54 protein-coding genes and 1 riboswitch (2 of these 55 cut by a window edge) are annotated in these 55,047 nt (G+C 67.5%); of the genes, 21 read left to right on the plus strand and 33 right to left on the minus strand.

Translation table 11 applies throughout. From position 1 onward, the window contains the following. The 3 genes from CDA09_RS05080 to CDA09_RS05090 all read left to right on the plus strand — a co-directional run. A protein-coding gene (locus CDA09_RS05080; RefSeq protein WP_121427623.1) for a WecB/TagA/CpsF family glycosyltransferase crosses the window boundary here: on the plus strand, positions 1-488 show its 3' portion. Its footprint begins 259 nt before the window's first position; only the last 488 of its 747 coding nucleotides appear in the window; the start codon falls outside the window, past its left edge; it ends in the stop codon at positions 486-488. Between the two features lie 88 nt (positions 489-576). Then, positions 577-1,680, plus strand: a complete 1,104-nt coding sequence (locus CDA09_RS05085; protein ID WP_121427624.1) for a nucleotidyltransferase family protein — start codon at positions 577-579, stop codon at positions 1,678-1,680. Positions 1,681-1,843: 163 nt separating this feature from the next. Continuing rightward, positions 1,844-2,026: a hypothetical protein gene (locus CDA09_RS05090; protein ID WP_286164384.1), complete on the plus strand. Its 183-nt coding sequence runs from the start codon at positions 1,844-1,846 to the stop codon at positions 2,024-2,026. A gap of 60 nt (positions 2,027-2,086) precedes the next feature. Here the strand turns inward: CDA09_RS05090 and CDA09_RS05095 are convergent, their stop codons facing one another. From CDA09_RS05095 to CDA09_RS05125, 7 genes are all read right to left on the minus strand, one after another. After that, positions 2,087-4,144 (minus strand): M3 family metallopeptidase, encoded by a 2,058-nt coding sequence (locus tag CDA09_RS05095; RefSeq protein ID WP_121427625.1) that lies wholly within the window; start codon positions 4,142-4,144, stop codon positions 2,087-2,089. A 165-nt stretch (positions 4,145-4,309) separates the two neighbouring features. Beyond that, positions 4,310-5,083, minus strand: coding sequence for a DUF2189 domain-containing protein (locus tag CDA09_RS05100; protein ID WP_121427626.1), 774 nt, complete (start codon positions 5,081-5,083; stop codon positions 4,310-4,312). A gap of 227 nt (positions 5,084-5,310) precedes the next feature. Further along, positions 5,311-6,246 (minus strand): phosphoribosylaminoimidazolesuccinocarboxamide synthase, encoded by a 936-nt coding sequence (locus CDA09_RS05105; RefSeq protein WP_121427627.1) that lies wholly within the window; start codon positions 6,244-6,246, stop codon positions 5,311-5,313. A gap of 59 nt (positions 6,247-6,305) precedes the next feature. After that, positions 6,306-7,595 carry a DUF3422 family protein gene (locus CDA09_RS05110; RefSeq protein ID WP_121427628.1) on the minus strand — a complete coding sequence of 430 codons (1,290 nt, stop codon included), beginning with the start codon at positions 7,593-7,595 and terminating at the stop codon, positions 6,306-6,308. A 113-nt stretch (positions 7,596-7,708) separates the two neighbouring features. Continuing rightward, positions 7,709-8,401: a YiaD family glycine zipper/OmpA-like lipoprotein gene (locus CDA09_RS05115; RefSeq protein ID WP_121427629.1), complete on the minus strand. Its 693-nt coding sequence runs from the start codon at positions 8,399-8,401 to the stop codon at positions 7,709-7,711. A 97-nt stretch (positions 8,402-8,498) separates the two neighbouring features. Beyond that, positions 8,499-11,069 carry a putative bifunctional diguanylate cyclase/phosphodiesterase gene (locus CDA09_RS05120; protein WP_121427630.1) on the minus strand — a complete coding sequence of 857 codons (2,571 nt, stop codon included), beginning with the start codon at positions 11,067-11,069 and terminating at the stop codon, positions 8,499-8,501. 111 nt (positions 11,070-11,180) lie between these two features. After that, entirely contained in the window at positions 11,181-11,879 is a 699-nt protein-coding gene (locus CDA09_RS05125; protein WP_121427631.1) for a methyltransferase family protein, read from the minus strand. A 174-nt stretch (positions 11,880-12,053) separates the two neighbouring features. Here CDA09_RS05125 and CDA09_RS05130 point away from each other — a divergent pair, with 174 nt between their 5' ends. Next, the gene (locus tag CDA09_RS05130) at positions 12,054-13,919 is read left to right on the plus strand and encodes a diguanylate cyclase (protein ID WP_121427632.1); all 1,866 of its coding nucleotides are present in this window, start codon (positions 12,054-12,056) and stop codon (positions 13,917-13,919) included. Between the two features lie 152 nt (positions 13,920-14,071). Here CDA09_RS05130 and fba read toward each other — a convergent pair whose 3' ends face one another. From fba to pyk, 3 genes are all read right to left on the minus strand, one after another. Continuing rightward, positions 14,072-15,136, minus strand: coding sequence for a class II fructose-bisphosphate aldolase (gene fba / locus CDA09_RS05135; protein WP_121427633.1), 1,065 nt, complete (start codon positions 15,134-15,136; stop codon positions 14,072-14,074). 135 nt (positions 15,137-15,271) lie between these two features. After that, positions 15,272-16,027 (minus strand): 5,6-dimethylbenzimidazole synthase, encoded by a 756-nt coding sequence (gene bluB, locus CDA09_RS05140; RefSeq protein ID WP_121427634.1) that lies wholly within the window; start codon positions 16,025-16,027, stop codon positions 15,272-15,274. A gap of 45 nt (positions 16,028-16,072) precedes the next feature. Then, positions 16,073-16,274: riboswitch (cobalamin riboswitch) on the minus strand. A 36-nt stretch (positions 16,275-16,310) separates the two neighbouring features. Next, the gene (gene pyk / locus CDA09_RS05145) at positions 16,311-17,759 is read right to left on the minus strand and encodes a pyruvate kinase (RefSeq protein WP_121427635.1); all 1,449 of its coding nucleotides are present in this window, start codon (positions 17,757-17,759) and stop codon (positions 16,311-16,313) included. A gap of 150 nt (positions 17,760-17,909) precedes the next feature. Between pyk and CDA09_RS05150 the strand changes: the two genes are divergently transcribed. Next, positions 17,910-18,785: a cache domain-containing protein gene (locus CDA09_RS05150; RefSeq protein ID WP_121427636.1), complete on the plus strand. Its 876-nt coding sequence runs from the start codon at positions 17,910-17,912 to the stop codon at positions 18,783-18,785. A gap of 113 nt (positions 18,786-18,898) precedes the next feature. Beyond that, a complete protein-coding gene (locus CDA09_RS05155) occupies positions 18,899-19,147 on the plus strand; it encodes a hypothetical protein (protein WP_121427637.1) in 249 nt (82 codons plus the stop codon). A gap of 97 nt (positions 19,148-19,244) precedes the next feature. Here CDA09_RS05155 and CDA09_RS05160 read toward each other — a convergent pair whose 3' ends face one another. The 5 genes from CDA09_RS05160 to CDA09_RS05180 all read right to left on the minus strand — a co-directional run bounded on the left by CDA09_RS05160 (position 19,245) and on the right by CDA09_RS05180 (position 25,524). Further along, the gene (locus tag CDA09_RS05160; RefSeq protein ID WP_121427638.1) at positions 19,245-20,429 is read right to left on the minus strand and encodes a phosphoglycerate kinase; all 1,185 of its coding nucleotides are present in this window, start codon (positions 20,427-20,429) and stop codon (positions 19,245-19,247) included. A 65-nt stretch (positions 20,430-20,494) separates the two neighbouring features. After that, the gene (gene gap, locus CDA09_RS05165; protein ID WP_121427639.1) at positions 20,495-21,511 is read right to left on the minus strand and encodes a type I glyceraldehyde-3-phosphate dehydrogenase; all 1,017 of its coding nucleotides are present in this window, start codon (positions 21,509-21,511) and stop codon (positions 20,495-20,497) included. A gap of 103 nt (positions 21,512-21,614) precedes the next feature. Further along, positions 21,615-23,648, minus strand: coding sequence for a transketolase (tkt, locus tag CDA09_RS05170; RefSeq protein WP_121427640.1), 2,034 nt, complete (start codon positions 23,646-23,648; stop codon positions 21,615-21,617). A 145-nt stretch (positions 23,649-23,793) separates the two neighbouring features. Continuing rightward, positions 23,794-24,669, minus strand: coding sequence for a phosphoribulokinase (locus CDA09_RS05175; RefSeq protein ID WP_121427641.1), 876 nt, complete (start codon positions 24,667-24,669; stop codon positions 23,794-23,796). 45 nt (positions 24,670-24,714) lie between these two features. Beyond that, positions 24,715-25,524: an inositol monophosphatase family protein gene (locus CDA09_RS05180; protein WP_121427642.1), complete on the minus strand. Its 810-nt coding sequence runs from the start codon at positions 25,522-25,524 to the stop codon at positions 24,715-24,717. A gap of 140 nt (positions 25,525-25,664) precedes the next feature. Here CDA09_RS05180 and CDA09_RS05185 point away from each other — a divergent pair, with 140 nt between their 5' ends. The 5 genes from CDA09_RS05185 (at position 25,665) to CDA09_RS05205 (ending at position 31,448) form a co-directional block, all read left to right on the plus strand. Beyond that, positions 25,665-26,387, plus strand: coding sequence for a 16S rRNA (uracil(1498)-N(3))-methyltransferase (locus CDA09_RS05185; RefSeq protein ID WP_121427643.1), 723 nt, complete (start codon positions 25,665-25,667; stop codon positions 26,385-26,387). 12 nt (positions 26,388-26,399) lie between these two features. Beyond that, positions 26,400-27,887, plus strand: a complete 1,488-nt coding sequence (gene pap / locus CDA09_RS05190; protein WP_121427644.1) for a polyphosphate:AMP phosphotransferase — start codon at positions 26,400-26,402, stop codon at positions 27,885-27,887. A 143-nt stretch (positions 27,888-28,030) separates the two neighbouring features. Continuing rightward, positions 28,031-29,386, plus strand: coding sequence for an amino-acid N-acetyltransferase (gene argA / locus CDA09_RS05195; RefSeq protein ID WP_502697086.1), 1,356 nt, complete (start codon positions 28,031-28,033; stop codon positions 29,384-29,386). 148 nt (positions 29,387-29,534) lie between these two features. Further along, complete coding sequence (locus tag CDA09_RS05200) at positions 29,535-31,172, plus strand: sensor domain-containing diguanylate cyclase (protein ID WP_502697093.1); 1,638 nt, start codon at positions 29,535-29,537, stop codon at positions 31,170-31,172. Between the two features lie 3 nt (positions 31,173-31,175). Then, positions 31,176-31,448 carry an oxidative damage protection protein gene (locus tag CDA09_RS05205; protein ID WP_121427646.1) on the plus strand — a complete coding sequence of 91 codons (273 nt, stop codon included), beginning with the start codon at positions 31,176-31,178 and terminating at the stop codon, positions 31,446-31,448. Between the two features lie 96 nt (positions 31,449-31,544). Here CDA09_RS05205 and phoU read toward each other — a convergent pair whose 3' ends face one another. The 4 genes from phoU to CDA09_RS05225 form a co-directional block, all read right to left on the minus strand. Then, positions 31,545-32,246, minus strand: a complete 702-nt coding sequence (phoU, locus tag CDA09_RS05210) for a phosphate signaling complex protein PhoU (protein WP_121427647.1) — start codon at positions 32,244-32,246, stop codon at positions 31,545-31,547. Positions 32,247-32,321: 75 nt separating this feature from the next. Continuing rightward, positions 32,322-32,990 (minus strand): ribose-5-phosphate isomerase RpiA, encoded by a 669-nt coding sequence (rpiA, locus tag CDA09_RS05215; RefSeq protein WP_121427648.1) that lies wholly within the window; start codon positions 32,988-32,990, stop codon positions 32,322-32,324. A gap of 30 nt (positions 32,991-33,020) precedes the next feature. Beyond that, positions 33,021-34,274 carry a molybdopterin molybdotransferase MoeA gene (moeA, locus tag CDA09_RS05220; RefSeq protein ID WP_121427649.1) on the minus strand — a complete coding sequence of 418 codons (1,254 nt, stop codon included), beginning with the start codon at positions 34,272-34,274 and terminating at the stop codon, positions 33,021-33,023. A gap of 178 nt (positions 34,275-34,452) precedes the next feature. Further along, entirely contained in the window at positions 34,453-35,079 is a 627-nt protein-coding gene (locus tag CDA09_RS05225) for a c-type cytochrome (RefSeq protein ID WP_121427650.1), read from the minus strand. Positions 35,080-35,199: 120 nt separating this feature from the next. Between CDA09_RS05225 and yihA the strand changes: the two genes are divergently transcribed. Both yihA and hemB read left to right on the plus strand, forming a co-directional pair. Beyond that, positions 35,200-35,850, plus strand: a complete 651-nt coding sequence (yihA, locus tag CDA09_RS05230; RefSeq protein ID WP_121430743.1) for a ribosome biogenesis GTP-binding protein YihA/YsxC — start codon at positions 35,200-35,202, stop codon at positions 35,848-35,850. A gap of 194 nt (positions 35,851-36,044) precedes the next feature. Next, positions 36,045-37,061 (plus strand): porphobilinogen synthase, encoded by a 1,017-nt coding sequence (gene hemB / locus CDA09_RS05235; protein WP_121427651.1) that lies wholly within the window; start codon positions 36,045-36,047, stop codon positions 37,059-37,061. 30 nt (positions 37,062-37,091) lie between these two features. Here the strand turns inward: hemB and CDA09_RS05240 are convergent, their stop codons facing one another. Genes CDA09_RS05240 through bioB form a run of 3 tightly spaced genes read right to left on the minus strand, consistent with a single transcriptional unit; the run spans position 37,092 to position 39,659 of the window. Next, complete coding sequence (locus CDA09_RS05240) at positions 37,092-37,751, minus strand: pyrimidine 5'-nucleotidase (protein ID WP_121427652.1); 660 nt, start codon at positions 37,749-37,751, stop codon at positions 37,092-37,094. A 7-nt stretch (positions 37,752-37,758) separates the two neighbouring features. Continuing rightward, positions 37,759-38,652, minus strand: a complete 894-nt coding sequence (locus tag CDA09_RS05245) for a methyltransferase domain-containing protein (protein ID WP_121427653.1) — start codon at positions 38,650-38,652, stop codon at positions 37,759-37,761. 14 nt (positions 38,653-38,666) lie between these two features. Next, a complete protein-coding gene (gene bioB, locus CDA09_RS05250) occupies positions 38,667-39,659 on the minus strand; it encodes a biotin synthase BioB (protein ID WP_121427654.1) in 993 nt (330 codons plus the stop codon). Positions 39,660-39,737: 78 nt separating this feature from the next. Between bioB and CDA09_RS05255 the strand changes: the two genes are divergently transcribed. Then, positions 39,738-40,424, plus strand: a complete 687-nt coding sequence (locus CDA09_RS05255; protein ID WP_121427655.1) for a ComF family protein — start codon at positions 39,738-39,740, stop codon at positions 40,422-40,424. 1 nt (position 40,425) lies between these two features. After that, positions 40,426-40,893, plus strand: coding sequence for a tRNA (cytidine(34)-2'-O)-methyltransferase (locus tag CDA09_RS05260; RefSeq protein ID WP_121427656.1), 468 nt, complete (start codon positions 40,426-40,428; stop codon positions 40,891-40,893). A gap of 42 nt (positions 40,894-40,935) precedes the next feature. Here the strand turns inward: CDA09_RS05260 and CDA09_RS05265 are convergent, their stop codons facing one another. The 6 genes from CDA09_RS05265 to CDA09_RS05290 form a co-directional block, all read right to left on the minus strand. Beyond that, positions 40,936-41,931, minus strand: a complete 996-nt coding sequence (locus CDA09_RS05265; protein ID WP_121427657.1) for an NAD(P)H-dependent glycerol-3-phosphate dehydrogenase — start codon at positions 41,929-41,931, stop codon at positions 40,936-40,938. Then, a complete protein-coding gene (locus CDA09_RS05270; RefSeq protein WP_121427658.1) occupies positions 41,928-42,374 on the minus strand; it encodes an SH3 domain-containing protein in 447 nt (148 codons plus the stop codon). The genes CDA09_RS05265 and CDA09_RS05270 overlap by 4 nt, the downstream gene beginning before the upstream one ends. A 5-nt stretch (positions 42,375-42,379) precedes the next feature. Beyond that, entirely contained in the window at positions 42,380-42,856 is a 477-nt protein-coding gene (secB, locus tag CDA09_RS05275) for a protein-export chaperone SecB (RefSeq protein ID WP_121427659.1), read from the minus strand. 48 nt (positions 42,857-42,904) lie between these two features. After that, positions 42,905-43,168: a glutaredoxin 3 gene (gene grxC, locus CDA09_RS05280; protein WP_121427660.1), complete on the minus strand. Its 264-nt coding sequence runs from the start codon at positions 43,166-43,168 to the stop codon at positions 42,905-42,907. Between the two features lie 2 nt (positions 43,169-43,170). After that, positions 43,171-43,587 carry a rhodanese-like domain-containing protein gene (locus tag CDA09_RS05285; RefSeq protein WP_121427661.1) on the minus strand — a complete coding sequence of 139 codons (417 nt, stop codon included), beginning with the start codon at positions 43,585-43,587 and terminating at the stop codon, positions 43,171-43,173. A gap of 61 nt (positions 43,588-43,648) precedes the next feature. Continuing rightward, positions 43,649-43,978: an ArsR/SmtB family transcription factor gene (locus CDA09_RS05290; RefSeq protein WP_121427662.1), complete on the minus strand. Its 330-nt coding sequence runs from the start codon at positions 43,976-43,978 to the stop codon at positions 43,649-43,651. Positions 43,979-44,143: 165 nt separating this feature from the next. On the opposite strand from CDA09_RS05290, the gene gpmA reads away from it, so the two are divergent. The 4 genes from gpmA (at position 44,144) to CDA09_RS05310 (ending at position 48,870) form a co-directional block, all read left to right on the plus strand. Next, entirely contained in the window at positions 44,144-44,893 is a 750-nt protein-coding gene (gpmA, locus tag CDA09_RS05295) for a 2,3-diphosphoglycerate-dependent phosphoglycerate mutase (RefSeq protein WP_121427663.1), read from the plus strand. A gap of 14 nt (positions 44,894-44,907) precedes the next feature. After that, on the plus strand, positions 44,908-46,329 hold the full coding sequence (locus tag CDA09_RS05300) for a murein hydrolase activator EnvC family protein (RefSeq protein WP_121427664.1): 1,422 nt from the start codon (positions 44,908-44,910) through the stop codon (positions 46,327-46,329). 44 nt (positions 46,330-46,373) lie between these two features. Further along, a complete protein-coding gene (locus tag CDA09_RS05305; protein WP_121427665.1) occupies positions 46,374-47,780 on the plus strand; it encodes a S41 family peptidase in 1,407 nt (468 codons plus the stop codon). A gap of 331 nt (positions 47,781-48,111) precedes the next feature. Next, on the plus strand, positions 48,112-48,870 hold the full coding sequence (locus tag CDA09_RS05310; protein ID WP_121427666.1) for a HesA/MoeB/ThiF family protein: 759 nt from the start codon (positions 48,112-48,114) through the stop codon (positions 48,868-48,870). 13 nt (positions 48,871-48,883) lie between these two features. Here CDA09_RS05310 and ribD read toward each other — a convergent pair whose 3' ends face one another. From ribD to pmbA, 5 genes are all read right to left on the minus strand, one after another. Next, on the minus strand, positions 48,884-49,978 hold the full coding sequence (ribD, locus tag CDA09_RS05315) for a bifunctional diaminohydroxyphosphoribosylaminopyrimidine deaminase/5-amino-6-(5-phosphoribosylamino)uracil reductase RibD (protein ID WP_121427667.1): 1,095 nt from the start codon (positions 49,976-49,978) through the stop codon (positions 48,884-48,886). Next, entirely contained in the window at positions 49,959-50,474 is a 516-nt protein-coding gene (gene nrdR / locus CDA09_RS05320; protein ID WP_121427668.1) for a transcriptional regulator NrdR, read from the minus strand. Before nrdR ends, ribD begins: the two co-directional genes overlap by 20 nt. A 99-nt stretch (positions 50,475-50,573) precedes the next feature. Continuing rightward, positions 50,574-51,824 (minus strand): serine hydroxymethyltransferase, encoded by a 1,251-nt coding sequence (gene glyA / locus CDA09_RS05325; protein ID WP_121427669.1) that lies wholly within the window; start codon positions 51,822-51,824, stop codon positions 50,574-50,576. Positions 51,825-51,937: 113 nt separating this feature from the next. Beyond that, positions 51,938-52,579, minus strand: a complete 642-nt coding sequence (locus CDA09_RS05330) for a histidine phosphatase family protein (protein WP_121427670.1) — start codon at positions 52,577-52,579, stop codon at positions 51,938-51,940. Between the two features lie 66 nt (positions 52,580-52,645). Then, positions 52,646-53,986 (minus strand): metalloprotease PmbA, encoded by a 1,341-nt coding sequence (pmbA, locus tag CDA09_RS05335; protein ID WP_121427671.1) that lies wholly within the window; start codon positions 53,984-53,986, stop codon positions 52,646-52,648. A gap of 61 nt (positions 53,987-54,047) precedes the next feature. Between pmbA and yjgA the strand changes: the two genes are divergently transcribed. Beyond that, positions 54,048-54,626, plus strand: coding sequence for a ribosome biogenesis factor YjgA (gene yjgA, locus CDA09_RS05340; RefSeq protein ID WP_121427672.1), 579 nt, complete (start codon positions 54,048-54,050; stop codon positions 54,624-54,626). 11 nt (positions 54,627-54,637) lie between these two features. Then, positions 54,638-55,047, plus strand: the 5' portion of a protein-coding gene (mog, locus tag CDA09_RS05345) for a molybdopterin adenylyltransferase (RefSeq protein ID WP_121427673.1). The gene runs 181 nt beyond the window's last position; the window shows 410 of its 591 coding nt (coding positions 1-410); the start codon lies at positions 54,638-54,640; its stop codon lies off the right edge, out of view.

The following is a 55,047-nucleotide window of genomic DNA, read 5'->3' on the forward strand; positions in this document are numbered from 1 at the left end:
GCGAGCCGGGGCTCGACATGAACGGTGCCGATTTCATCCCGCGGCTGCTCGAAGCGTATCGCGGCCGGCGTGTGGCGTTGTGGGGCGCGAGGGAGAAATGGCTCGTCGCGGCCGCAGCCCGCTGCGCCGGGGAGTACGGGGTCGAGATCGTGTCGTGCGAGAGCGGCTTCCTGGCTCCCGCGCAGTACTGCGACGCGATGCGGCGCACGCGACCCGAGCTGATCGTGCTGGGCATGCCCAGGCAGGCGAGCGTCGCGCGTCTCCTGCGTGCGACGGCCGCGGGGGCGCCGCTGATCGTGTGTGGCGGTGCGACCATCGACCGCCTCGGCGGCAAGGTCGAGCGTGCCCCGCGCCGGGTGCGGCGCTCGGGCATGGAATGGGCCTGTCGGCTCGTGTGCGAGCCCTGCCGCCTGTTCCAGCGCTACGTGATCGGCAAGCCGATGTTCATGTTGCGGGCGTGGCGTTGCCGCGCCGCGTGGGGGCGGTGAAACCAGCACCGGGGCCCGCCCGCCGCTTTCCCGCCCGCGGCATGGGCGGGGCCGTTTTTCATCCAACTGCATCAGAGAGAGGTTCGCTATGGCAAAAGCAATGATTCTGGCCGCGGGGCAGGGCACGCGTGTGCGCCCTTTGACGAAGAACGTGCCCAAGCCGATGGTGCCCATCCTCGGCAAGCCGGTGCTGGAATACCTGATCGAGCACCTCGCGCGCTACGGTGTGCGCGAAATCATGATCAACGTCGCCTTCAACCACCACAAGATCGAGGACTACTTCGGCGACGGCCACTGCTGGGGCGTCGAGATCGGCTACTCCTTCGAGGGCGTGCGCGACCACGGCGAGATCGTGCCCAAGGCGCTCGGCTCGGCCGGCGGCATGCGCCGCATCCAGGACTTCGGCGGCTTCTTCGACGAGACCACGCTGGTGATCTGCGGCGACGCGCTGATCGACCTCGACATCCGCGCCGCGCTCGACGAGCACCGCCAGAAGAAGGCGCTCGCGAGCGTCGTCACACTCGAGGTGCCGCGCAACCAGGTGCAGAACTACGGCGTCGTCGTCACCGACGCCGCCGGCCGCGTGAAGTCCTTCCAGGAGAAGCCCCGGCCCGCCGAGGCGAAGTCCACGCTCGCCAGCACCGGTATCTACATCTTCGAACCGGAGGTCCTTGACCTCATCCCGCCGGGGCGCGAGTTCGACATCGGCAGCGAACTCTTCCCGCTGCTCGTCGCCGAGGAACGCCCCTTCTACGCCCAGAACCGTTTTTTCAACTGGATCGACATCGGTCGCCTGACCGACTACTGGGCGGTGCTGCAGCGCGTGATGCGCGGCGAGGTCGCGCAGATGGAGATGCCCGGCACCGAGATCCGTCCAGGCGTATGGGTCGGCCTCAACACCTCGATCGAATGGGACAGCGTGCAGGTCGTCGGCCCCGTGTATATCGGCTCGGGCGTGCGCATCGACCCCGGCGTCTCGGTCATCGGTCCGACCTGGATCGGCCACGGCAGTCACCTGCGCGCCGGCTCGCGGGTCGAACGCAGCATCCTGTTCGAATACACGCGGGTCGGGGAGGGGCAGCGCTTCGGCGAGAAGATCCTTTCGCCGCAGTACTGCGTGGATCGCTCGGGCGAGACGCTCTACGTCGGTGACGACCGCACCGAATTGCGCTGGGGGGACGCGCGCGCCTGAGAACGGCGACAACCGGGGCGCCGCCACGGAACGGTGCCGGGCGTTCTGGCGCAATGCGTTGTGTGAATTGTGTCTTCGCCCGATGGCGCGGATCGTGCTACATATTGACCAGGGAGCCGCAGGAGCGGACTCCACCGGTTCATGCACGCGGCAGGAGGTTTCGATGATGGACTACCGAGGTCCGGAGCAGCGCGTCGACTGGGTGATGCGCCAGTACGTCGAGACGATCATCCAGTATCTCGCCCTGGGTGGGGATTCCGCGAATGCGCGGATGAACATGACCGAGCACGGCGTGCCCGTTCATGTGCAGGGCCGCGTGCTGGAAGGCTACGCGGCCGTTCACTGAAACGCTGAGCCAGGCCGGGCGTGAACGCGGGGCACGGTCGCGCCGTGCCCCTGCGTTTCGTTACGCCGCGACCATGCCGTTGTGGCGCAGCAGCGCATCGACGCGTGGTTCGCGCCCACGGAAGGCCTTGAACGAATCCAGCGCCGGACGGCTGCCCCCCACCGCGAGGATCTCGCGCCAGAAGCGTTCACCCGTCGCGCGGTCGAGCAGCGTTCCCTTGCCCGCGCCGGCCTCCTCGAAGGCCTCGAACGCGTCGGCCGACAGCACCTCCGCCCACTTGTAGCTGTAGTAGCCCGCCGCGTAGCCGCCCGCGAAGATGTGCGAGAAGCTGTGCGGGAAGCGGTGCCACGCGGGCGGGATCATCACTGCGACCTCGCGCCGCACTGCGTCGAGCAGCGTCATCACCTGCTTGACCGCCACCGGGCCGGCGGAGGCGTCGAGTTCGCTGTGCAGGCGCAGGTCGAACATCGAGAACTCCAGCTGGCGCACCATCTGCATGCCGCTCTGGAAGTTCTTCGCTGCGATCATCTTGTCGAAGAGCTCGCGCGGCAGCGGTGCGCCGGTATCGACGTGCGCCGTCATGCCCGACAGCACATCCCACTCCCAGCAGAAATTCTCCATGAACTGGCTCGGCAGCTCGACTGCGTCCCACTCCACGCCGTGGATGCCCGACACCGCCAGGTCATCGACGCGCGTCAGCAGGTGGTGCAGGCCGTGGCCGCACTCGTGGAACAGCGTCAGCACGTCGTCGTGCGTGAAGGTTGCGGGCTTGCCGCCCACCGGGCCGGGGAAGTTGCACACCAGGTAGGCCACCGGCGTCTGCACGCCGCGCATGTTCGAATAGCGGCTGCGCGCCGAATCCATCCACGCCCCGCCGCGCTTGGTCTCGCGCGCATGCAGGTCGAGGTAGAAGTGGCCGACCGTCTCGCCCGCCTTCTCGATGCGGAAGAAATGTGCGGCGGGGTCCCACTTCGGCGCCTCCTCGGCGACGATATCGACGCCGTACAGGCTGCGGATCACGCCGAACAGGCCCTTCAACACCTTCGGCTCGGGGAAGTACTGCTTCACCTCCTGTTCCGAGAATGCGTAGCGCGCCTGGCGCAGCTTCTCCGATGCGTAGGCGACGTCCCAGGGCTCGAGCGGATCGAGGCCCAGCTCGGTACGCGCGAATTCCTTCAGCGCGGCGAGATCCTTTTCCGCGAAAGGCTTGGCCTTCGCTGCGAGTTCGCGCAGGAAGCCGAGCACCTGCGCCGGCGACTCGGCCATCTTCGCGACCAGCGACACCTCGGCGTAGTTCGCGTAGCCCAACATCTTCGCCTCCTCGGCGCGCAGCGCGAGGATGCGGCCGATCAGCGGGCCGTTGTCGAGCTCCGCCTTGCCCTGCTCGGACGCGCGCGTCGCATAGGCGCGATACATGCGCTCGCGCAGCGCCTGGCTGTCGGCGTACTGCAGCACGGGCAGGTAGGACGGCATCTGCAGCGTGAACTTCCAGCCCGGCTTGCCCTCGCGCTCGGCGGCGGCACGCGCGGCGTCGATCGCGTCGGCCGGCAGGCCGGAGAGTTCCGCCTCGTCGGTGATCCACTCCGCATGCGCGTTGGTCGCGTCGAGCAGGTTCTCGGAGAACTTCGCCGCGAGCGCTGACATCTCCTCCTGGATCGCCTTGAAGCGCGGCTTGTCGGCGTCGGGCAGCTCTGCGCCTGACAGGCGGAAGTCGCGCAGCTCGTGGTCGATGATGCGCTGGCGCACGGGCGGCAGCTGGTCGTATTCGGCGCTGTTGAAGAGCTGGCGGTATTTCTCGAACAGCTCCAGGTTCTGCCCGACCTCGGCGTAGAAGCTCGACACTTCCGGCAGCAGCGCATTGTAGGCCTCGCGCCACTCGGGCACGTCCATCACGCTGTGCAGGTGGCCGACGACGCCCCAGGCACGGCCGAGGCGTTCGCCTTCCTCGGTGAGCGGCGTCACGAAGTTGGCCCAGGTGGGCGGAGCCGTGTCGGCGACGAGTGCCGTGATCAGCGCACGGTCTTCTTCGATGAGCTGGCGGATCGCCGGCGCGACATGTTCCGGACGGATCTCGTCGAAGCGCGGCAGGCTGGTGAAATCGAGCAGGGGATTGGACATGCGTTTCTCGGCTGGCGCGTTGATTGTTCTGGAGGGGGCAGGAAAGGAACGCTGGGGAATACTCCGGCGCGGCCCCGGTCGTTCATTCTAACCGCAGGGGCCGCGCCGGGAAGCGTGCGCGGGCGGGACGCCGCCCGTCGCACGCCGGAGGCCGCCGGGGCCGGCTTATTCGACGAGATCCTTGTATGCGTGCCAGGTCGCGTGGCCGACCAGCGGCAACAGCACCACCATGCCGATCATCATCGTCGCGAAGCCGAGTCCGATCAGCACGACGATCAGCGCCGCCCACACGGCCGTCGCGCCGAGGTTGAAGCCCACCGCCCGCGCGCTGGTCATCATCGCGGTGATGACGTCGGTGCCACGGTCCAGCACCATCGGCACGGATACGACGGAAAGCGCAAACACGAGCCCTGCCAGCGCACCGCCGACGACCAGGTAGGACACGACGAAATGCACGTAGTGGCCCGACAGGAACACGTCGCGGAAGAAATGCGAGAGATCCGGCGCGACGTCATGGTAGAACAGCGCGAACAGGATCGCCGACAGGCGCTCCCAGCCGATCAGGGTGAAGGCGAGGAGGGCGCCGTAATAGAGCAGCTGGTCGCTGTGCTCCTTCAGCCCCTTCCAGGAGCCGATGAAGTCCACGGTTTCGCCGCGCCCGTGACGCCGCGAAAGCTCGTACAGGCCCGCTGCCGCCATCGGCCCGACGAGGAAGAAGCCCGAGATGGCGGCCGTGAACAGGTAAGGCATGTGCGTCGCGTAATGCAGGATCAGATAGCCGATGACCGCGAAGATCAGCCCGTAGCTCAGGCTCGCCGCCAGGTTCGCGCGCATGTCGTCCACGCCCATGCGCAGCCATTGCAGCGGTCTCGATGCTTCCACGCGCCTGACGTGAGGCAGGGTGAAGTGATGGTCGAGAGGGTGGTAGGACTTGTCCATGGCTGCCTCCTTGGGGTTGGAAGTACCTGGGGGCGGAGCCGTCCAGCGCGCCCGCGATGGGGGTAGTCCCCGGGTGGAGCATTAGAGCGGCCGGAAGCGGGCAAGTTCGCGCAGTCCGCGATGCTGCTGCGGGTCTCGTGCGTAGTTTTTTTGGGGGCCGGACAAGACAAGGCCCGCCGTCCCCGGCGGAATGCCGGGCAGGGCGGGCCGGGAGGCTGCAGCCGGAATCAGGCCAGCGTCAGGCCGGTCAGGCGCTCGTAGGCTTCGCGGTATTTCGCCGCGGTGCGCGCGATCACTTCCGCGGGTAGCGACGGCCCCGGTGCCTTCTTGTTCCAGGTCAGGGTCTCGAGATAGTCGCGCACGTACTGCTTGTCGTAGCTCGGCGGGCTGATGCCTTCGCGGTAGCTATCGGCGGGCCAGAAGCGCGACGAATCCGGCGTCAGGGCCTCGTCGATGAGGTGCAGCGTGCCGGCCGCATCGACGCCGAACTCGAACTTGGTGTCGGCGATGATGATGCCGCGGCCCGCCGCGTAGTTGGCCGCTTCCGAATACAGCGCCAGCGCCGCGTCGCGCGCCTGGCTCGCGAGCTGCGCGCCGTTCCGCCCCGTACCGGCCAGCTCGTTCACGAGCGCCGCGGCACAGCGCGTCTGGGCCTGTTCGAACGAGATGTTCTCGTCATGGTCGCCGACGTCGGCCTTCGAGGCCGGTGTGAAGATCGGCGCGGGCAGCCTGGCCGCCTGTTGGAGGCCGGCCGGCAGCCTGATGCCGCAGATCGCGCCGGTGTCCTGGTAGTCCTTCCAGCCCGAACCGATCACGTAGCCGCGCACGACCGCCTCGATCGGTAGCGGCTTCAGGCGCTTCACGACCAGCGCGCGGCCGCGCACCTGCTCGCGCTCGCCCGCGGCCACGACCGATTCCGGGTCGATGCCGGTGAGCTGGTTCGGCACGATGTGCGCGAGGCGCGAGAACCAGAAGTTCGCCATCGCCGTCAGCACGCGGCCCTTGTCCGGAATCGGGTTCGGCAGGATCACATCGAACGCGGACAGCCGGTCGCTGGTGACGATCAGCAGCTTGTCGGCATCGACGGCGTAGATGTCGCGCACCTTGCCGCGGCCCAGCAGCTGCAGGCTCTTGATGGAGGATTCGAACAGGGGAGTGGCCACGATGGAAACTCTTTCAGGGCAAAGCGCGATTATAGGACAGCTTGCCCGCTCGCCGCCGCTCAATGGCCGCCTTCCTCGGCCGCGAGCTGGCGGCGCATGCGGCGCAAGCCGAGGGCGACGAGGCCGGCGATCACCGGGATGGAGGCCGCCGTGACGATCTCCGGCGTCGCCGGCACGATGAAATCCTTCGCCCCCTTGGCGAGGTACTGCACCAGCTGCGAGCCGTAATAGGTGATCGCGACCACCGACAGGCCCTCGACCGTCTCCTGCAGGCGCAGCTGAAGCTTCGCCCGGCGGTTCATCTGGGCGAGCAGTTCCTGGTTCTGGCGTTCGAGCTCGACATCGACGCGTGTGCGCAGGAGCTGCGAGTTGCGCGCGATGCGGCTCGACAGGTCTTCCTGACGTCGCGCCACGGTCGCGCAGGTGTCGATGGCCGGTGCCAGGCGCCGCTCCATGAATTCGCGGATCGGCGGGTAACCGCTGACGCGCACTTCGCGCAGGTCGTCGATGCGCTGGCGCACCAGCCGGTAGTAGGCCGCGGCGGCGCCGAAGCGGAAGGTGGTGCGCGCCACCGAGCGTTCGACGTGCGCCGCGAGCCGGGTCAGGCGGCCGAGCACGTTGCGTTCGTCCTCGGGGGCCACCGCCGCGCCCATGTTGTCCGTCAGGTCGGCCAGCTCGTCCTCCGCGAGCGCGAGCAGCCGCCCGACGTCCTTCGCGACGGGGAAGGCGAGCAGCGCCATCATGCGGTAGGTCTCGATCTCCAGCAGCCGCTGCACGCTGCGGCCTGCCTGCCGCGGCGTCATCGACGCGTTCAGCACGAGGAAGCGCGAGAAGCCGTCCGCAATCTGGAAGTCGGTGAACACCCAGCCCGCACCGTCGGCGATCTGCGACGCGACCGCGGCGGTGCCGGTCGGCGACAGCTGCGCGAGCACGGTCTCGGGGGCGACTTCGTCGACGCTGCGCAGCTCCACGTGCGTGGCGACCAACAGCTGGCCGGGGATCTCGCAGCGCCACGCGGCCGGCACGTCGAGCAGCGGGTTCTCCTCGCTGAAGCCGCTGAGATCGATGCGGCGGACGAAGGTGTAGCTGGTGAATTCGTTATGGCGCTCCCACTTCAGCCGGAAGCCGCCGGCGTCGAGGAACACGTGGCCGGACGAAAAGTCCGGAAGCGGCAGGTCGAGCTGCTCGGCGAGCTGGCGCAGGTGCGGCCCCTCCCGCTCCGCGCTGCCATCGACGTGCAGGAAGGCGAGGTAGGTGACGAACTCCGGCGTCTCCAGCGTGACCGGCGGTCGCGCGTGGACTTCGTCATTCAGTGTCTGGCGCAGCGGATATTCGTCGAACAGGGGCATGGACGGCTAGGGAAACGAGGGGCGCGCTAGGGTAGCGACTGCCGACGGATTGCGAAAGCCGCGCCCCCGAGCCGGGCGGCTGCTGCGGGCAGGGCGCGGCGAGGGTCGGGCGATCAGTAGCGCGGGCCCGGGGCCGGCTGCACTCCGCCCGGCTGCGAGGTCTGGGTCGGGACGATCAGCACTTCCACGCGGCGGTTCTGCGCGCGGCCCTGCGGCGTGCCGTTGTCCGCAACGGGACGCGATGCGCCGTAGCCGACGGCGGTCATCCGGGTCGCTTCGACCCCACGCTGGCTCATGTAGCTCCGCACGGAGTCGGCGCGGTTTTCCGACAGCGACTGGTTGAAACTCGCCGAGCCGGTCGAGTCGGTATGTCCCTCGATCTGCACGAGGGTGTCGGGGTACTGCTGGATGCTCTGCGCGACGCGTGTCAGCACCGGCTGGAACTGCGGCTTGACGTCGGCGCGGCCGGTATCGAAGGTGATGTTCTCCGGCGCCTGCAGGCGGATCGTGTCACCCTGGCGCTGCACCTGCACGCCGGTGCCGGCCATCTGCTGGCGCAGCTCCGCTTCCTGCTTGTCCATCTGCCGTCCGACCAGGCCGCCGACGGTTGCGCCGATCGCGGCGCCGATCAGGCCGCCCTTCGTGCGGTTGCCCGAGCCGCCGACGACGTTGCCGAGAACCGCACCTGCGCCCGCCCCGATCGCTGCCCCGCGTGCCGTCTGGGCGTTCTCGCCGTAAAAGGGATTCTGCGCACAGCCTGCGACCGTCAGGATGGATAGCGCCGTGACGATCAATGTTTTTCTCATTATTGCCTCCTGGGTTGAAATGGCTGAACTGGCCTATTTTGAGCGCGTTCAGCCGGCTTGGGTTCCGGGAAGCATAACGAATTGTAAATTCCCTGGGTCAGGTGCCGATGCTGATCGCCTGCTCGATGGACGGTGTGGGCCGCTGGATGTGGTAACCCTGGGCGAAATCGATGGATTGGCCGATGACCTTGTCGAGCACTTCGGCATCCTCGACGTATTCGGCCACCGTGCGGATGCCGAGGTCGCGTGCGAGGGCGACGATGCTGCGCACGAGGGCACGGTCCTTGTCGTTGTGCTTCATGCCGAGGATGAAGTCGCCCTCGATCTTCAGGAAATCGATCGGGAAGCGTTTCACGTAATGGAAGGACGAGAAGCCCGAGCCGAAGTCGTCGATCGCGAGGCGGAAGCCTTCGCCGCGCAGCGTGTTGATGAAGCGTTCGAGCAGCGCCATGTTCTTGATCGTCTCGCGCTCGGTGATCTCGAACACGATGCGCGCGGGGTCGAAGCCCGACGCGCGGGCGATGCGCCGCGTCTCCTGGACGAAATCGGTGAGCACCAGCGCGCGCGGCGACATGTTCAGGAACAGCAGGCCCTGGTAATCGACCGCGACGGCGGCCTCGAGCGCGCGTTCCATCAGAATGTAGTCGAGCTTGTGCATCAGGCCCATCTTCTCGGCGATCGCGACGAAGGCGTCGGCGACGAGGATGGAGCCGTCCTCGAGGCGGATGCGCGCGAGCACCTCCAGCGCCTCGACCTTGCCGGTCCTCGGATCGATGATCGGCTGATAGTAGGGGATCACGCCGCGCGCCTCGACTGCGGCGAGGATCAGCATGCTCTTCTCGGACAGCGAGCGGAACACTTCCACGACGTCCTGCTCGGTGGGGATCGCCACCCGGCCCTTGCCCTCGGCCTTGGCGCGATACATCATGCTGTCGGCGAACAGGAAGAGGTCCTTCGTCTCAATCGCGTGGTCGGGATAGACCGCCATGCCGATCGACAGCGAGCCGCCGACGCGCGCACCGTCGGGCGTCTCTATCGCCAGCGCGGTGACGATCTCGATGATGCGCTGGGCGACCTCGATGGTCCCGGCGAGGTCGGTCTCGGGCAGGATCGCGACGAACTCGTCGCCGCCGTAGCGCGCCAGCAGGTCGTCCTCGCGGATCGCGCTGCGCACCGCCGTCGCGACCTCCTGCAGGAACACGTCGCCGAAGCCGTGGCCGTAGGTATCGTTCACCGACTTGAAGTTGTCGGCGTCGATCATCAGCAGGCCGAACCGGTAGCCGTGACGGCCCGAGCGCGTGGCCTCGCTGTCGAGCAGCTCCCAGAACACGCGCTGGTTGTAGAGGTTGGTGAGCGGATCGCGCGTCGCGTAGTACTCGAGATCCTTCGTGTATTTGTCGATCGCCTTCACCGAACCGACGACGTTGAGCAGCGTCGACAGGATGCTCTCGACCACCAGCCAGCGCGTGGCATCCGTGCCGGCCTGGGCCTGCATGCCGATGCCGACGATGCCGCCGATCTTGGGCGCCTCGACCAGCAGCGACTTGGTCTGCACCTCGATGTCGCAGCGCACGAGTTCCGGCGAATTGCGCGAGTTGTCGGCGATGTTGTGCTCGATGCGCACGGCGTAGCCGTCGGCGAAGTAGGGGTTGCGCGCGAGCGACTCGCGCACCGTCGCCTCGAAGAGCTGCTTGCTTTCGGCCGACGGCGTGTAGCGCCAGAACACTTCGAGGTCGAAGATGTCGTCGCCGGTCTTGAAGATCGAGAACAGCGCATACGCCGGCATCACGCCGTCGATGTCGATGAGGAGGCGATTCACGTACTCGCGCCAGTCCTTGACCACGTCCGACGTGAGGATGAATTTCTCCAGCAGGCGGATCTCGAACTCGAGCATCTCCTTGTCCACCGCCACGCTGCGCACGCGCTCGGCGAGTTGCCGCACCTCGGCCGCGACCGGGCTGAACTCGGCAAAGCCGAAATCGAGCGAGGTTTTCTCCAGCTGCTTCAGGTCCGCAAGCCGGCTCACCGAGCGGATGTTCGTCGCGAACCCCGCGATCGCGCGGTCGATGCGGCGGCGGATATAGATCACCATCAGCAGCGTCGCGATGATCGCGACCGGAACGATGGGGGCGAAGGCGAGCAGGAACTGCCGCTCGCCCGCTTCGAGCAGCGGAGTGATGTCCTGGCGCACGTCGATGATGCCCAGCACCTCGCCGGCTTTCGCGTTGGTGTGGCACTGCCGGCATTCGGCCTCGGCGCGCAGGGCGTGGATGACGCGGATTTCCGGCCCTTGGTCGAAGCGGCGGCTTTCCCCGGTCGCAATCACCTCGAGCATCGCGGCGTCCATCTCGCGCTGGCGGATGTCGCCGAACAGTTCCGCGACGCGCGGCGCGCGGTAGATCGCGATCTGGTGCGGCGTGTTGTCCACCGAACGCTCGATCGCGCGGATGAACTCCTCCAGCTGCGTGCGCGACCAGCCCGTGCGCATCAGCTGGAACATCGACTGGAAGGTCATCTCCGCGAAAGTGTTCGCGTCGCGCATGGCCTCTTCGCGGATCGAGCGCTCATGCAGGTTGGACACCACGAACTGGGTGGCGACCACGAGCGCGGTCGAGAAGATGACGGCGGCAGTCAGCAGGAGTCCGCGGATGGTCTTGAGTGGCGTCATTGCGTGTGGTGATCCCGGACTTGCACATGCGACGCAGGCGGTCGCTACCGGGGACCGGCCGACGCCTGGCGGAAATGTAAGAACGCGTAACAAAACGGAAATTTCTGCGGACTATACTCCGCCGCCCTCGTTCCGAGAAGCCTTGTTACCGTCAGGGAAATCGCCCTCGGCGAGGAGTGCTTCGGCTTGCGCGCGCGTGAGGAAGCGGCCGGGGAGAGGCACCAGTCCGCCGACCGCAGCGCGATAACGCGCGTAGCGGGCGCCGTGCTGGACGAGGAGTTTGCGCTCCTCGAGCACGGCGCCGATCCACAGGTAGGCGGTGATGCACAGCGCGGATGCGAGGCGAGCGGCATCCATGTCGCGCGTCCACAGGATCACCAGGCCGAGGAAGTACCACGGGTGGCGCACGATGCGGTGGAGCGGCGACAGATGCAGCGGCCCGTCCTCGTGCGGAGGCGGGCTCGGGGCCGCGCGCCACTGCGTGAGGCCGGAGAAGATCCCCATGTCGTAATGGCGGGTCGTCGACGGGAAGGCCGCCAGCGCCGCGAGCGCGAGCCCGTTCGCCAGCCACGCCCACGCGCCCGACCACTCCCACAGCAGCGGGCCGCGTAGTGCGAAGGTGAGCCACAGCGGGGGCACGAGCAAGACGGTCGCGATGCCGTTGAACGCCAGCCGGTAGCCGCGCATTGCACCTGGCCAGCGCTGCGCGACCACGCGCTTCACCGCGAAGGACGCCAGCAGCGAATGGACCAGCCCGTAAAGTGCCCAGGCCGTCACGAGGACGGCGATCTGCAGGGCGGAGGGGGACATCGGCGGCCTCCCGTGGCGTCATGAAAGCGGGCAAGCCCGCGATGTTCGCTGATGATGCCATGAGCAAAAATGAAATACCCCTTTCGTCGCATGTTTCAAGGTATTTCCGGGCATAATTGCGTCCCGGAGAAACATCGAGCGGAGCGGCCTGCAGCGGGCTATCCCGGAGTCCGAATGAACCTGAATCGAAAGATGACCCTGCTGTTCGGCGGCATTGCCATGGGTACGCTGGTGATGCTGGTGCTGATCAGCCTGTATGCGTTCCGCAGCTATTCCATCGCCTCGTCGACGGCCCACGTCCGGACGGCGGCGGAGATGGTGCGCGTGCACCTCACCGAGGCGATGATCCAGGGCACGATCAGCAAGCGCGAGCAGTTCCTCAACCGCCTGCTGGAGGTCCAGGGCCTGCGCTCGGCGCGGGTCGTGCGTTCCCCGCACGTGACCGAGCAGTTCGGCGCGGGGATGAACCGCGAAATGAATCCCGACGAGATCGAGAAGCTCGTGCTCGCCGACGGCAATCCGCGCTACGAGATCCGCGACGAGGGCAGCGACTCGGTGTTCCGCGGCACGATCCCGTTCGCGGCATCGTCGCGCGGCACGCCCAACTGCCTGCAATGCCACAAGGTGAGCGAAGGGACGGTGCTCGGCGCGGTGACGATGGAGCTGTCGCTCACCGAACTCAAGGAAAAGGCGCTCACGACGGTGACGTGGATCATGTTCACGATGGCCGTGTTCGCGGTGCTGTCGATCTTCCTCGCGCGCAAGCTGATCCTGCCCGTGGGCTCGACGGCCCAAGCGGTGGAGCGCGCCGTGCAGCGCGCGCTGAAAGGCGATTTCAAGGGGCGCGTGGAAAAGCGCACCGACGACGAGATCGGCCAGATCGCGAGCGAGACCAACAACCTGCTCAACTTCCTCGACGACGGCCTCGCGCGCATCAGCCAGCGCGTCGTGCAGCTCACCGGGCGCACCCTGCGGCAGGACGACAACCAGCTCGAGGTCGCGATCGACATGGTCAACGGTCTGGCCGACGCCTCGAGCTTCAAGCAGGCGATCGAGGAGGACGAGACCAAGAGCGAGATCTTCGGCCGCTTCGGCCGCGTGCTGACCGACCATTTCGGTGTGCGCGAGTTCTCGATCTACGAGACGTCCGGTCCCAAGCAGCTCGATCCCTTCATGGTCGACGGCAGCCAGGGCAGTGCGTGCCACTGGTGCGATCAGCAGATCCTCGTGCGCAGCGACATGTGCCGGGCCAAGCGCTCCGGCCACCCCGTCGATGGCCTGACGCAATCGGGTATCTGCTACGCCTTCAAGCAGCCCGATGACGCCGCGGAGTCGCGGCGCCACTACTGCGTGCCCATCATGCAGTCCGGATCGGTCGGCAGCATCATCCAGATCGTCGTGCCGGAGGCCGAGGCGGCGCGCTTCCATGCGCAAGTGCCCTACGTGAATGTCTATGTCCGCGAGATGGCGCCGGTGCTCGAGGCCAAGCGCCTGACCGAGACGCTGCGCGAATCCTCGCTGCGCGACGCGATGACCGGCCTGAACAACCGCCGTTTCCTCGAGGAATACGTCGACACGCTGGTCGCGACGACGCGGCGGCGCAAGACCGATCTGGCGATCCTGGTCCTGGATATCGACTATTTCAAGATGGTGAACGACACCCACGGCCATGATGCCGGCGATATCGTCCTCAAGTCGCTCGCCGCCATGCTGAGGAGTTCGGTGCGGGCGTCGGACATGGTCATCCGCTTCGGCGGTGAGGAGTTCCTCATCGTGCTGCAGGAAACCGAAGCCGCCAACGCGATCCGCGTCGCGGAGAACATTCGTGCAGCCGTCGGGGACCTGAAGGTCCAGGTCGGGGGCGCGGTGCTGCAGAAGACGATCTCGATCGGCCTCGCGATGTTCCCCGAGGACAGCGAAACCTTCTGGCAGGCCGTGAAGTTCGCCGACGTCGCGCTGTACCGTGCGAAAGAGGACGGTCGCAACCGTGTCGTGCGTTTCAGCCCGGAAATGTGGGAAGGGCACGCCGGCTCATACTGAGCAGGCCGGGATTGCTGACGAACGCGGCGCCTCTCCCGGCGTCGCGGTCCGGCATGCAGGTGGCGAGGGGCTGCAGGCGCCCTTCCGCGACAGGAGCAGGCGCCGTGCACGCCGCGCCGCGGAGGACTGCGCGGCGCGGGGGCGGACCGGCCTTAGCGGACGACCTGAGTGAGTTCGCCCGACTTGTAGCGCGCGGCGATCTTCTCCAGCGCCACCGGCTTGATGCGGCTCGCCTGGCCAGCGCAGCCGAAGGCCTCGAAGCGCGCCTTGCACACCCGCTTGGCGGCTTCGCGGGCGGGCTTGAGGAATTCGCGCGGATCGAACTTCGACGGGTTCTCGAACAGGAACTTGCGGATCGCGCCGGTCATCGCGAGGCGGATGTCGGTGTCGATGTTGATCTTGCGCACGCCGAACTTGATCGCGGTCTGGATCTCCTCGACCGGCACGCCGTAGGTCTCCTTCATGTCGCCGCCGTACTGGCGGATGATTTCGAGGAGCTCCTGCGGCACGCTCGACGAGCCGTGCATCACCAGGTGGGTGTTCGGCAGGCGCGCATGGATCGCCTTCACGCGCTCGATCGCGAGGATGTCGCCGGTCGGCTTGCGCGTGAACTTGTAGGCGCCGTGGCTCGTGCCGATGGCGATCGCGAGCGCGTCGCAGTCGGTCTGCTTGACGAAATCGGCAGCCTGATCCGGGTCGGTCAGCAGCATCGAGTGGTCGAGCGTGCCTTCGGCGCCGACGCCATCCTCCTCGCCGGCCTGGCCGGTCTCGAGCGAGCCGAGGCAGCCCAGTTCGGCCTCGACGGTGACGCCGATCGCGTGCGAGAACTTCACCACCTCGCGGCTCACGGCGACGTTGTATTCATACGAGGACGGAGTCTTGCCGTCTTCCATCAGCGAGCCATCCATCATCACGCTGGAGAAACCCGAGCGGATTGCGCCCATGCAGATCGCGGGCGACTGGCCGTGGTCCTGGTGCATCACGACGGGAATCTGCGGATAGGCTTCGACGGCGGCGTCGATCAGATGGCGCAGAAAGGCTTCGCCGGCGTATTTGCGGGCGCCGGCCGAGGCTTGCATGATCACGGGGCTGTCCGCTTCGGCCGCGGCTTCCATGATCGCCTGGACCTGCTCGAGGTTGTTGACGTTGAACGCCGGCAAGCCGTAGCCGTTTTCGGCGGCGTGATCGAGCAGCTGGCGCATGGAAACGAGGGGCATTGTCCTTCTCCGGTATCAAGTGCAGGCACGCCAGGCGTGCCGGGTTGCGAATTGGCTCGCATTTTAGCGTTTGTTGGGCGGCGGTGGGTCCGGCGAAGGAAACGGGTTGCAACGACCCGCCGCCGCGCCTCGTGCTCAGAACGGCAGCAGACCCCGGGCCGCGAGCGCCTGGGCCGCTCGCAGTTCATCGCGCAGCGCTCCGGCGTCGGCAGCGTCGCCGCCCCAGCCGTCGAAATGCACCAGTTCGTCGAGCGGCAGGCGCTGGCGCCAGCCCGCCGTCTGCAACTCGGGCTGATCGAGGAAGTGGCTGACATGGCCGATGCACAGGTAGGCGACAGGCATGACGCGTTCGGGCAGCGACAGGATCTCGCGGATCGCCGACTGACGGAAGATGCTCACCCAGCCGACGCCCAGCCCCTCGGCGCGGGCGGCGAGCCACAGGTTCTGCACCGCGCACACCGAGCTGTAGAGGTCCATCGCCTTGATGTGTGTGCGCCCGATCACGACCGGGCCGGCGCGGTCGCGGTCGCAGGTGATGCACAGGTTGATCGGCGCCTCGAGGATGCCCTGCAGGCGCAGGCCGGAATAGACTTCGCGCTGCTTGCCCTCGAACATCTGCGCGGCTTCGGCGTTGGCCGTTGTGAAGGCGTCGTGCACGCGCTGTTTGACGGCCTGGTCGCGCACCAGGACGAAGCTCCACGGCTGCATGAAGCCGACCGATGGTGCGAAGTGTGCAGCGGTGAGGATGCGCGCGAGCATGTCGTCGGCGACCGGATCGGGCAGGAACTGGCCGCGCACGTCGCGCCGCGCGAGGATGTTGCGATACACGGCGGCGCGCTCGGCGTCGTCGAAGTGGTGGTGGGCCTGGTGGCCGGGAGCGGCGGTCTTCATCGATTCCCCTTGTGAAGAGCAATGGACGGCGAACGGACCAGTTCGCCGCTGATCTGCCTCCCGGCCGGTCTTCTGACTCGGGTTCGTCCCGTGCCGCGCCTTCCCGACCCGGAGGGCCAGTGGCATCTTGCGGCGGCGGTCCCCCTCACAGCGTTGGGCACGTCGCGGAATCGGCTCCCCCGGAGGGTGCCTCACCGCATTCCCGATTCTCCCGCGGATCGCGGGCACCGGGAGGCATGGTGTAGAGCGCGTGAGTCTAGCAGACTGCGGGCCGCGCGCCGACTTATTGCTCGGTCAGGTGCGGTGCCGGGTGTTCGCCCACGCGTACGATCTTGAGCGTGTTCGTGCCACCCGAGGCGCCGATCGGTTCGCCGATCGTCAGCACGATGAGATCGCCGCGTTCGACGACGCCCTGATCGAGCAGGATCTGTTCCGCTTCCCACAGCAGCAGGTCGCGATCCTGGTGCGTCTGCGACATCAGCAGCGGAAAGACCTCGCGGTACAGCGTCATCTGGTTGCGCGACTCCGCTTCCGGCGTCAGCGCGTAGATCGGCACGCCGCTGTTGAGGCGGCTCATCCACAGCGCCGTCGAGCCGGTCTGGGTGAGGGACGCGATCGCCTTCACCTTCAGGTGCCAGGCGGTCCAGATCGCGGCCATCGCGATCGATTGGTCGATGCGCGTGAACACGCGGTCGAGCACCTCGCGGTCGAGCGTGACCTCCGCGGACTTCTCGGCCTCGAGGCACACGCGGCTCATCGCCTCGACGACCTCGACCGGATAGTTGCCCGACGCGGTCTCGGCCGACAGCATCACGGCATCGGTGCCGTCGAGCACGGCATTGGCGACGTCCGACACCTCGGCGCGCGTGGGCACCGGGCTGCCGATCATCGATTCCATCATCTGCGTTGCGGTGATCGTGAGCTTGTTACAGTCGCGCGCGGCGCGGATCATCTTCTTCTGCAGCGCCGGCACCGCCGCGTCGCCGACCTCGACCGCGAGGTCGCCGCGCGCGACCATGATGCCGTCGGAGGCGTCGAGGATCTCGTCGAGGTTGGCGACCGCCTCGGTGCGCTCGATCTTCGCGATCAGCAAGGCGTCGCTGCCGGCGGCGCGCAGGAGCTGCCGTGCCATGTACATGTCGGCCGCGCTCTTGGGAAAGGAGACGGCGACGAAGTCGACGCCGATGAGGGCAGCGGTCTTGATGTCGTCCATGTCCTTGGCGGTCAGCGCGGGCGCGGTCAGGCCGCCGCCCTGGCGGTTGATGCCCTTGTTGTTCGACAGCTCGCCGCCGACCCGCACCGTCGTGTGGATCTCGGGGCCGGCGACGCGATTGACGACGAGCTTCAGGCGGCCGTCGTCGAGCAGGAGGACGTCGCCCGGCCTGACGTCCTTCGGCAGGTTCTTGTAATCGAGGCCGACGCGGGTCGCATCGCCCAGTTCGCAGCGTGCGTCGAGGATGAATTCCGCATCCTTGTGCAGGTGGACGCGGTCGCCGGCGAACTTGCCGACGCGAATCTTGGGGCCTTGCAGGTCGGCAAGGATGCCCACCGACCGGCCGGCGCGTTCCGCAGCCTCGCGGACCGCCGCCGCGCGCGCGACGTGATCCTCCGCCTTTCCGTGCGAGAAATTCATGCGCACGACATCGATCCCGGCATGCACCATGCGTTCCAGGATTTGCGGATCGGTCGAGGCGGGGCCCAGGGTGGCGACGATCTTCGTGTGGCGCGGCATGTTGTCTCCGTGTCGATATGCGTCCGAGAACCCGATTCTACCCGTGTGCGCCGTCTGCCGCCGCCCGCGCGGGTTTGCGCGCCTCTCGACAGATGATGTCGCTTCCTATAATTTTGCCTGCATCAATTCAATCACGGACTCGCGAACGCCATGAAACTCGTCCCCGTCGCTTCGTTGTGCACGCTCGTCATGTTGACGCAGCCGGTTCTTGCGGCCGATCCGGCTCCTGCGAACCCGCTCGGCGGACTCGTGTTGCGCGCCGATGAGAATCGCAGCGCGAACCTGCTCGACAAGGCGGTGGCGCGCTTCCGCAAGGTCGGCGATGCGGCGTTCGACGAATTCAACCGCGCGTCGCAGTTCCGGGACCGCGAGCTTTACGTGTACGCGCTCGCCACGGATGGCACCCTGCTCGCAAGCGGCGGCTCCTCGGCGGCGCTGGTCGGGCGCAATGTCGCGACCATGCGGGATGCCGCCGGCAAGCCCTTCTTCCGCGAGATGCTCGACATCGCGGCGAAAAGCGGCGAGGGGCGCGTGGAATATCGCTGGCTGAATCGTGAAGACAATCGCGAGGAGCCGAAGGTGACGCTGTTCCGCAAGGTCGGCGAGCGCATCATCGCGGTCGGCTATTACGTGCCGCGTGCCACCCCGGCGCAGGCGAAGGATCTGCTGGAGCGCGCCGTCGCGGCAGTGAAGGAGAAGGGGACGCAGACCGCGCTCGCCGCCTTCAACGCACTCGACGGCGGTTTCGTGCAGGACGACCTCTACGTGTTCGCGATCGATCTCGAGTCGCAGCGTTTCCTCGCGCACGGCGCAATCCCGAAGCTGGTCGGCAGCGAGGGCCGCACGGTGCGGGATCCCAAGGGCAAGGCGATCGTCGCCGACATGGTGAACATCGCCAGCCGCAAGGGGGAGGGCGAACTCGACTACGCCTGGCGCAACCCGGTCACCGACAAGCTGGAGACCAAGCATTCATTCATCCGACGCGTCGACGGCATGCTGGTCGGTGTCGGCTATTACACTCGCTGACGTGCCCGGTTGACCTCCGACAATATCCCGCGGGGGCCGATCCGCGAGAATGCAGCGCCGACGGACTCCGTGCCGTCTGACGAAACGTTCACTCTCCGAAGGATGAAGCGCCGATGATCGACGACGTTACCCGCTCCCTGCTCGACAGCCTGCCGCGCGGCGGCCGCTACGACCTTTCGGTCGCGCACGATCCCGCGAGCGACCTGCACGCGCTGACCATCGTGATCGACGGCGAGACGTTCCAGCCGGGAATCGGATACGAGAGCAGCGACGATTTCGAGTTCGACCGTGATCAGATCGCAGCGTATCTCGTCACGCGCAAGCAGAAGTGCGGTGGCTGCGGGAGCTGCAGCTGCGGTTGAGCGTCCGCTCGGATCCTTCCAGCAAATGAAAACGGCCACCGCGGGGTGGCCGTTTTCATGGTGGCCCGGTGTTGCCGGGCCTGCTGCGAGGGTTTCTTCAGTCGTTGAAGCGCTTTTCCAGCGCCGCGATCGCCGGCAGGGTCTTGCCTTCGAGGAACTCGAGGAAGGCACCGCCGCCGGTCGAGATGTAGCCGACATCCTGGGCGATGTGGAACTTCGCGATCGCTGCCAGCGTGTCGCCGCCACCGGCGATGCAGAAGGCGTCGGAATGGGCGATCGCCGAGGCCATCATCTTCGTGCCGCCGGCGAACTGGTTGTGCTCGAACACGCCGACCGGGCCGTTCCAGACGATGGTGCCGGCGTGGGCGATGATCTCGGCGAGCTTCGCCGAAGTCTTCGGGCCGACGTCGAGGATGCGGTCGTGCGCGCCGACTTCGTCGACCGGGATGCGGTTCGCGCGGGCGAGCGCGGAGACTTCGTCGGCGACGACGACGTCGACCGGCAGCGGCACTTCGGCGCCGCGGGCCTTCATGATGTCCATGACGGCCTGCGCTTCCTTGACCAGTTCCGGCTCGGCGAGCGAGTCGCCGATGCGGTGGCCCGAGGCGAGCAGGAAGGTGTTGGCGATGCCGCCGCCGACGATCAGCTGGTCGACCTTCTGCGCGAGGGTCTTGAGGATGGTCAGCTTGCTCGACACCTTGGCGCCGCCGACAATCGCGACGAGGGGGCGTGCCGGGGTCTCGGTGGCCTTCGTGAGCGCGTCGATCTCGGCGCCCATCAGCATGCCGGCGCAGGCGACCGGGGCGAAGCGGGCGATGCCGTGGGTCGTCGCCTCGGCGCGGTGCGCGGTGCCGAACGCGTCGTTCACGTAGACGTCGCACAGCGCGGCCATCTTCTTCGATAGTTCCTCGTTGTCCTTCTTCTCGCCCTTGTTGCAGCGGCAGTTCTCGAGCAGGACGACTTCACCGGGTTTCACTTCGAAGCCGCCATCGACCCAGTCGCGGATCAGGCGCACGGGTTTGCCCAGCAACTCGCCCAGGCGCACGGCGATCGGCGCGAGCGTGTCTTCGGCACGGCATTCGCCTTCGGTCGGACGGCCCAGGTGCGAGGTGATCATCACCGCCGCGCCGTTGTCGAGGCAGTATTTGATCGACGGCAGCGACGCGCGGATGCGGGTGTCCTCGACGATGTTGCCGGCTTCGTCCTGCGGCACGTTGAGGTCGGCGCGGATGAAGACGCGCTTGCCGGCGACGGTGAGCTCGGCGAGTTTCTTGACTTGCATGGATTCCTTCCCGATGTGAAAACGCCCCGCTGGGCAGGGCGTCGGATTGCGATGGCGCGGGCGTATTACTTCGCGTTATGGAACGCGCGCGCGGCGTCCAGCATGCGGCAGGAGTAGCCCCACTCGTTGTCGTACCAGGCCAGCACCTTGACGAGATTGCCGTCCATCACGCGGGTCTGGGTCGCGTCGAAGATCGACGAGTGCGCGTCGTGGTTGAAATCCATCGACACCAGCGGGTCCTCGTTCACGGCCAGGATGCCCTTCAGCGGACCCTTGGCGGCTTCCTTCATCAGCGCGGTGATCTCGTCCTTCGAGGTCGCGCGGCTGGCGGTGAAGGTGAGGTCGACGAGCGAGACGTTCATCGTCGGCACGCGCAGCGCGAAGCCGTCGAACTTGCCCTTCAGCGCCGGCAGCACCAGGCCGACGGCCTTCGCGGCGCCGGTCTTGGTCGGGATGATGTTCTGGGCGGCGGCGCGGGCGCGGCGCAGGTCCTTGTGGCGCACGTCGACCAGCACCTGATCGTTGGTGTAGGCGTGCACGGTGGTCATCAGGCCCTTCTCGATGCCGATGTTGTCCTGCAGCACCTTCGCGACCGGCGCGAGGCAGTTGGTCGTGCAGGAGGCGTTCGACACGACGGTCATCGCCGAGGTCAGCACGTCGTGGTTCACGCCGTAGACGATCGTCGCATCGACGTCGTCACCGCCCGGGGCGGAGATCAGCACCTTCTTCGCGCCCTGCTTCAGCAGCACTTCGGCCTTGGCCTTGGAAGTGTACGCGCCGGTGCACTCGAGCAGCACGTCGACGCCCAGATCGCCCCAGTTCACGCCCAGCGGATCCTTGGTCGAGAAGAAGGGAATGCGGTCGCCATTGACGATCATGACATTGTCGCCTTCGGTCTCGACCGGGAAGGCGAAACGACCGTGGGTCGTGTCGTACTTCGTCAGGTGGGCATTCGTCGCCAGGTCGCCGGAGGCGTTGATCGCGACGATCTCGAACTGGTCGCGCAGACCGAGTTCATAGAGGGCGCGCAGCGTGCAGCGACCGATACGGCCGTAGCCGTTGATGGCGAGTTTGATGGTCATCGAGGATTCTCCCGGAGCAATGATACGAACAGCACAATCTCAATCTGACAGCCGGCGCCGCGGACTGCCGGCGCCGACTGCGCCGGGAGCGCGGCGACGACGCTTACTTCACGATCTGCTTGACGGCTTCCGCGACCGCGTCGGCAGTGATACCGAAATACTTGAACAGCTCGCCGGCGGGGGCGGACTCGCCGAAGCGGTCGAGGCCGATCACGGCGCCTTCGAGGCCGACGTACTTGCGCCAGCCGTCGGTGACACCCGCTTCGACGGCGACGCGCGGCAGGCCGGCGGGAAGGACGGATGCCTGGTAGGCGCGATCCTGGCGGTCGAACACGTTGGTCGAGGGCATGGACACGACGCGCACTGCGATGCCGGCCTCGCCCAGCGTTTTCTGCGCGGCCATCGCGAGCGCGACTTCGGAGCCGGTGGCGATGATCACCGCCTGCGGCTTGCCGCCGGTGGCTTCCGACAACACGTAGCCGCCGCGGCGGATCGCGGCGATCTGATCGGCATTGCGGGCCTGGAAGGGCAGGTTCTGGCGCGAGAAGAGCAGCGCCGAGGGGCCGTCCTTGCGCTCGATCGCGTGCGCCCAGGCGACGGCCGACTCGGTCGTGTCGCAGGGACGCCACACGTCCATGTTCGGGATCAGGCGCAGCGTCGCGGTCTGCTCGACCGGCTGGTGCGTCGGGCCGTCCTCGCCGAGGCCGATCGAGTCGTGCGTGAACACGAAGAGCTGGCGCACCTTCATCAGCGCCGCCATGCGCAGCGCGTTGCGCGCGTACTCGCTGAACATCAGGAAGGTGGCGGTGTAGGGGATCAGGCCGCCGTGCAGGCTGATGCCGTTGGCGATCGCGGCCATGCCGAATTCGCGCACGCCGTAATAGATGTAGTTGCCGCCGGTCTCCTTCGAGACGCCCTTCGCGCCCGACCACAGCGTGAGGTTGGAGCCGGCGAGGTCGGCCGAGCCGCCGACGAGCTCGGGGAGCTTCGGGGCGAAGGCTTCGATGCTGTTCTGGCTCGCCTTGCGGGTGGCGATGGTTTCGGCCTTGTCGACGATCTTCGCGATCACGGCATCGACGTGGGCCGACCAGTCGGCGGGCAGCTCGCCCGCCATGCGGCGGGTGAATTCTGCCGCTTCCTGCGGGAATGCTCTGGCATAGGCGGCGAAGCGCTCGTTCCAGCCGGCTTCGAGCGCAGCACCTTTCTCGCGCGCATTCCAGGCCGCGTAGATGTCGGCGGGGATCTCGAAGGGGGCGTGATTCCAGCCGATGTGCTCGCGCGTCGCGGCGATCTCCGCCGCACCCAGCGGCGCGCCGTGCACGTCGTGGCTGCCCTGCTTGTTCGGCGCACCGGCGCCGATCACGGTCTTGCAGCAGATCAGCGTCGGCTGCGCAGTGTTGGCCTGCGCGGCGCGGATCGCGGCGTCGATCTCGGCCGCATCGTGGCCCTGCACGTTGGCGATCACCTGCCAGCCGTAGGCTTCGAAGCGCTTCGGGGTGTTATCGGTGAACCAGCCGTCGACATGGCCGTCGATCGAGATGTTGTTGTCGTCGTAGAAGGCGATCAGCTTGCCCAGGCCGAGCGTGCCGGCGAGCGAACAGGCTTCGTGCGAGATGCCTTCCATCAGGCAGCCGTCACCGAGGAACGTGTAGGTGTGGTGATCGACGATCGCGTGGCCGGGGCGGTTGAACTCGGCGGCGAGCATCTTCTCGGCCAGCGCCATGCCGACCGCGTTGGTAATGCCCTGGCCGAGCGGTCCGGTGGTCGTTTCGACGCCCGGCGTGTAGCCGTATTCGGGGTGGCCCGGAGTCTTGCTGTGCAGCTGGCGGAAGCGCTTGAGTTCCTCGATCGGCAGGTCGTAGCCGGTGAGGTGCAGCAGCGCGTAGACCAGCATCGAGCCGTGGCCATTCGACAGCACGAAGCGGTCGCGGTCGGCCCACTGCGGATTCGCCGGGTTGTGGCGCAGGTAGCGGCGCCACAGCACTTCGGCGATCTCGGCCATGCCCAGCGGCGCGCCCGGGTGGCCGGAATTGGCCTGCTGGACGGCATCCATCGCCAGTGCGCGGATCGCGCCAGTGACGGGATTGAAGACCGGGGGCCGCACGTTGCGCGGGTTCTCGTTGCGGGCTGCCTGCATGGATCTCTCGGGCCTTTGGCTGGCTTGGAAAAGGCCGGATTATCGCCGAAAACCGGGGGGCTTGGGTAGCGCCTGGTGCGCTGCAAAATGCGCCAAGTGCCTGCTTGCTCAGGCCAAATGCGGGCGGGCTGCGGCCCGGCCGCCCTCAGTTCGCGTCGCGCCGGCGCTGCATCAGCTTCCAGATCAGCGGGGTGAGGATGAGCTGCATCGCGAGGTCGAGCTTGCCGCCGGGGATCACGATGCTGTTCGCGCGCGACATGAAGGCGTCGTGGATCATGCGCAGCAGGTAGGGGAAGTCGACGCCGCGCGGGTCCTTGAAGCGGATCACGACCATCGACTCGTCGAGCGATGGCACTTCGCGCGCGATGAAGGGGTTGGAGGTGTCGACGACCGGCACGCGCTGGAAGTTGATGTGCGTGCGCGAGAACTGCGGGACGATGTAGTGGACGTAGTCGTACATGCGCCGCAGGATCGTATCCTGCACCGCTTCCTTCGAATAGCCGCGCACGCGCGTGTCGCGGTGCAGCTTCTGGATCCACTCCAGGTTGATTGTCGGCGCGACGCCGATCAGCAGGTCGACATGGCGCGCGACGTCAACCTTGTCCGTCACCAGCGCGCCGTGCAGTCCCTCGTAGAACAGGCAGTCGGTGCCGACGGGCAGGTCTTCCCAGTCCGAAAAGCTGCCCATCGGCAGGCCGGTGCGCGCCGCGCGTTCGGCGTCGTGAATGTAGCTGCGGTGCCGCCCGGTCGCCGATTTGCCGTAGGCGCGGAACAGGGCCTCCAACTCCTCGAGGAGGTTCGCCTCGGGGCCGAAATGGCTGATGCCGCGCTGCCCCGCACGTTCGGCTTGTTCGATCAGCCTCGTCATCTCGTCGCGTGTGTAGCGGTGGAAGCTGTCGCCCTCGACGATCGCCGCATTCACGTTCTCGCGATGGAAGATCGCCTCGAAGGTGTCCTTGACCGTCGTGGTGCCGGCGCCCGAGGAGCCGGTGACGGCGATGATGGGATGTTTGGTCGACATGGTGTGTGCCGTTGCGGGACGAAAAAAGGTGCGGGCAGGCCGGGCTCAGGAGTGCGCGCTGACCCAGCTGCGCCACTCGGCGAACAGCGTGGGGCTCGCCGCCGCGATCACGCCGCGCTTGATCGATGGTCCCGCGATCAACGACCCGCCGTCGAGTGCCGCGGCCTGCCCGCCGGCCTCTTGCAGGATCAGTTTTCCCGCGGCGTAGTCCCACAGCATCTGCCCGCCATGCACGTAGACGTCGAGGCGTCCGGCGGCGACGAAGCACCACTCGAGCGCGCTGGAGCCGAAATTGCGTTGCGAGAAGTACGGCGGCCGCACGGCGAGTTCGTCGCCGAGGTGGTGGCTGATGCGCTTGAAGTCGATGCCGGCGACGGCATCCGGAAGCCGCGCTGCTGCCGACCGCAGCGGAAGGGGTACGCCGTTCAGGAACGCGCCGGCGCCCTGGGCCGCATAGAAGGACTCGTCCGTGACCGGGTTGTACACGACGCCGAAGCGCGGCTCGTGATTGACCAGGTAGGCGATCGAGACGGCGAAGAAGGGAATGCCGTTGGCGAAGTTCGTCGTGCCGTCGATCGGGTCGATGCACCAGAGTCCGCGCCGCCCGTCGCTCCACAGGTGCGCCTGTTCGGCCGCGCTCATCTCCTCGCCGAGCACGGGACCGGGCGCAAGCCGCGGCAGTTCTTCGGCAAAGCGGCGCTGCGATTCGAGGTCGGCTTCCGTGAACAGCGTTCCGTCGGCCTTGCGGTTGCGGGCTGTCTTGAGATAGCGCGGCAGGATCACCTCGCGTGCGACGTCACGCGCCAGCGATTCGAGCGCGCGCGCCTTCGCGAGCCGTTGGGCGGCGTTCGGCATCAGCGGGCCCCCGAGGGAAGGGGGCGCCGAAACGATGTTTCGCGCGCGGGGCCGGGGGGCGGGGTGTCGGGAACGCTGGAAATCATGGCCGGACCGGACGAGGGCCTCGCGAGAATGCACTGTCCTTATAATACACCACGATGATTTCGCGCTTCTTTTGCCCCGTCCCGTTGCCGCGTGCCGGCGAGATCCAGCTGCCCGAGGCGCTGGCCCATCATGCTGTGCGCGTGCTCAGGCTGCGCGACGGCGATCCGCTGATCCTGTTCGACGGGGGTGGCGGCGAAGTGCCGGCGGTGCTGCATGTGCGCGGCAAGCAGTGCTTCGCGGCGCTGGAGGAACACTGCGCCGTCGAGTGCGAATCGCCCCTGCCGCTGGTGCTGGTGCAGGCGCTCGCGAGCGGCGACAAGATGGACTGGATCGTGCAGAAGGCGGTCGAGCTGGGGGTTTCGGCGTTGGTGCCGGTGCAGGCGGAGCGTTCGGTGCTGCGCCTGGCCGGCGAGCGCGCGGCAAAACGTGTCGAACACTGGCAGCAGGTGGCGGTGTCGGCCTGCGAGCAGAGCGGGCGCAATCGCGTGCCGGCCGTCGCGCCGATCACCGGCCTGCGGGATTTCCTCGCGCGCCCGCACGACGGCGTGCGTCTCGTGCTCGATCCGACGGCCACGAAGCGCCTGCTCGATGCCGAACGGCCGGCGGGCGCAGTGCAGCTTCTGATCGGGCCGGAAGGGGGGTGGTCCGACGAGGAGCTCGCCGCGTGCCGCAGCGCCGGCTGTCGTGGCGTGACACTCGGGCCGCGTGTCCTGCGTACCGAAACTGCCGGCATTGCGGCGATTGCCGCCCTGCAGGCGACCTGGGGCGATTTTTGAGGAGTCTGCACGATGTTCGAGTCGGCGGAGCTGGGGCACAGGATCGACAAGGCGGAATACGACGCGGCCGAGCCGCAGCTGCGCGCGCAGCTGCTCGATGCTCAGTTCGATCTCCTTGAACTGAAGGCCTTCGCCGTCGTCGTCCTGATCAACGGCGTCGATGGGGCCGGCAAGGGCGAGACGGTCAATCTCCTCAACGAATGGATGGACCCGCGCCACATCCACACGCTGGCCTTCGATTCGCCGACCACCGATGAGGCCGAGCGTCCCTTCATGTGGCGCTTCTGGCGCGCGCTGCCGCCGCGCGGGCGGATCGGCATCCTCTTCGGCAACTGGTATACCGACCCGATCGGCGAGCGCGTCGAGAAGGTGTCGAAGAAGGCCGACCTCGATCAGCGCCTCGACGAGATCAACCGCTTCGAGGCGATGCTGGTGCGCGAGGGCGTCCTGCTCCTCAAACTGTGGTTCCATCTGCCCAAGGACGGCCAGCGCAAGCGCCTCAAGGCGCTGGAAAAGGATCCGCGCACGCGCTGGCGCGTGACCGAGCAGGACTGGCACGCGTTCGAGCGCTACGACCGCTACCGCGAGGTCGCCGAGCACACGCTGCGCCGCACCAGCACGGGCGAGGCGCCGTGGATGATCGTCGATGGCTCCGATTCGCGCTTTCGCGAGCTCTTCGTGGCCCGTGCCCTGCTCGATGCGCTGCGCAAGCGGCTCGATGCCTGCTCGCGCCAGTGGGTCACGCGCCAGACCGCGCCGCCGCTGCCGCCCGTGCCCGACGCGCGCAACCTCCTCAACAGCCTCGTGCTGCAGCAGCCCCTCGACAAGAAGGAGTACGAGGAGCTGCTCGAACGCTACCAGGGGCGGCTCGCCTTGCTCACGCGCGACGAAGCCTTCCGCAGCCGTTCGCTCGTGCTCGTCTTCGAGGGTGCCGATGCCGCTGGCAAAGGGGGCGCCATCCGGCGGGTGACCGCAGCGCTGGATGCGCGCCAGTACCGTGTCGTGCCGGTGGCGGCGCCGACCGAGGAGGAGCGCGCCCAGCCCTACCTGTGGCGCTTCTGGCGCCATCTGCCGCGCCAGGGCCGGGTCGCGATCTTCGACCGCTCGTGGTACGGCCGTGTGCTCGTCGAGCGTGTCGAGGGCTTCTGTACCGAGGCGGACTGGATGCGCGCCTATTCCGAGATCAACGATTTCGAGGATCAGCTCGCCAATGCGGGCGCCGTGGTGGTCAAGTTCTGGCTGCAGATCGGCAAGGACGAACAATTGGAGCGTTTCCGCGCCCGCGAGGCCGAAGCGCACAAACGCTTCAAGATCACGCCCGAGGACTGGCGCAATCGCGAACGCTGGGACGACTACGCCCGCGCGGTGTGTGACATGGTCGACCGGACCAGCACCGAAACTTCGCCGTGGACCCTGGTCGAGGCCGACAACAAGCTCTTCGCGCGCGTGAAGGTGCTGCGCACGCTGTGCGAGCGCCTGGAGTCGGCGCTGCGCAGCTGACGACGGCCTGCAACGTTTTGCCTTGATTCCGTGCGGACGGCGCGGCGCGCCCGGCTGCGTATTCCGCTAGAATGATCCGGCCTGCGCATGGCGTGCGGTGTGCCGCATGCCTGCGTGGTTTCCGATTTGATGACGGTGATGACTTGAGCGGCAATTCGAACCCCAATCCCCCGGAGGCCGATATCACGGCGTCGACCGAGCGGTTCGTGGCATGGGTGCGCGGCGCTGCGCCGTACATCCACGCGTTTCGCGGCCGGACCTTCGTGCTCGCCTTCGGCGGGGAAGTGGCGGCCGGCGCGCGGGCACAGAGCCTGGCCTACGACTGCAATCTCCTGGCCGCCCTGGGCATCCGCCTGGTGCTGGTGCATGGCGCCCGCCCGCAGATCGAGGCCGAACTCGCGCGCCGCGGGCTGGAGCCGCGGTATCACAACGGGCTGCGCGTCACCGACGGCGAAGCGCTCGAATGCGTCAAGGCTGCGATGGCGGTGACGCGCCTCGAGGTCGAGGCGCTGCTGTCGCAGGGGCTCCCGAACACGCCGATGGCCGGCAGCTACATGCGCGTGACCGGGGGCAACTTCATCACCGCGCGCCCGGTCGGCGTCGTGGATGGCGTCGACTATCAATACACCGGCGCCGTGCGCAAGATCATCGCCGAGGAGATCAACGCCGACCTCGACCAGCAGAACGTCGTGCTGATCTCGCCGATGGGCGTCTCGCCGGCCGGGGAGATCTTCAACCTCAGCATGGAGGAGGTCGCCGAGGCGGTCGCCGTTGCCGTCAAGGCGGAGAAGCTGATCTACCTGTGCGATGCGCCGGGCCTCCTGGACGCGGACCAGCGCCTGATCGATTCCGTGACCGCGGACGAGGCCGAGCGCATGTTCAACGCGGGGGAGGGGCTCACGGAGGATCTCGACCTCTACCTGCCGTGCGCGATCCGCGCGGTGCGCGGCGGCGTTTCGCGCGTGCACCTCATCGACCACGACAAGGACGGCGGTCTGCTGCTTGAGTTCTTCACCCATGCCGGCGTCGGCACCGTCGTGTCGCGCGACCCGCTGTTTCGCCTGCGCGACGCCACCTTCGAGGACGTCGGCGCCCTGGGCGCGCTGATTTCGCCGATGGAGGCCGATGGCACGCTGGTGCGCCGCGGGCGTGAGCTGCTGGAGCAGGAGATCGACCGATTCTCCGTCGTCGAGCACGATGGCGTGCTGGTCGGCTGTGCCGCGCTGTATCCGTTCTCCGACGAACGCGCGGCCGAACTCGCCTGTCTCGCCGTGACGCCCGCGTATCGGCGTGCGGGCCTCGGCGACCAGCTGCTGCGCCGCATCGAGCAGCGTGCGCGCAACCAGCGGTTCGAGCGCCTCTTCGTGCTCACGACGCGCACTGCCCACTGGTTCCGCGAGCGCGGTTTCAGCGAGATCGGCCCCGAGGCGCTGCCGCAGAAGAAGCGCGAGCTCTACAACTACCAGCGGCGTTCCAAGGTCTTCGTGAAGCAGCTATGACGACCCGGTGCGCAGGGGCTCCTCGATGCGGCGCGTCCTCTGCGCGCGCGGAGACGTCGTGAGCGGGCAGGCGCACATTTCCCCTGTGGCGCTGCTCCTTGCCGGCTGCGCGGGGGCGGTGCTGGCGGGCGTGGCCGCGGCGACGGGCATGGTCTTCGGTACCGCCGGCGCATGGTACGCCGTGGCAGCCGTAGTGGCAGGGATCGGCGCGCTGGCAGCGGCCGCCCTGCATCTCCTCGCCCGAGGGCAGGGCAGCCGGCGCACGGGCGAGGAAGCGATCGTCGCGTACCTGGAATCGCTGGATGCCGCGGTACGGCTCTCCGGCGGCGGTGCGGGCGGCGCCCCGGAACCGGACACGGCCAAGCGGCTGGAGTCGGTCGCCGTCGGCGTGTCCCGCCTGCGCGAGATTGCCGATGGCGTGCATGGTGTCGAAGCCCTGTTCGACATGCGCGGGCGCCTGACGTGGATCAGCCCGTCGATCGAGCGGCTGACGGGCTGGAGCCCCGCGGCCTGCCGCGATGCGCCCGATGCGCTCGCCCTGCTCGTGCACGAATCGGATCGCCGCTACTGCCAGCGCATGGCCCAGCGTGTCGCCGAAGGGAGTGCCGGCGAGGACTTCGAGATGCGCCTGCTGCGCGAGGACGGCCGCATCTGCTGGGTCGCCAGCCACTGGCGTCCGCTGGGCAGGCAGGGCGGGCAGGCGGCCGGCCTGCGGATGTCGGCGGAGGACATCCAGGCACGCAAGGAAGCCGAGTACAAGCTCCTCGAGACGGTGACCGAGCTGCGCCGCGCGCAGGCGCTGCGTGAGCGCTACCTGGCCCGCTCGAACGACGAGCGCCAGCGGCTTTCCGCGCTGCTCAACGTCATCCGGCTGGGCATCCTGTTCATGGATCGCGATCACCGCGTGCTCTACTACAACCGCGCGATGCTCGACATATGGGGTTTCCCGCCCGACGAGAACCTGATCGGCGTGCGCGACGTCGTGCTGCAGAGCCACGTTGCCGAGCTGATCGAACAGCCCGAGGCCTACATCGAGCACGTCGACGCCGTCGTGCGCACCCACGTCGTGAGCGAGCCCTACGAGGTCCGCTTCAAGGACGGCCGCATCGTCACCGACATCGCCGCGCTGGTCGAGGCGGTGCAGGGGCGGCGCGGGATCGGGCGCGTGTGGATCTACGAGGACGTCACAGAGCAGCGCCGCACGGCGCAGCGGCTGGTCGAACTCGCCGAGCACGATCCGCTGACCGGCCTGTACAACCGACGGCGTTTCCACGAGGAGCTCGATCGCGAGCTCGCCGAGGCATTGCGCCGCGGCGGAGAGGTCGGCCTGGTGGCGATCGACCTCGACGGCTTCAAGCCGATCAACGACGAGTTCGGTCACCAGGCGGGCGACGCGGTGCTGGTCGAGCTGTCGCGCACGGTCGGCGATGCGATCCGGCGCAACGAGATGTTCTGCCGCGTCGGCGGCGACGAGTTCTGCGTGCTCGTGCCCGATGCGGGCGAGAGCGAGCTGTGCGAACTGGCGCGACGCATCGTCGAACTGATCGAAGGCATGCGTTTCGAGTTCGACGGTCGCAGCGTCGGTATCACCGCGAGCCTGGGCATCGCGATCTACCCCCGCCACGCTTCGTCCGCGGAAGCGCTGATCGCCGCGGCGGACCAGGCGATGTACCGCTCGAAGAGCGGTGGCCGCGATCAATGGACCATGGCTGCAAGCTGCGGTGACGAATCCGCTAGAATGAAGCCCACAGAAACCGATGAACCTGATCGCAGAAGAGAGGATTGAACGATGGCTCGTATGGTCAATTGCATCAAGCTGGGACGCGAGGCGGAAGGGCTGGACCTGCCCCCGGTGCCGGGCGCGCTCGGAAAGCGGATCTTCGACAGCGTCTCGAAGGAAGCCTGGCAGCAGTGGGTCAAGTACCAGACCATGCTGATCAACGAAAACCGGCTGAACCTGATGGATGCGCGTGCGCGCAAGTACCTCGCCGAGCAGATGGAGAAGCACTTCTTCGGCGGCGGTGCGGACCAGGTCGGCGGCTACGTGCCTCCTTCCCAGTAAGGTGTGGGCCGCCGGACAACAGGCGGCGGTGTACGGAAAAAGGGATGGCCGCGGCCATCCCTTTTTTGTTCATCGCCCGGCAAGGCGGGCTGCCCTTCAGTTCGGGCCGGATGCGCGCTCCAGCGCCTCGACGCCCTCGTGGCGGACGTCGCGGCCCTTGACGATGTACACGACGTATTCCGACAGGTTCTTCGCGTGGTCGCCGATGCGCTCGATCGACTTGGCGATGAACAGCACGTCGAGCGAACGCGTGATCACGCGCGGATCTTCCATCATGTAGGTGATCAGCTGACGCATGATGCCCTTGAAGATCGCGTCGACTTCCTTGTCGCGCCGCACGATCTCAGGCGAGGCGGTCGGATCCATGCGGGCAAAGGCGTCCAGCGCGCCCTGCAGCATCTCGACGACCATCGTCGACACGTGACGCAGTTCCACCTTGGGGACGAAGGCGGCATCCGAATCGATGATCAGGCGGCCGGCTTTGGCGATCTTCTTGGCCTCGTCGCCGATGCGCTCGAGGTCGGTGACCATCTGGATGATGGTCATGACCATGCGCAGGTCGCCGGCGGCCGGGGCGTGCCGGGCGATCACGTGGATGCAGGCGTCGTCGAGCGCGACTTCCTCGTCATTGACCTTGCGGTCGTCGGTGATGACCTGCTCCAGCAGTTCCAGGTTGCTGCTGCCGAGACCTTCGATCGCGCGCGTGAGCTGCTGGGCGACCAGCCCCCCCATTTCCAGCAGGCGCTTGCGGATGGATTCCAGTTCGGTATCGAACTGCGTGTAGGTATGCTTGTTCATCGTCATGTTCCGGTCCCGTGGATCAGCGAGGCTAGCAGTTGAATGTGATGGAAATGTTGCAGAAATGGCCGCCGATCAGGGCCGCGCGGCCACCCGGCGTTCGACGCCCGATGGCGTCGCGAGCAGCAGCAGGTCGGCGCCGCGCAGCGCGAAAAGGCCGTTGGTGACGACGCCGGTGATCTGGTTGATCTCCGCTTCCAGGCGTTGCGGTTCTGCGATGCGCAGCCCATGCACGTCGAGGATCACGTTGCCGTTGTCGGTGACGAAGCCCTCGCGCAGCACCGGACGTCCGCCGAGCTGCGCGAGGCGGCGCTCGACGTAGGCACGCGCCATCGGGATCACTTCCACGGGCAGCGGAAACGCGCCGAGGCAGCTCACGAGCTTCGACTGGTCGCAGATGCAGACGAAACGGTCCGCGACGGCGGCGACGATCTTCTCGCGCGTCAGCGCGCCGCCACCGCCCTTGATCATTGCGAAGCCTCCGTCGATTTCGTCCGCCCCGTCGACATAGAGTTGCAGGCTGGTGACATCGTTCAGCTCGACCAGCGGAATGCCGTATGCCTCCAGCCGGCGCGCGCTCGCCTCCGAGCTCGACACGGCGCCGGCGATGCGCCCGCGCATCCCGGCCAGGCCGTCGATGAAGTGATTCACCGTCGAGCCGGTGCCGACGCCGACGATCATGCCGTCCTCGACGTAATCCAGCGCGGCGTGCGCCGCCGCCTTCTTCAGTTCGTCCTGATTCATTGCATCGTCCTGTCGTATGTCCCTGCCGTGTTACACGAGTCCGTCGAAGATCTGCACCTGGACCGATTCCCCGGGCTGCACGTCGCCGCGGTCCTCGGGCAGCACGATGAAGCAGTTGGCTTCCGACATCGAGCGCAGGATCCCCGAACCCTGGGCGCCGGCGAGCCGCACGGTCTGGCGGCCCTCGACGAGGTGCAGGCGCCCGCGCACGAACTCCCGCCGCCCCGGCTGCTTGCGGATCGTCTCGGCGCATTCGACGTGGATCAGCGCCGGCTCGGGCAGGGGCGACACGCCGGACAAGGTCTGCAGCGCATCCTGGACGAACTGGTAGAAGGTCACCAGCACCGCCACCGGGTTGCCGGGCAGGCCGAACAGCCACGCGTCGCCGACGCGGCCGAAGGCCATCGGCCGTCCGGGCTTGATGTCGATCTTCCAGAACGCGACTGCGCCGAGGCGATTCACCAGCTCACGGATGAAATCCGCTTCTCCGACCGAGACGCCGCCGCTGGTGAGGATCACGTCGGCGCTCGCCGAGGCGTCGCGAAAGGCTGCCTCCAGCGCCTGCGGGTCGTCGCGCACGACGCCCATGTCGATGAGATCGCAGCCCAGGCGTGCAAGGGCGCCGAAGAGCGTGTAGCGGTTGCTGTCATACACTTCGCCGGGCGCCAGCGGCTTGCCGATGGACGCCAGTTCGTCGCCGGTGGAAAAGAAGGCGACGCGCAGGCGGCGGCGCACGACGACCTCGGCGATGCCCAGCGAGGCGACGAGGCCCAACTCGGCCGGCCCGCAGCGCTTGCCGGCCGGCAGCGCGACGCCGCCCAGCGCCAGATCCTCGCCCGCGCGGCGCAGGTTCTGGCCGGCGTGCTGGCCGGCCGGCACGACGACCTTGCCGTCCGCTGCACGCGTCACTTCCTGCACGACGATGGTGTCCGCGCCTTGCGGAATCGGTGCGCCGGTCATGATGCGCACGGCCTGTCCGGCGCCGACCATGCCGGAGAACGGCTTGCCGGCGAAGGCGATGCCGACGATCGCCAGCGTGCTTTCACCCTGCGGCGCGAGATCGGCGAAGCGCACGGCGTAGCCGTCCATCGCCGAGTTGTCGTGCGCCGGCACATTGCACGGTGCGATGACGTCCTCGGCCAGCACACGCCCCAGCGCACTGCGGACGTCGACGCGCTCCCAGCCGCCGACCGGTGCCAGGCGGTCGAGGATGGCCTGGCGGGCCTCCGCAGCGGTGTAGTTCGGCGAGCGTCTGGGGGTCGGGCTTCCGGGTTTCTGTTCCATGGTTTTCGTTCCTGAATGCAGCGTATGCCCGTTGCGCACGGAAGGAAGCATTATTGTCCGATCTCGCCGCGTTTGCGAACTGCAGCCGTGCCGGCGCCGCTCGAGGCGCCCGCACGGCACCGGAAAAAGAAAAGGGGTGGCGAGGCCACCCCTTTCGGGATTGCTGCAGATCGAGCGCTTAGCGCAGGCCGGCAGTGTAGTCGGCGACGGCCTTCATCTCGGGGTCGGTCATCTTCAGCGCGATGGTCTGCATCATCTGGGCCGGATCGTTCTTGCGCACGCCGTCGCGGAAGGCCTTCAGCTGCGCTTCGGTGTAATCGGGATGCTGGCCCGCGAGGCGCGGGAACTGCGCCGGCAGACCGGCACCGGCCGGGCCGTGGCAGCCCGCACAGGCGGGAACGCCCTTGGCGGGGAGGCCGGCGCGCCAGATGTTCTGGCCGAGCTTCGCGAGGTCGGCGTTCTTGGACGAGTCGGGCTGCAGCGTCTGCGATGAGAAATGCATCGCCAGCGCCTTCATGTCGGCTTCCTCGAGCGCGGTCACCATGCCGCCCATGATCGGGTTTTCGCGTGCTGCCGGCTTGCCGTTCCAGCTCTTGAAGTCCTTCAGCTGCTTGAAGATGTAGTCGGCGTGCTGGCCCGCGAGGTTCGGATTGACCGGAACCGGGCTGTTGCCGTCGGCGCCGTGGCACCCAACGCAGAGAGTCTCCGCAGTCTGTTTCGCCTTGGCGAGGTCGGGGGCCTGGTCCTGGGCGTGAAGGCCGCCCGCAACCAGCAGCAGCGAGAGCAGCAGGGAACGCTTGATCATGGTGTCCTCAGAAAGCCGTGAGTGGTTGTCGCAAACGCGGTATTCTATAACAGGTGGCTGGATTTGCGCGATGCAATGTGGGCCACCCGCAAACCCCATCCGCGTTTTCCCCTCTTCCCGATGTCGCTCTTCCGCAACGCAAAATTCGAGATTTCCATTGCAAAAGCCGGCGATCTGCCGATCCCCGACGGGCCCGAGATCGCGTTCGCGGGTCGTTCGAATGCCGGCAAGTCGAGTGCCATCAATACGCTTGCCGACCATACGCGATTGGCATATGTTTCGAAGACGCCGGGGCGCACGCAGCTGATCAACTTCTTCCGGCTCGATTGCGGCGCGGTGATGGTCGACCTGCCGGGCTATGGCTATGCAAAGGTGCCCGAGGCGATCCGCCGGCAGTGGGTGGGGCTGCTGGAGAACTACCTGCGCCGGCGCGAGAATCTCGTCGGCCTGGTGCTGATCATGGATTCGCGCCATCCGCTGACGCCGCTGGACCGCCAGATGATCGAGTGGTTCGTGCCGAGTGGGCGTCCGATCCACGCGCTGCTGACGAAGGCGGACAAGCTGTCGCGCAACGAGGCGGCAGCGACGCTCGCGGCAGTGCGTCGCGAACTGGCCGGCCTGGGCGCGCAGGTGACGGTCCAGCTCTTTTCCAGCCTGAAGAAGGTCGGCATGGAGGAGGTCGAGCACACGGTTGCCGGCTGGCTCAATCTGCCGACGGACGATTTGCCGGCGGTCCCGACAGGGGCGCGGCTCGGTGCGGCGGGAAAATAAAAACCCCGGGCTAAAGGGGATAAAGCCCGGGGCCAAATGCCTTAACGGGATTAAGGCGCCCGCTCAGGGAGGTGAAGCGGGGGACGGCTCGTCACCATCCGAACTGTCAGAGTAAACACGAATGGGAAAAGTTCCCAATCGGATTCGTTACCTTATATTTCTTGTCGATTAACTGAACTGGAGCTGGAGCGAACATGCGTCCCACCGGAATCTTTCCCGCGACCCGCATGCGGCGGATGCGCCGCGACGAGTTCTCCCGCCGCCTGATGCGCGAATCGCGCCTGTCGGCCGACGACCTGATCTACCCCGTGTTCGTCCTCGAGGGCAACAACGTCACGCAGGCGGTGCCGTCGATGCCGGGTGTGACGCGCGTGTCGCTCGACAAGTTGTTGCATGTTGCCGAAGAGGCCGTGTCGCTGGGCGTCCCTGCGCTGGCGCTCTTTCCCGTCATCGAGGCGTCTGGCAAGACCGAGGGGGCCGAGGAGGCGTGGAATCCGGACGGCCTCGTGCCGCGCGTGGTGCAGGCGCTGAAGGCGCGCTTCCCCGAGTTGGGCGTGATCACCGACGTGGCGCTCGACCCTTACACCAGCCACGGCCAGGACGGCCTGATCGACTCGGAAGATCCGCGCGGCTACGTGCTCAACGACGAGACGCTGGAGGCGCTGGCGAAACAGGCCCTGTGCCATGCCCAGGCCGGCGCCGACGTGGTCGCGCCGTCGGACATGATGGACGGCCGTATCGCGCGCATCCGCGCCGAGCTCGACAGCGACAACCGCATCTACACGCGCATCCTTGCGTATTCGGCGAAATACGCGTCGAGCTTCTACGGGCCGTTCCGCGACGCGGTCGGTTCGGCCGGCAACCTCGGCAAGGGCAACAAATACACCTACCAGATGGATCCGGCGAACACCGACGAGGCGATCCGCGAGGTGGCACTCGACATCGCCGAGGGCGCCGACATGTTCATGGTCAAGCCCGGCATGCCTTACCTCGACATCGTGCGCCGCGTGAAGACCGAGCTGCAGGTGCCGACGTACGCCTACCAGGTGAGCGGCGAGTACGCGATGCTGAAGGCGGCGATCGCCAACGGCTGGCTGGCGGAGGAGGCGTGCGTGATGGAGGCGCTGCTGTCGTTCAAGCGTGCCGGCGCCGACGGCATCCTGACCTATTTCGCGCTCGATGCGGCGCGCTGGATGAAAGCCGGGTACTGAGGGTCGTGCGCTCCTCGCCCTGGTGAGCTCTCACCGGGGCAGCAGCCGGCCGGCCGCACGGCGCAGATCGAGAATCGAGGCGATCCGCGCGTCGACGTAGGCCGGCTTTTTCACGCCCCGCCCGACCAGCACGGTCTTCATGCCCAGCCGGCGGGCGGTGCGCAGATTCTCCGCCGAATCCTCGACCAGGATGCAGCGCTGCGGCAGCAGCTTGAGGTCGTGCAGCAGGTGGCGGAAGGCGTGCGTCTGCGGCTTGGGGTGGAAGCGCATCTGCTCGATGCCGTACACGTCGCTGAAATGCCGGCGGATCCCCATCGCGTCCAGCACCGCCCCGGCGTAGCCTTGCGGGCCGTTGGAGAACACGATCTTGCGCCCCGGCAGGCGGCGCAGCAGCGCCCCGAGGGCGCGCTCGAACACCATCATCTTGTGCAGACGCTCGAACCGGTGCGTTTCCCTGAGGAAATCATGCGGATCGATGCCGTGGTGGCGCATGAGCCCCGTCAGCGTCGCGCCATAGCGCCGCCAGTAGCGCACGCGCAGGGCGTTGGCGTCGTCGTCGCTGAGCGCCAGGTGCCGCGCGACGTAGGCGGTCATGCTCAGGTTGATGTGCGGGAAGATGTGCGCGCTGGCGTTGTGCAGCGTGTTGTCGAGGTCGAAGAGCCACACCGGCCCGGTCGCGGGATGGTTCACCTGTCGGTCAGGACTTTCCCGGTCGCGGCTGGAAGCGGATGACCGAGCGGCCGTCTTCCGTCGTCTTCGGCTGGGCTTTCCACGCGTGTCCCTGCACGATCTCGAAGGTCGCGGGCAGGCGGCCGTCGGTGCGCATCGCTTCCAGCGCCTGCCGGGCGGCTTCCCAGCCGCCCTTGCCCGACAGGCCGCGCGGCCGTGCGGTGCTCGCATTCGCGCAGCCCGACAGGCGCAGGTCGCGCAGCAGCTCGTCGAGGTCGGCGTAGGTCAGGGTCAGCACTTCCATGTCCATGACCGGGTCGGAGAAACCGGCCTGCACCAGCGCGTCGCCGAGGTCGTGCATGTCGATGAAGCGGTGCACGCGCTCGCCCCGCGCGGCGGGCAGCGCCGCGCGCAGCTCGCGCAGCGTGTCCGGGCCCAGCGACGAGAACATCAGCATGCCGTCGACCTCCAGCACGCGGTGCATTTCGCGCAGCGCAGGGAGGGGATCGGCGAGCCAGTTGAGCATCAGGTTGGACCACACCAGCGACATGCTGCCGCGCGCGAAGGGCAGGGCCGCGGCATCGGCGCAGGCGAGTGACGGACCTTGCGGGCGCCCGAGCGTGCGCAGGCGGTCGAGCAGGCTGCGCGAACCGCGTGCGCGTGCGAGCATCGGCAGCGCGAAGTCCGCGCCGACGCGCTGCGCCGAGGGAAAGCGCCGTCCGAGTGCGTCGAAATCCGCGCCGGTGCCGCAGCCCAGGTCGAGAATGCGCTTGGGGTCGATGCGGATGTATTCGAGCCGCTCGTCCATGCGTCGCGCGACCTCGCGCGCGAGCACGGCGACCTCGTCGCAGCTTGCCGCCGCGCGCCCGAAGCGCCGGATCAGGAGTTTGCGGTCGAGCGCGAAGTCGGCTTCGCCGGCCATCCCTTGCGGGCCGCTCAGATCGGACGCAGGCCGAGGCGGGCGAACAGGGTTTCGTCGCGGTCGGCTTCCGGGTTGTCCGTCGTGAGCAGGCGGTCGCCGTAGAAGATCGAGTTCGCGCCGGCCATGAAGCACAGCGCCTGCATCTCGTCGCTCATCTGCTCGCGACCGGCGGACAGGCGCACGAAACTGCCCGGCATCATGATGCGGGCAGCGGCGATCGTGCGCACGAATTCGAAGGGGTCGAGCTTCTCGGCATCCGCCAGCGGCGTGCCGGGGATCGCGACGAGGTTGTTGATCGGCACCGACTCCGGCGGGCGATCCATGTTTGTCAGCTGCACGAGCAGGCCGGCACGGCCGCTGCGGCCTTCGCCCATGCCGATGATGCCGCCGGAGCAGACGTTGATGCCGGCGTTGCGCACCTGGTCGAGGGTGTCGAGGCGGTCGGCGAGGGTGTGCGTTGTGATGACCTTGTCGTAGTACTCGGGCGCGGTGTCCACGTTGTGGTTGTAGTAGTCGAGGCCCGCATCCTTGAGCTGCTGCGCCTGTTCACCCTTGAGCATGCCCAGGGTCACGCAGGTCTCCATGCCGAGCGCCTTGACCTCGCGCACCATCGCGAGGACGGTTTCCATCTCGCGCTCCTTGGGGCCCTTCCACGCGGCGCCCATGCAGAAGCGGCTGGCACCCTTGGCCTTGGCGGCCTTGGCCTTCTCGACCACTTCGGCCACGGCCATCAGCTGCTGGCGGTCCAGTCCGGTCCGGTAGCGGGCCGATTGCGAGCAATAGCTGCAGTCCTCGGAGCAGCCGCCGGTCTTGATCGACAGCAGCGTCGAGCGCTGCACCGCGTTGGGGTCGAAGTGCTCGCGGTGCACCTGCTGGGCGCGGAAGACAAGGTCCATGAACGGCAGTTCGAACAATGCTTCGGCCTCGGCGACGGTCCATTTCCTGCGATCGGCGGCGTTGGCGGCGGGCTGGGTGTCGAGACTGCGGCACGCAGAAGTCATTGTCATGAAAGCGGTTCCGGGATGTAATGCGAAGTCGCCCATATTCGTCCATTCGGGAAAAACTTGTCAAACGTACCTTACCGTATGGGGACGCTGTCGCGCCTGTTGGCGGCACGCCTCATGCCGAACGACTGCTTCGTGTGCGGGCAGAATGCAGGCCCCGCGCTGCTTTGCGGGCCTTGTCGCGCCGACTTGCCGCAAATCTCGGAAGCGTGCCCGGTGTGCGCGATCCCGGTGCAGGACGGGCTGGTCTGCGGTAGCTGCCAGCGCACGACGCCCGCCTTCGATGCGACGGTCGCGGCCCTGCCGTATGTGTTTCCGGCCGACCGGCTTGTGCAGGCGTTGAAGTACGGGAGCCGGCTCGCGTTGGCGCCCTTCCTGGCGAGTCTGCTGGAAGGGTTTGCTCCGGCCGAGGGCGCGATCGTGGTGCCGATGCCGCTCCATCCCCGCCGGCTGCGCGAGCGTGGCTTCAACCAGGCGGCCGAGATCGCGCGCCCGCTGGCGCGTGCGTGGGGGCTCCCGTTCGACGCCGCCGCGGTCGAGCGGAGCCGCGATACGCCGCCGCAGGCGTCGCTGCCGTGGCTGGAGCGACGGCGCAACCTGCGCGGCGCGTTTCGCTGCCAGGGTGAATTCGCAGGCAAGACGGTCGTCGTGGTCGATGACGTGATGACCACCGGGGCAACGCTCGACGAGCTGGCCCGCACGTTAAAATCGCATGGCGCGGCCCGCGTCGTGAACCGGGTCGTTGCGCGTACTCCATCGCCTGCCTGAAATGCTCGATATCGTCCTGTACCAACCCGAAATTCCGCCCAATACGGGCAATTCCATTCGATTGGCCGCCAATACCGGAGCCCATCTACATCTCGTCCGCCCGCTCGGCTTCGATCTCTCCGACCGGCAGCTGGCGCGGGCGGGACTCGATTACCACGACCTGGCGCGTGTCAGCGTCCATGACGACTGGGAGGTCTGCCGGCGCGCGCTGGCGGGGCGACGGATGTTCGCGCTGAGCACGAAGGGGGCGCAGCGCTACGATCGCGTCGAATACCGCGAGGGCGACGTGCTGCTGTTCGGACGGGAAACGAGCGGCCTGCCGGCCGACGTGCTCGCCGCGTTGCCCGAAGGCAACACGCTGCATATCCCGATGTGCCCGTCGAATCGCAGCGTGAACCTGTCGAACGCGGTGGCGGTCGTGGTGTTCGAGGCGTGGCGGCAGCTGGGGTTTGCCGGTGCGGCGCGCTAGGGAAGGCCGTCGGCGCCGCTGGCGGCTGGCGTCAATCTTGGCTTATTCCCGGCGCGGTTCGCGCGACAGGAGCTGTTCGACCACTTCGCGCGGCCCGAGCCGGTTGTCGTGGAGCAGCGTGTCGACCGCCGCGCACAGGGGCATCTCGACGCCGTGTCGGGCGGCGAGGCTTGCCACTTCGCGCGCCGTGGAGACGCCTTCGGCGACGTGCCCCAGTTCCGTCAGGATGTCCGCGAGCGTCTTGCCCTGCGCGAGCGCCAGGCCGACGCGGCGGTTGCGCGACAGGTCGCCGGTGCAGGTCAGGATCAGGTCGCCCATCCCCGCGAGCCCCATCAGCGTGTCGGCGCGCCCGCCGAGAGCGGTCGCCAGACGCGCCATCTCGGCGAGCCCGCGCGTGATCAATGCTGCGCGCGCGTTGAGGCCGAAGCCCATGCCGTCGGAGACGCCGGCGGCGATCGCGAGGACGTTCTTGATCGCGCCGCCGATCTCCGCCCCGACGACGTCGGTGTTGGCGTAGATCCGCAGCTGCGGCTGATGCAGCGTGCGTACCCACTCCTGCGCGAAATCGGGGTTCGACGCGGCCAGCGTGACGGCAGTCGGCATGCCGCGGGCGACCTCGGCGGCAAAGCTCGGGCCCGTGAGGACGCCGCAAGGCGCGACCGGCCCCAGTTCTTCGCGGATGATCTCGTGCGGCAAGCGGCCGGTGCCGGCCTCGAGGCCCTTGCACGCCCAGATCAGCGGCGTGCCGGGCTGCAGCCGGTTCAGTCGGCCGGCGGTGTCGCGCAGCCCCGCGAGCGGCGTGACGACCAGGTGCAGGTCGGCGCCGCGGGCGGCCGTTTCGAAATCGGCCGTCAGATCCAGCGCGGCCGGCAGCGGTACATCGGGGAGATAGCGCGCGTTTTGCCGTGTTGCGGCCAGCGTCTCGACGTGGGCGGCGTCGCGTCCCCACAGGATGACGCGGTGACGCGCCGAGAAGGCCAGCGCCAGCGCGGTGCCCCAGGCGCCGGCGCCGAACACGGCAATGCGCTTCTGGCTCAAAGCCCCCAGACCTCGGTCACGCGCACATAGCCGCTCGCGCCTTCCTTGTGGCGCACGGGCAGCCAGCCCTCGTTGGCGTTGCCGGTGACTTCGAGGATCACGTCCTTCGAGGTCTCGAAGGCGATCGGGGCGTCGGCGGCGGGGCGCTGGCGCACGACGCCGCGCGCGCTGGTCACCATCACGGTGCGCTTGTCCGAGAGAAGGCGGCGCTCGATCCAGTTGATCGAACCGCCGGCATCACGGACCTTGGCCCACTTGTCGAGGCTGACGACGACTTCCAGCGGGGTGCCGGCAGCGACGATGAACAGCCGCTTGCCCTTTTCGGACGGCGAGTCGAACAGGATGGCCGGCTCGGAAACCGAGCGGTAGTCGATCGCATGCGCGCCCGCCGCAGGCAGGGCGAGCGCGGCGGCGAGCACGACGGCGTGGAGCTGGGTGCGCATCGGTCTTACTGGATCGGCAGTTCGCCCGGCTCGCGGGACTCGGACTGTTGCTGCTGCGCCTGGAACAGCGCCTCGAAGTTGACCGGGGCGAGGACCACGGGCTGGAACCCCGCGCGCGTGACGGCGTCGGAGATGGCCTCGCGGGCGTAGGGGAAGAGGATGTTCGGGCAGCCGATCATGGTGACCGGCTCCAGGTCGCCCTCGGGGATGTTGCGGATCTGGAAGATGCCCGCCTGTGCGACTTCGACGAGGAATACCGTGCGGTCCTCGGCGAGCTTGGCCGAGACGGTGACCGTCAGGGTGACTTCGTAGATGCCTTCGTCGACGTTGCTGGCTTCGGTACGCAGTTGCACGTTGATCTGCGGATTCTCGCGGTCGAGGAAGATGCGCGGGGCGTTGGGCACCTCCAGCGACAGATCCTTCACGTAAAGCTTTTCGATCGAGAAGACGGGGTTTTCGGCGTTCTGGGTGTTGTCGGACATGTGAGTGCCTGGGATATTGAAACGGGATGAAAGATGAGGAAGGATTGCTCAGGCCTGTTGCAGCAGTGCGTCGAGCTTGCCCTGGTGTTCGAGGTCGTAGAGGTCGTCGCAGCCGCCGACGTGCGTTTCGCCGATGAAGATCTGCGGCACGGTGCGCCGGCCGGTGATGCTGATCATCTCGTCGCGCCGCGCGGGGTCCTGGTCCACGCGGATCTTCTCGATGTCCTGCACCCCCTTGCGCCGCAACAGCTGCTCGGCGCGGACGCAGTAGGGACACACCGCGGTCGCGTACATGCGGATCTTGGGCTGCATCGTCATTTCCTCTTGCGGCTGAGTGGTTGGCCCGCCTTCTCCCACTCGGCGATGCCGCCGCGCAGATTGAAGAGCTTCTCGAAGCCGGCTTTCCGGAGCGTGGCGAGGGCCGCGGCGGAGCGGTTGCCCGTCGCGCAGCACAGGATGATCGGGCGGTCCTTGAATTTTTCCAGGTCACCGCTGCGCCGTTCGAGCTCGCCGAGCGGGACGTGGCGTGCGTTCGGGATGTGACCGCCGGCGAACTCGCTCTGCTCGCGGATGTCGAGCACTTGCGCGTCCTCGCGGTTGATCAGCAGCGTCGCCTCGACCGGCGACAGCTGCGACTTGTCGCCCTGGCTGCGGGCGAAGTCGAAGAGCAGCCATGCGCCGCTCGCCGCCGCGAGCGCGGCCCAATACCAGTTTTGCTGCAGGAATTCCACGTAGTCTTGCTCCGGTTGCTTTTCTTTTCAGGGGGCGGGCGAGGTGCCGCTGGTCCGGCGATCAGTTCCTGCCGGGCGTGTCGTTGCAGAACACTTCGCGCATCAGCGCGATGAGCTGCAGGGTCCGCTGGTCGCAGATGCGGTAATACACGCGGTTGGCGTCCTTGCGGGTCTGCAGCACGGCCTTGTCGCGCAGGATGGCGAGATGCTGGGAAATGTTGCTTTGCGAGGTGCCGACCGCTTCGACGATGTCCTGGACACAGACCTCGTTCTCGCCGAGCACGCACAGGATCTTCAGGCGCAGCGGATGAGCGATCGCCTTGAGCGCGCGCGCGGCGGTTTCAATGTGCTCGTGCTTGTCGATCAGGTCGATGATGGTCTTGGTATCCACGATGGCGGGAAGTACGGATCAGGCTGGTAGTATAAAATACCGCGGCCCGCAAAAGCGTGCCATCGGTGCCTTTGAGCGCCCGCAAGCCCGATCCGGGTGTCCGTACGGTGCCGGTCAGGGGGCCGTGGGTCCTCGGTCAACGTCATCAAAACCCTCTGAGCGTTCATGTACAAAATCGTTCTGCTTCGTCATGGCGAGTCGACCTGGAACAAGGAGAACCGTTTTACCGGCTGGGCCGATGTGGATCTTTCCGCGAAGGGCTTCGAGGAAGCCCGCGAGGCCGGCCGCCTGCTCAGGCGCGAGGGGCATGCTTTCGACCTTGCCTTCACCTCGGTGCTCAAGCGCGCCATCAAGACGCTCGACATCGTCCTCGAGGAGCTCGATGCGCTGTGGCTGCCGGTGGAGCATTCGTGGCGCCTGAACGAGCGCTCCTACGGCGCGCTGCAGGGGCTCGACAAGGCCGAGACGGCGGCGAGGTTCGGCGAGGAGCAGGTGCTCGCGTGGCGCCGTTCGTACGACGTCCCGCCGCCCGCGCTCGCCGAGGGCGATGAGCGGCTCACGCTGAACGACCCGCGCTACGCAAGCCTGCCGCGCGCGCAGTTTCCCCGCACCGAATCCCTCAGGGACACCATGGCGCGCCTCGTGCCGTACTGGGAGACGGTGATCGTGCCGCAGATCCTCGCGGGCCGCCGCATCCTGATCGTGGCGCACGGCAACAGCCTGCGCGCCCTGGTCAAGCACCTCGACAGCATCCCGGACGAGGAGGTCGTCACCCTCGATATTCCGACGGGGCAGCCACTGGTGTATGAGCTGGACGCCAGCCTGCGTCCGATCAGGAGTTACCACCTCGCGGACGAAGACACCGGTCGCGCGGCGCAGGCTGCCGTGGCGGGCCAGGGTAGGGCGAAGGTCTGACGGTCGTGGTCGTGATGAAGAAGATTCTGCGCCCGCGCTGCCTGCGTCACGCGCTGGCGGCGTTCGTTCTGCTGGCGGGCATCGCCGCGCAGGCGGCGGATAACGGCGATGTGGACCAGAAGCGCTCCGACCTCGCGGAGGTCAGGCAGCGCATCCGCGACCTGCAGAAGGAAATCGCCGATACCGAGGAATCGCGTTCGAATGCGTCGGAGGATCTCGCCGAGGCCGAGCGCGCGGTTTCCCGTGTCCAGCGCGAATTGCAGCAGCTCGCCGGCAATCGGGAGGCGGCCGAGAAGAACCTCGCCATGCTCGAGGCCGAGCGGCAGGCCGTCGAGGAACGCATCGGGAGCCGGCAGTCGGAGCTTGCGGAGTGGCTGAGGCGGCATTACGTGCATGGCGCGGCAGGGGGCGTCGCCCCTTTTCTGTCGACGCGCGATCCGAACCAGCTGGCACGCGATGCGTATTACCTGGAATACCTCGGAAAGGCGCGTCTCGAGCTGATCGAGACCTTGCGCGCCGACCTCAAGGAAAAGCAGCGCCTGGGCGAGTCGATCACGGCGCGGCGCGACCGGCTCGTCGCGCTCGAGGCGGAGCAGCAGGTACGGCACAAGGAACTGGAGGCGGTGCAGGTGCGGCGCAAGGAAGCCGTGGCCGGATTCGCCGAGCAGCTGCGCAGCCAGCGCAAGGAGGAGCGGACCCTGCGCCAGGACCAGGAGCGTCTCGGGCGCCTCGTCGCGGTGCTCGCGCGTCGTGCGGCCGAGCGCGAAGCGGCGCGTGCGGTGGCGGCAGCGAAGGCGGCGCGCGAGCAGGCCGCGCGTGAGCTGGCCGCGCGGGCAAAGGCTGCCCGGGAGCAGGCGGCGAGCGAGCGTGCCGCGCGGGAGCCCGTCGCCCCCGCCCCGCCCGCCGCGAGCCGGGCGGGGGCTGATTCCGCCCCCGCCATCACGGCCGAAACCAGACCGGCACGGGCGGCCCAGGCCCGCTCCGAGCCCGTGGTCGGCGAGATCCGGCAGTCCGCCGGGGTGACGCCGACGGGCGTCAGCTTCGCGCAGCTGCGCGGGAAGATGAGATTTCCCGTGCGCGGAGAACTCGTCGGCCGCTTTGGCGCTCCAAGAGCGGAAGGCGGGACCACGTGGCGCGGCGTCTTCATCCGCGCGGCGGGCGGGACGCAGGTGCGCGCCGTGGCGGCCGGGGAGGTGGTCTTTTCGGACTGGCTGCGCGGATATGGCAATCTCATTATCGTGGACCACGGTGGCGACTACCTGACCATCTACGGCAACAACGATGCGCTGCTCAAGCAGCTCGGCGACAACATCGCCGGCGGCGATGCGATCGCCAGCGTGGGCGCCAGCGGAGGCGGTGGTGATTCGGGTTTATACTTTGAAATCCGACACCGGGGTCAGCCGCTCGATCCGCTGAAGTGGGTGCAGGTCAATTAGATGTTCCGGCGTGAGCCGGGCGATGTTTCCTCGATGGAGTGCTCATGCGCAACAAGCTTCAGAAAGCAGGATTGGTGATGACCGGCGTGGTGGCCGGCGTACTGATCAGTCTCAATTTCTCCGCCAGTGCCGACAAGGCCGCGCAGGCACCGCTGCCGGTGGAAGAGTTGCGCGCGTTTGCCGACGTCTTCAACGCGATCAAGCAGGGCTACGTCGAACCCGTCGAGGACAAGAAGCTCATCAATCACGCCATCAGCGGCATGCTGAGCGGCCTCGATCCGCACTCCGCCTATCTCGACGCCGAAGCGTACAAGGAACTGCAGGTCGGCACGCACGGCGAGTTCGGCGGGCTGGGCATCGAGGTCGGCATGGAAGACGGTTTCGTCAAGGTGATTTCGCCGATCGAGGACACGCCGGCCTATCGTGCCGGGGTCAAGGCGGGCGACCTCATCGTCAAGCTCGACGACACGCCGGTCAAGGGCATGAACCTCAATGACGCGGTCAAGCGCATGCGCGGCAAGCCGAAGACCGACATCACGCTGACCATCGCGCGCAAGGGCGAGCAGAAGCCCATCGTGCTGAAGCTCACCCGCGAGGTGATCAAGGTGCAGAGCGTCAAGTCGAAGGTTGTCGAGCCGGGCTATGGCTACGTGCGCGTCGCGCAGTTCCAGGAGAACACCGCGCAGGCGGTGGTCGAGCACCTCGGCAAGATGGCCAAGGGCAACAACCTCAAGGGCCTCGTGCTCGACCTGCGCAATGATCCGGGCGGCCTGCTGCATGGCGCCGTCGGCGTCGCGGCGGCCTTCCTGCCGTCCAATTCGCTGGTGGTGTCGACGGACGGCCGCACCGAGGATGCGAAGCGCGAATACCGCGCCAGCCCCGAGGATTACCTGCGCGGCACGCGCGATGATTTTCTCAAGGCGCTGCCGGCGGGAGCGCGCACGCTGCCGATGGTGGTGCTGGTCAATGGCGGTTCCGCGTCGGCCTCCGAGATCGTTGCCGGTGCGCTGCAGGACCACAAGCGTGCGGTGGTGATGGGGACGCAGACCTTCGGCAAGGGCTCGGTCCAGACCATCCTGCCGCTCAACAGCAACACGGCCATCAAGCTGACGACGGCGCGTTACTACACGCCGAGCGGCCGCTCGATCCAGGCCAAGGGCATCGAGCCGGATATCGTCGTCGAGGAGAGCGCGAACGGGTCCTCGCGCCGCCTGCGCGAAGCCGACCTCGACGGACACCTGGGCAACGACAAGGATCCGGATGCCGAGCGCAAGGCCAAGGCGGCGGCCCAGCAGCAACCGGCGGGCGAAGGCAGCAAGGCGCCTGCGGGCGACGACGAGGCTGCATCGTCGGCCCATCGTTTCGAATTCGCCGGCAAGGACGACTACCAGCTTGGCCAGGCCCTGAATCTTCTCAAGGGCCTGCAGATCGTCCAGAATAAAAAACAATGAGGCGATAAGGCAGGGACGGGAGGTGGCCGGGATGCGCCGCGAAATTCGCGTGCAGACTGGCCGCTCACCATCGTGAGCGCCCGGTGGCGGCGGGCTTGTTCAAGGAGCGGGAAATCCGTTTCGCCGAACATCCCCCTCGCCAGATCCGGCAGGCGCGGCAATCGCTGCGCCTGCTCGAGGGGCTGAATGCTTCGCACCGGGAGCGCGAACGCTCGATCCTCGTTTCCTGTTCGACACGCTCCGCCGGAATCGCGAGCATACAGGTGAGCCCGGTCTGGCCGGGCGGTGAAGTGCCGGCGCCGTTCCCGGCATCGTGTGGGTCTTTGTGCCGATGAACGACGATCAGCTGCTCCGCTACAGCCGCCATATCCTGCTGCCCGAAATCGGCGTCGAGGGCCAGGAGGCGATCCTGGCCGCGCGTGTGCTTGTCGTCGGTGCCGGCGGGCTGGGGTCGCCCGCGGCGATGTACCTCGCTGCAGCGGGCGTCGGCACGCTGGTCCTGTGCGACAACGACACCGTCGATCTCACCAATCTGCAACGCCAGATCCTGCACAGCGCGGAGGGCGTCGGGCGCCTGAAGGTCGAATCGGGCCGCGATACGCTGTTGCGCCTGAACCCGTTTGCGCGCGTGGAGACACTGGCGCAGCGGCTCGAGGGCGAAGCGCTCGATGCGCAGGTGGCGGCGGCGGACGTGGTGCTCGACTGCTCCGACAATTTCGCCACCCGCCATGCAATTAACCGTGCCTGCGCGCGCCATCGCAAGCCGCTGGTGTCTGGTGCCGCGATCCGCTTCGATGGCCAGGTGTCGGTTTTCGATCTGCGCCAGGCGGAAAGCCCGTGCTACCACTGCCTGTTCCCCGAAGGGCAGGAGGTCGAGGAGATCCGTTGCGCGGTGATGGGGGTGTTTGCGCCGCTGACCGGGATCATCGGCGCCACGCAGGCGGCCGAAGCCCTGAAGCTGCTGGTCGGCTGCGGGACGACGCTGGACGGGCGCCTGCTGCTGCTCGACGGGCTGAGCATGGAATGGCGCAGCGTCTCGCTCGGGCGCGATCCGGACTGTGCGGTGTGCGGCGGTCGGGGCGACGCCTGAGGGCAGCAGCCGCTCAGGCCGGCAGGGGCCGCGCGATCAGCCGCAGGTCGCTGCCGATGCGTCGCACGTCGCGCAGGTCGAGGCGCACGGCCTTGTCGAGGGCGCTCAGTTCGGGAAGGTTGAAGAGGCCCTTTGCGGCATCCCCAGTCAGCATCGGCGCCATGTAGAGCACGATCTCGTCGACGCAGCCTTCGCTCAGCAGCGCGCCGTTGAGCCTGAAGCCCGCTTCGGCGTGGATTTCGTTGAAGCCGCGGCGCCCGAGTTCGCGCATCAGCGCCGGCAGGTCGACCTTGCCGGCGGCGTTGGGGAGCAGCACGACCTCGACGTCGCGCGCGGCCAGGGCTGCCACCTTCGCTTCGTCGGCGACCGCTGCGGCGACGAGGCATTTCCCGTCCTGCAATATCTTCGCCGAGAGGGACACGTCGAGCTGCGCGTCGATGAGGATGCGTTGCGGCTGGCGGTCGCAGGGCACGGCCCGCACGTTGAGTTGCGGGTCGTCGGCACGCACGGTGCCGATGCCGGTCAGCACCGCGCAGGCGCGCGCGCGCCAGCGGTGGCCGTCGCGGCGCGCCGCTTCGCCGGTGATCCATTGGCTCACGCCGTTGTTCAGCGCGGTCTTGCCATCGAGGGTGCTCGCCGCCTTCAGTCGCAGCCACGGCCGGCCGCGCGTCATGCGCGAGACGAAGCCGATGTTGAGCTCGTGCGCCTCGCCAGCCATCAGCCCGCTTGCCGCCGGGATGCCGGCTTCACGCAGCAGCGCCATGCCGCGGCCGGCGACGAGCGGGTTGGGGTCCTCCATGGCCGCGACCACGCGCGTGATGCCGGCGCGGATCAGCGCTTCGGCGCAGGGCGGGGTGCGGCCGTGATGGGCGCAGGGTTCCAGCGTCACGTAGGCGGTCGCGCCGCGCGCGGCGTCGCCGGCCATCTTCAATGCCTCGATCTCGGCATGCGCCTCGCCGGCGCGACGGTGCCAGCCTTCGCCGACGATCTCCCCCTCGCGCAGCAGCACGCAGCCGACGCGCGGGTTGGGCGTGGTGGTTTCCAGCCCGCGTGCCGCGAGCTGCAGCGCGCGGGCCATCGCGCGGTGGTCAGTTGCCGAAAAGGTCATTCTCGGTACCGGGGTCGTCCGGGTTGCCCTTGCGTCCCCGCTTGGGGCGTGTCTGCACCTCGCGGATCACTTCGGAAAATTCATCGACGTCGGCGAAATTGCGATAGACCGACGCGAAGCGGATGTAGGCGACCTTGTCGAGCTTCTTGAGCTCCTTCATCACGAGTTCGCCGATCTTCTCGCTGGGGACTTCGGTCTCGCCCATCGACAGCAGCTTCGCCTCGATGCGGTCAACCGAGGCCTCGAGCGCATCGAGGGTGACGGGGCGCTTGCGCAGCGCGAGCTTCAGGCTGCTCGTGAGCTTGTCGTGGTCGAACTCCGTGCGCATGCCGTTGCGCTTGATGATGTGCGGCATCTTGAGGTCGATGCGCTCATAGGTCGTGAAGCGCTTGTCGCAATGCGCACAGCGGCGCCGGCGGCGGACGACCTCGCCGTCCTCGTTCTCGCGCGTGTCGGTGACCTGGGTGTTGGGGTCGCCACAGAACGGACACTTCATGGTGTGTGTCGGCCCTTTTTCAACTCACACAAAAAAACGGGGCGTGCCGCTCGCGGACGGCACACCCCGATTGTTCACGCGGGCCTGCCTGCCCGCGGATTACTTCCCATACACCGGGTGCCTGGCGCACAGTTCCGCGACCTTGCCGCGAACGCGCGTGAGGACCGCTTCGTCCTCCGGGGCGTCGAGGACGTCGGCGATCAGGTGCGCGATCTGCTCGGCTTCGATCTCGGTGAAGCCGCGGGTGGTCATCGCCGGCGAACCGATGCGGATGCCCGAGGTGACGAAGGGCTTTTCCGGATCCTTCGGGATGGCGTTCTTGTTCACGGTGATGTGCGCGGCACCCAGCGCGGCTTCGGCGGTCTTGCCGGTGATGTTCTTGGCGCGCAGGTCGACCAGGAACACGTGGCTTTCGGTGCGGCCCGAGACGATGCGCAGACCGCGCTCCTCGCCGAGCACGCGTGCCATGACACGGGCGTTGGCGATGACCTGTTCCTGGTAGTTGCGGAACTGCGGACCGAGCGCTTCCTTGAAGGCGACCGCCTTGCCGGCGATGACGTGCATGAGCGGGCCGCCCTGCAGGCCGGGGAAGATCGCGGAGTTGATGGCCTTTTCGTGCTCGGCCTTCATCAGGATGATGCCGCCGCGCGGGCCGCGCAGGGTCTTGTGCGTGGTCGAGGTGACGACGTCGGCGTGCGGAATCGGGCTGGGATAGTAGCCGGCCGCGATCAGGCCGGCGTAGTGGGCCATGTCGACCCAGAAGATCGCGCCGATCTCCTTCGCGATCGTCGCGAAGCGTTCAAAATCGATGCGCAGCGAGTAGGCGGAGGCGCCGGCGACGATGATGCGCGGCTTGTGCTCGCGGGCGAGGCGCTCCATCTGGTCGTAGTCGATCTCTTCCTTGTCGTTCAGGCCGTAGGCGACGACGTTGAACCACTTGCCCGACATGTTCAGCGGCATGCCGTGGGTGAGGTGGCCGCCTTCGGCGAGGCTCATGCCCATGATGGTGTCGCCGGGCTTGGCGAAGGCCATCAGCACCGCCTGGTTGGCCTGCGAGCCGGAGTTCGGCTGGACGTTCGCGGCATCGGCGCCGAAGAGCTTCTTGAGGCGGTCGATCGCGACCTGCTCGACGACGTCGACGTGCTCGCAGCCGCCGTAGTAGCGCTTGCCCGGGTAGCCTTCCGCGTACTTGTTCGTGAGCTGGGAACCCTGCGCTTCCATCACGGCATGGGAAACGTAGTTTTCCGAGGCGATGAGTTCGATGTGGTCTTCCTGGCGACGATTTTCGGCCTGGATGGCTGCCCACAGCTCGGAATCGACCTTGGCGAGGGTGTCTTGCGCAGAGAACATGAAGCGGTCTCGTAGGGGGGATTGAAGATGAATTTTAGCACGCACGGGCAGCGGCCATGAAACGCAACCCGCTTCGTGGTGATCGCGGCCCGGGACGCAGGATGGCCCGGGTTTCAGGCGTTCGGCAGTTCGTCGCGCGCGCCGTCGAGGTGGCGCTTGTCGGCCCAGCTGACGAGGTGCCAACGCGCGCCGTCATATTCGATCCAGTTGAGGGCGGCGTTCGGGATGGTGAAGTCGCGCGGGGCGTCGAGTGCCTTGCCGGCCGCAAGGCGATGGACGATGTCGAGCACGCCGCCATGCGTGACGACCAGGACCTGCTGGCCGCCGTGCGACGCGGCCAGGTCCGCCAGCACGTTCTCGACGCGGAGGGCGAATTCGGAGAGGCTCTCGCCGCCCCCGGGAAAGGTGAAGAGCGGGTCGCGCTGCTTGAAGCGGCGATAGTCGTCGGGGAAACGCGTCTCGGCCTCGGTGTAGGTCAGGCCCTGGAAGGCGCCGTAGTTGCGCTCGCGCAGGCGGTCGTGGAATTCGACGGCGGCGGCGCGGTTGCGCGTGGTGATGGCGGTCGCGGTCTGGCGCGCCCGTTGCAGGTCGCTGCTGTAGACGGCGGCGAAATGCACGGTCGCGAGGCTGGCGGCGGTGGCCGCGGCCTGTGCCTCGCCGACGGGATTCAGGGGGATGTCGAGATGTCCCTGAAGCCGCTGTTCGGCATTCCAGGAGGTTTCTCCGTGCCTGACGAGGCAGAGGCGAGTTTTCATTGTCCGATGTTCCTGGGTGAAGCGCAGGGATGCCCGGTGCGCGTATCCGCCGTCCGCGGGGTCCGCTCAGCTGCCGGCAATCTTCATGCGCTCGATGAGGACCGAGCCGCAGAGCTTCGCGCCGCGCGGCAGGGCGTCGTTGCCGATGGCGACGATGCTGCGGAACATGTCGCGCAGGTTGCCGGCGATGGTGATCTCTTCCACGGCGTGCTTGATCTTGCCCTTCTCGACCCAGAAGCCGGCGGCGCCGCGCGAGTAATCGCCGGTGACGTAATTGACGCCCTGGCCGAGGAGCTCGGTGACGACGAGGCCGCGGTCCATGTGCTTGACCAGCGCCGCGAAGTCCATGTCGCCCGGCTTGACGATGAGGTTGTGCGAGCCGCCGGCGTTGCCGGTGGTCTGCAGCCCGAGCTTGCGCGCGGAATAGGTCGACAGGAAGTAGCCCTGCAGCACACCGTCGGTGACGACTTCGCGGTCGCGCGTGACGACGCCGTCGCTGTCGAAGGGGCTGGAGCCGAAGGCCTTGGGCAGGTGCGGGCGTTCGGCGATGTTCACGAGCGGCGAGAAGACCTGCTGGCCGAGGCTGTCGAGCAGGAAGGAGGACTTGCGGTACAGCGAGCCGCCGCTCACGGCGTAGACGAAGTTGCCGAGCAGCGACACGGCGAGCGGCGCTTCGAACAGCACCGGCACTTCGCAGGTCTTGATCTTCTTCGCGCCGAGGCGGGCGAGCGCGCGTTCGGCGGCGCGCTGGCCGACCGATTCGGCCGACATGAGCTCCGCGGCGTCGCGGCGCGTGTCGTACCAGTATTCGCGCTGCATGGCGTCGCCTGCGCCGGCGATGACCGAGCACGACACGCTGTGACGCGAGCTGGCGTAGCCGCCCATGAAACCGTTGCTGTTGGCGGAGATGAAGTGCGATTCCTGCGTCGAGACGCTCGCGCCTTCCGAATTGGTGATCTTGGGGCTGGCGGCGAAGGCGGCATCCTCGCAGCGGCGCGCGGCGGCGATCGCGTCGTCGACGCCGGGGCGCCACGGATGGTGCAGGTCGAGGTCGGGACAGTCCTTCGCCATGAGGGATGCGTCGGCGAGCCCGGCGCAGGGGTCGGGCGCGGTGAAGCGGGCGATCGACACGGCCGCGTCGACGGTCGCCTTCAACGCTGCCTTCGAGAAATCGGACGTGCTCGCGTGGCCGCGCTGCTGGCCGAGATAGACCGTGACGCCGACGCCCTTGTCGCGGTTGTATTCGATCGTATCGACTTCGCCCTTGCGCACCGTCGCGGACTGGCCGAAGCCTTCCGAGACATCGGTTTCGCAGGCCGACGCGCCGCGTTTCTTCGCGAACTTGAGGATGTCGCTGGCGATTTCCTGCAGGCGGTCGGAGGTGAAGGAGAAGCCTTGATCGGACATGGGCGGGAGACCGTTGAGCAAAGGCTATAATCTTACCCCGTTCCCACCGACTGTACTTTTCATGAGCCACGCCCACCACGACGAAATGCTGCCGGACGACGATTCGGGCTTTCCGGAGCGGCCGAGCAAGAGCCAGCGCAAGCGCGACATGCACGCGCTACAGGATCTGGGCGAGCAGCTGGTGGCGCTGTCGCTGGACCAGCTGAAGAAGGTGCCGATGCCGGATTCGCTCGCGGATGCCGTGCGCGAGGCCAAGCGCATCACGAGCCACGAGGGGCGCCGGCGCCAGATGCAGTATGTCGGCAAGCTGATGCGCAATGTCGATCCGGCGCCGATCCAGGCGCAGCTCGACGTGTTCAACGGCATCTCGAAGGCGGAGGTGGCGCGCCAGCATCGCCTCGAGCGCCTGCGTGTGGACCTGCTGGAGGACGAGAAGGCGCTGCACGCGATCGCCGAGCTGTGGCCCGAGGCCGATTTCCAGCAACTGCGCACGCTGCGCCGCAATGCGCTCAAGGAGCGCGAGCAGAACAAGCCGCCGCGGGCGTTCCGCGAGATCTTCCGCGTCCTGCGCGACCTCGATGCGGGAACGGCGGGCGCAGGCGACGAGACCCCGGCGGCCGACGACGCGGCCGAAGAATGAGCGGAGACATCATGAGCGACGAAATCACCATCGGCCTGGTCTCGATCAGCGACCGGGCTTCCGACGGCACTTACGAGGACCAGGGCATTCCGGCGCTGAAGGAGTGGCTGTCGAAGGCGCTGACTTCGCCGTGGCGCGTCGAGACGCGGCTGATCCCGGACGAGCGGCCGATGATCGAGCGCACGCTGACCGATCTCGCCGACACGGTCGGCTGCTCGCTGATCCTCACGACCGGCGGCACGGGGCCGGCGGTGCGTGACGTGACGCCCGAGGCGACGCTGGCAGTGGGCGAGAAAGAGATGCCCGGCTTCGGCGAGGAGATGCGCCGCATCAGCCTGAACTTCGTGCCGACGGCGATCCTGTCGCGCCAGGTCGCGGTGATCCGCGGCAAGTCGCTGATCGTGAACCTGCCGGGGCAGCC

This window comes from Azoarcus sp. DN11 (assembly GCF_003628555.1).
Classification (GTDB): domain Bacteria; phylum Pseudomonadota; class Gammaproteobacteria; order Burkholderiales; family Rhodocyclaceae; genus Aromatoleum.

Excerpts from the sequence above, each read along its gene's own strand:
- CDA09_RS05115 (WP_121427629.1), bottom strand. The coding sequence starts at position 8,401 with ATGAGAAAAACATTGATCGTCACGGCGCTATCCATCCTGACGGTCGCA.
- gap (WP_121427639.1), bottom strand. The coding sequence starts at position 21,511 with ATGACCATCAAACTCGCCATCAACGGCTACGGCCGTATCGGTCGCTGC.
- CDA09_RS05225 (WP_121427650.1), bottom strand. The coding sequence starts at position 35,079 with ATGATCAAGCGTTCCCTGCTGCTCTCGCTGCTGCTGGTTGCGGGCGGC.
- CDA09_RS05150 (WP_121427636.1), top strand. The coding sequence starts at position 17,910 with ATGAAACTCGTCCCCGTCGCTTCGTTGTGCACGCTCGTCATGTTGACG.
- CDA09_RS05270 (WP_121427658.1), bottom strand. The coding sequence starts at position 42,374 with ATGCGCACCCAGCTCCACGCCGTCGTGCTCGCCGCCGCGCTCGCCCTG.
- pap (WP_121427644.1), top strand. The coding sequence starts at position 26,400 with ATGTTCGAGTCGGCGGAGCTGGGGCACAGGATCGACAAGGCGGAATAC.
- CDA09_RS05125 (WP_121427631.1), bottom strand. The coding sequence starts at position 11,879 with ATGTCCCCCTCCGCCCTGCAGATCGCCGTCCTCGTGACGGCCTGGGCA.
- CDA09_RS05085 (WP_121427624.1), top strand. The coding sequence starts at position 577 with ATGGCAAAAGCAATGATTCTGGCCGCGGGGCAGGGCACGCGTGTGCGC.
- phoU (WP_121427647.1), bottom strand. The coding sequence starts at position 32,246 with ATGAACAAGCATACCTACACGCAGTTCGATACCGAACTGGAATCCATC.
- CDA09_RS05305 (WP_121427665.1), top strand. The coding sequence starts at position 46,374 with ATGCGCAACAAGCTTCAGAAAGCAGGATTGGTGATGACCGGCGTGGTG.
- CDA09_RS05260 (WP_121427656.1), top strand. The coding sequence starts at position 40,426 with ATGCTCGATATCGTCCTGTACCAACCCGAAATTCCGCCCAATACGGGC.
- gpmA (WP_121427663.1), top strand. The coding sequence starts at position 44,144 with ATGTACAAAATCGTTCTGCTTCGTCATGGCGAGTCGACCTGGAACAAG.
- CDA09_RS05300 (WP_121427664.1), top strand. The coding sequence starts at position 44,908 with ATGAAGAAGATTCTGCGCCCGCGCTGCCTGCGTCACGCGCTGGCGGCG.
- CDA09_RS05185 (WP_121427643.1), top strand. The coding sequence starts at position 25,665 with ATGATTTCGCGCTTCTTTTGCCCCGTCCCGTTGCCGCGTGCCGGCGAG.
- CDA09_RS05120 (WP_121427630.1), bottom strand. The coding sequence starts at position 11,069 with ATGACGCCACTCAAGACCATCCGCGGACTCCTGCTGACTGCCGCCGTC.
- CDA09_RS05110 (WP_121427628.1), bottom strand. The coding sequence starts at position 7,595 with ATGCCCCTGTTCGACGAATATCCGCTGCGCCAGACACTGAATGACGAA.
- CDA09_RS05205 (WP_121427646.1), top strand. The coding sequence starts at position 31,176 with ATGGCTCGTATGGTCAATTGCATCAAGCTGGGACGCGAGGCGGAAGGG.
- tkt (WP_121427640.1), bottom strand. The coding sequence starts at position 23,648 with ATGCAGGCAGCCCGCAACGAGAACCCGCGCAACGTGCGGCCCCCGGTC.
- pmbA (WP_121427671.1), bottom strand. The coding sequence starts at position 53,986 with ATGTCCGATCAAGGCTTCTCCTTCACCTCCGACCGCCTGCAGGAAATC.
- secB (WP_121427659.1), bottom strand. The coding sequence starts at position 42,856 with ATGTCCGACAACACCCAGAACGCCGAAAACCCCGTCTTCTCGATCGAA.
- grxC (WP_121427660.1), bottom strand. The coding sequence starts at position 43,168 with ATGCAGCCCAAGATCCGCATGTACGCGACCGCGGTGTGTCCCTACTGC.
- hemB (WP_121427651.1), top strand. The coding sequence starts at position 36,045 with ATGCGTCCCACCGGAATCTTTCCCGCGACCCGCATGCGGCGGATGCGC.
- bluB (WP_121427634.1), bottom strand. The coding sequence starts at position 16,027 with ATGAAGACCGCCGCTCCCGGCCACCAGGCCCACCACCACTTCGACGAC.
- glyA (WP_121427669.1), bottom strand. The coding sequence starts at position 51,824 with ATGTTCTCTGCGCAAGACACCCTCGCCAAGGTCGATTCCGAGCTGTGG.
- CDA09_RS05100 (WP_121427626.1), bottom strand. The coding sequence starts at position 5,083 with ATGGACAAGTCCTACCACCCTCTCGACCATCACTTCACCCTGCCTCAC.
- CDA09_RS05090 (WP_286164384.1), top strand. The coding sequence starts at position 1,844 with ATGATGGACTACCGAGGTCCGGAGCAGCGCGTCGACTGGGTGATGCGC.
- rpiA (WP_121427648.1), bottom strand. The coding sequence starts at position 32,990 with ATGAATCAGGACGAACTGAAGAAGGCGGCGGCGCACGCCGCGCTGGAT.
- bioB (WP_121427654.1), bottom strand. The coding sequence starts at position 39,659 with ATGACAATGACTTCTGCGTGCCGCAGTCTCGACACCCAGCCCGCCGCC.
- CDA09_RS05130 (WP_121427632.1), top strand. The coding sequence starts at position 12,054 with ATGAACCTGAATCGAAAGATGACCCTGCTGTTCGGCGGCATTGCCATG.
- fba (WP_121427633.1), bottom strand. The coding sequence starts at position 15,136 with ATGCCCCTCGTTTCCATGCGCCAGCTGCTCGATCACGCCGCCGAAAAC.
- CDA09_RS05310 (WP_121427666.1), top strand. The coding sequence starts at position 48,112 with ATGAACGACGATCAGCTGCTCCGCTACAGCCGCCATATCCTGCTGCCC.
- yihA (WP_121430743.1), top strand. The coding sequence starts at position 35,200 with ATGTCGCTCTTCCGCAACGCAAAATTCGAGATTTCCATTGCAAAAGCC.
- CDA09_RS05095 (WP_121427625.1), bottom strand. The coding sequence starts at position 4,144 with ATGTCCAATCCCCTGCTCGATTTCACCAGCCTGCCGCGCTTCGACGAG.
- moeA (WP_121427649.1), bottom strand. The coding sequence starts at position 34,274 with ATGGAACAGAAACCCGGAAGCCCGACCCCCAGACGCTCGCCGAACTAC.
- yjgA (WP_121427672.1), top strand. The coding sequence starts at position 54,048 with ATGAGCCACGCCCACCACGACGAAATGCTGCCGGACGACGATTCGGGC.
- CDA09_RS05330 (WP_121427670.1), bottom strand. The coding sequence starts at position 52,579 with ATGAAAACTCGCCTCTGCCTCGTCAGGCACGGAGAAACCTCCTGGAAT.
- pyk (WP_121427635.1), bottom strand. The coding sequence starts at position 17,759 with ATGCCGCGCCACACGAAGATCGTCGCCACCCTGGGCCCCGCCTCGACC.
- CDA09_RS05175 (WP_121427641.1), bottom strand. The coding sequence starts at position 24,669 with ATGTCGACCAAACATCCCATCATCGCCGTCACCGGCTCCTCGGGCGCC.
- CDA09_RS05160 (WP_121427638.1), bottom strand. The coding sequence starts at position 20,429 with ATGCAAGTCAAGAAACTCGCCGAGCTCACCGTCGCCGGCAAGCGCGTC.
- CDA09_RS05155 (WP_121427637.1), top strand. The coding sequence starts at position 18,899 with ATGATCGACGACGTTACCCGCTCCCTGCTCGACAGCCTGCCGCGCGGC.
- CDA09_RS05180 (WP_121427642.1), bottom strand. The coding sequence starts at position 25,524 with ATGCCGAACGCCGCCCAACGGCTCGCGAAGGCGCGCGCGCTCGAATCG.
- ribD (WP_121427667.1), bottom strand. The coding sequence starts at position 49,978 with ATGACCTTTTCGGCAACTGACCACCGCGCGATGGCCCGCGCGCTGCAG.
- nrdR (WP_121427668.1), bottom strand. The coding sequence starts at position 50,474 with ATGAAGTGTCCGTTCTGTGGCGACCCCAACACCCAGGTCACCGACACG.
- CDA09_RS05255 (WP_121427655.1), top strand. The coding sequence starts at position 39,738 with ATGGGGACGCTGTCGCGCCTGTTGGCGGCACGCCTCATGCCGAACGAC.
- CDA09_RS05200 (WP_502697093.1), top strand. The coding sequence starts at position 29,535 with ATGGTCTTCGGTACCGCCGGCGCATGGTACGCCGTGGCAGCCGTAGTG.
- CDA09_RS05245 (WP_121427653.1), bottom strand. The coding sequence starts at position 38,652 with ATGGCCGGCGAAGCCGACTTCGCGCTCGACCGCAAACTCCTGATCCGG.